51 protein-coding genes and 1 pseudogene (1 of these 52 running past the window's edge) are annotated in these 57671 nt (G+C 65.4%); 28 read left to right on the forward strand and 24 right to left on the reverse strand.

Translation table 11 applies throughout. The features are described from left to right. The first annotated feature begins 346 nt into the window (after positions 1-346). Positions 347-1336: a site-specific DNA-methyltransferase gene (locus tag HZB53_03815; GenBank protein MBI5876755.1), complete on the forward strand. Its 990-nt coding sequence runs from the start codon at positions 347-349 to the stop codon at positions 1334-1336. After that, positions 1333-1901 (forward strand): annotated as a pseudogene (locus HZB53_03820) (restriction endonuclease). The gene HZB53_03815 and the pseudogene HZB53_03820 overlap by 4 nt, the downstream one beginning before the upstream one ends. 29 nt (positions 1902-1930) lie before the next feature. On the opposite strand, the gene murJ reads toward HZB53_03820, so the two are convergent. The 4 genes from murJ to HZB53_03840 form a co-directional block, all read right to left on the reverse strand. Then, positions 1931-3457, reverse strand: coding sequence for a murein biosynthesis integral membrane protein MurJ (gene murJ / locus HZB53_03825; GenBank protein MBI5876756.1), 1527 nt, complete (start codon positions 3455-3457; stop codon positions 1931-1933). Positions 3458-3491: 34 nt separating this feature from the next. Beyond that, the gene (locus tag HZB53_03830; protein MBI5876757.1) at positions 3492-4547 is read right to left on the reverse strand and encodes a GTP-binding protein; all 1056 of its coding nucleotides are present in this window, start codon (positions 4545-4547) and stop codon (positions 3492-3494) included. 165 nt (positions 4548-4712) lie between these two features. After that, positions 4713-5954, reverse strand: coding sequence for an LCP family protein (locus HZB53_03835; protein ID MBI5876758.1), 1242 nt, complete (start codon positions 5952-5954; stop codon positions 4713-4715). A gap of 305 nt (positions 5955-6259) precedes the next feature. Further along, the gene (locus HZB53_03840) at positions 6260-7348 is read right to left on the reverse strand and encodes a hypothetical protein (GenBank protein ID MBI5876759.1); all 1089 of its coding nucleotides are present in this window, start codon (positions 7346-7348) and stop codon (positions 6260-6262) included. A gap of 9 nt (positions 7349-7357) precedes the next feature. Between HZB53_03840 and rsmI the strand changes: the two genes are divergently transcribed. Genes rsmI through HZB53_03855 form a run of 3 tightly spaced genes read left to right on the forward strand, consistent with a single transcriptional unit; the run spans position 7358 to position 11640 of the window. Then, positions 7358-8188 (forward strand): 16S rRNA (cytidine(1402)-2'-O)-methyltransferase, encoded by an 831-nt coding sequence (gene rsmI, locus HZB53_03845; protein ID MBI5876760.1) that lies wholly within the window; start codon positions 7358-7360, stop codon positions 8186-8188. 22 nt (positions 8189-8210) lie between these two features. Continuing rightward, entirely contained in the window at positions 8211-9296 is a 1086-nt protein-coding gene (locus HZB53_03850; protein MBI5876761.1) for a class I mannose-6-phosphate isomerase, read from the forward strand. 49 nt (positions 9297-9345) lie between these two features. Continuing rightward, a complete protein-coding gene (locus tag HZB53_03855; GenBank protein MBI5876762.1) occupies positions 9346-11640 on the forward strand; it encodes a peptidase M4 family protein in 2295 nt (764 codons plus the stop codon). Positions 11641-11727: 87 nt separating this feature from the next. Here the strand turns inward: HZB53_03855 and HZB53_03860 are convergent, their stop codons facing one another. Then, on the reverse strand, positions 11728-12270 hold the full coding sequence (locus HZB53_03860) for a hypothetical protein (GenBank protein MBI5876763.1): 543 nt from the start codon (positions 12268-12270) through the stop codon (positions 11728-11730). Positions 12271-12454: 184 nt separating this feature from the next. On the opposite strand from HZB53_03860, the gene HZB53_03865 reads away from it, so the two are divergent. Both HZB53_03865 and HZB53_03870 read left to right on the forward strand, forming a co-directional pair. Beyond that, the gene (locus HZB53_03865) at positions 12455-13078 is read left to right on the forward strand and encodes a LysM peptidoglycan-binding domain-containing protein (protein ID MBI5876764.1); all 624 of its coding nucleotides are present in this window, start codon (positions 12455-12457) and stop codon (positions 13076-13078) included. A gap of 345 nt (positions 13079-13423) precedes the next feature. Beyond that, on the forward strand, positions 13424-14119 hold the full coding sequence (locus HZB53_03870; protein MBI5876765.1) for a polysaccharide deacetylase family protein: 696 nt from the start codon (positions 13424-13426) through the stop codon (positions 14117-14119). A 54-nt stretch (positions 14120-14173) separates the two neighbouring features. Here the strand turns inward: HZB53_03870 and HZB53_03875 are convergent, their stop codons facing one another. Genes HZB53_03875 through HZB53_03885 form a run of 3 tightly spaced genes read right to left on the reverse strand, consistent with a single transcriptional unit; the run spans position 14174 to position 16231 of the window. Beyond that, entirely contained in the window at positions 14174-14428 is a 255-nt protein-coding gene (locus tag HZB53_03875) for a hypothetical protein (GenBank protein ID MBI5876766.1), read from the reverse strand. 39 nt (positions 14429-14467) lie between these two features. Further along, complete coding sequence (locus HZB53_03880; GenBank protein MBI5876767.1) at positions 14468-15235, reverse strand: class I SAM-dependent methyltransferase; 768 nt, start codon at positions 15233-15235, stop codon at positions 14468-14470. A gap of 60 nt (positions 15236-15295) precedes the next feature. Next, entirely contained in the window at positions 15296-16231 is a 936-nt protein-coding gene (locus tag HZB53_03885; protein ID MBI5876768.1) for an alpha/beta hydrolase, read from the reverse strand. A 342-nt stretch (positions 16232-16573) separates the two neighbouring features. Between HZB53_03885 and HZB53_03890 the strand changes: the two genes are divergently transcribed. Continuing rightward, positions 16574-16777, forward strand: coding sequence for a hypothetical protein (locus HZB53_03890; protein ID MBI5876769.1), 204 nt, complete (start codon positions 16574-16576; stop codon positions 16775-16777). Between the two features lie 102 nt (positions 16778-16879). After that, positions 16880-17686, forward strand: coding sequence for a molybdate ABC transporter substrate-binding protein (gene modA / locus HZB53_03895; GenBank protein ID MBI5876770.1), 807 nt, complete (start codon positions 16880-16882; stop codon positions 17684-17686). 284 nt (positions 17687-17970) lie between these two features. Here modA and purB read toward each other — a convergent pair whose 3' ends face one another. The 11 genes from purB to HZB53_03950 form a co-directional block, all read right to left on the reverse strand. Continuing rightward, the gene (gene purB, locus HZB53_03900) at positions 17971-19368 is read right to left on the reverse strand and encodes an adenylosuccinate lyase (protein MBI5876771.1); all 1398 of its coding nucleotides are present in this window, start codon (positions 19366-19368) and stop codon (positions 17971-17973) included. A 48-nt stretch (positions 19369-19416) separates the two neighbouring features. Beyond that, complete coding sequence (locus HZB53_03905; GenBank protein MBI5876772.1) at positions 19417-19800, reverse strand: cupin domain-containing protein; 384 nt, start codon at positions 19798-19800, stop codon at positions 19417-19419. A gap of 243 nt (positions 19801-20043) precedes the next feature. Then, positions 20044-21333, reverse strand: coding sequence for an adenylosuccinate synthase (locus tag HZB53_03910; protein MBI5876773.1), 1290 nt, complete (start codon positions 21331-21333; stop codon positions 20044-20046). Positions 21334-21726: 393 nt separating this feature from the next. Next, the gene (gene phoU / locus HZB53_03915) at positions 21727-22383 is read right to left on the reverse strand and encodes a phosphate signaling complex protein PhoU (protein ID MBI5876774.1); all 657 of its coding nucleotides are present in this window, start codon (positions 22381-22383) and stop codon (positions 21727-21729) included. Positions 22384-22430: 47 nt separating this feature from the next. Beyond that, entirely contained in the window at positions 22431-23192 is a 762-nt protein-coding gene (gene pstB / locus HZB53_03920; GenBank protein ID MBI5876775.1) for a phosphate ABC transporter ATP-binding protein, read from the reverse strand. 71 nt (positions 23193-23263) lie between these two features. After that, entirely contained in the window at positions 23264-24130 is an 867-nt protein-coding gene (pstA, locus tag HZB53_03925; GenBank protein ID MBI5876776.1) for a phosphate ABC transporter permease PstA, read from the reverse strand. Next, a complete protein-coding gene (gene pstC / locus HZB53_03930) occupies positions 24127-25113 on the reverse strand; it encodes a phosphate ABC transporter permease subunit PstC (protein ID MBI5876777.1) in 987 nt (328 codons plus the stop codon). The genes pstA and pstC overlap by 4 nt, the downstream gene beginning before the upstream one ends. Positions 25114-25459: 346 nt before the next feature. Further along, on the reverse strand, positions 25460-26623 hold the full coding sequence (pstS, locus tag HZB53_03935; protein ID MBI5876778.1) for a phosphate ABC transporter substrate-binding protein PstS: 1164 nt from the start codon (positions 26621-26623) through the stop codon (positions 25460-25462). Positions 26624-26673: 50 nt separating this feature from the next. Further along, a complete protein-coding gene (locus HZB53_03940) occupies positions 26674-26898 on the reverse strand; it encodes a hypothetical protein (GenBank protein ID MBI5876779.1) in 225 nt (74 codons plus the stop codon). 207 nt (positions 26899-27105) lie between these two features. Then, a complete protein-coding gene (locus HZB53_03945; GenBank protein ID MBI5876780.1) occupies positions 27106-28008 on the reverse strand; it encodes a diguanylate cyclase in 903 nt (300 codons plus the stop codon). Between the two features lie 180 nt (positions 28009-28188). Then, a complete protein-coding gene (locus HZB53_03950) occupies positions 28189-28752 on the reverse strand; it encodes a GNAT family N-acetyltransferase (GenBank protein MBI5876781.1) in 564 nt (187 codons plus the stop codon). Between the two features lie 337 nt (positions 28753-29089). On the opposite strand from HZB53_03950, the gene HZB53_03955 reads away from it, so the two are divergent. From HZB53_03955 to HZB53_03990, 8 genes are all read left to right on the forward strand, one after another. Continuing rightward, complete coding sequence (locus HZB53_03955; GenBank protein ID MBI5876782.1) at positions 29090-30589, forward strand: leucyl aminopeptidase; 1500 nt, start codon at positions 29090-29092, stop codon at positions 30587-30589. Between the two features lie 137 nt (positions 30590-30726). Continuing rightward, positions 30727-30993 (forward strand): hypothetical protein, encoded by a 267-nt coding sequence (locus HZB53_03960; GenBank protein MBI5876783.1) that lies wholly within the window; start codon positions 30727-30729, stop codon positions 30991-30993. Between the two features lie 46 nt (positions 30994-31039). After that, positions 31040-32452: an aspartate kinase gene (locus HZB53_03965; GenBank protein ID MBI5876784.1), complete on the forward strand. Its 1413-nt coding sequence runs from the start codon at positions 31040-31042 to the stop codon at positions 32450-32452. Next, complete coding sequence (locus HZB53_03970; GenBank protein MBI5876785.1) at positions 32449-32745, forward strand: nucleotidyltransferase family protein; 297 nt, start codon at positions 32449-32451, stop codon at positions 32743-32745. Before HZB53_03965 ends, HZB53_03970 begins: the two co-directional genes overlap by 4 nt. Then, positions 32732-33085 (forward strand): DUF86 domain-containing protein, encoded by a 354-nt coding sequence (locus HZB53_03975; protein MBI5876786.1) that lies wholly within the window; start codon positions 32732-32734, stop codon positions 33083-33085. Before HZB53_03970 ends, HZB53_03975 begins: the two co-directional genes overlap by 14 nt. Beyond that, positions 33082-34137, forward strand: coding sequence for an aspartate-semialdehyde dehydrogenase (gene asd, locus HZB53_03980; protein MBI5876787.1), 1056 nt, complete (start codon positions 33082-33084; stop codon positions 34135-34137). The genes HZB53_03975 and asd overlap by 4 nt, the downstream gene beginning before the upstream one ends. Then, positions 34137-35186: a threonine synthase gene (locus HZB53_03985; protein MBI5876788.1), complete on the forward strand. Its 1050-nt coding sequence runs from the start codon at positions 34137-34139 to the stop codon at positions 35184-35186. Before asd ends, HZB53_03985 begins: the two co-directional genes overlap by 1 nt. Positions 35187-35377: 191 nt before the next feature. Further along, positions 35378-35863, forward strand: coding sequence for a hypothetical protein (locus tag HZB53_03990; protein ID MBI5876789.1), 486 nt, complete (start codon positions 35378-35380; stop codon positions 35861-35863). A 299-nt stretch (positions 35864-36162) separates the two neighbouring features. Here HZB53_03990 and HZB53_03995 read toward each other — a convergent pair whose 3' ends face one another. Beyond that, positions 36163-37419, reverse strand: a complete 1257-nt coding sequence (locus tag HZB53_03995; GenBank protein ID MBI5876790.1) for an Nramp family divalent metal transporter — start codon at positions 37417-37419, stop codon at positions 36163-36165. Between the two features lie 7 nt (positions 37420-37426). Continuing rightward, positions 37427-38491: a TrkA family potassium uptake protein gene (locus HZB53_04000; protein ID MBI5876791.1), complete on the reverse strand. Its 1065-nt coding sequence runs from the start codon at positions 38489-38491 to the stop codon at positions 37427-37429. A 581-nt stretch (positions 38492-39072) separates the two neighbouring features. Between HZB53_04000 and HZB53_04005 the strand changes: the two genes are divergently transcribed. Then, positions 39073-40461, forward strand: coding sequence for a tryptophanase (locus HZB53_04005; protein ID MBI5876792.1), 1389 nt, complete (start codon positions 39073-39075; stop codon positions 40459-40461). Positions 40462-40537: 76 nt separating this feature from the next. Here the strand turns inward: HZB53_04005 and HZB53_04010 are convergent, their stop codons facing one another. Next, entirely contained in the window at positions 40538-44827 is a 4290-nt protein-coding gene (locus HZB53_04010) for a DUF4157 domain-containing protein (protein ID MBI5876793.1), read from the reverse strand. Between the two features lie 160 nt (positions 44828-44987). Between HZB53_04010 and HZB53_04015 the strand changes: the two genes are divergently transcribed. The 5 genes from HZB53_04015 (at position 44988) to HZB53_04035 (ending at position 50434) form a co-directional block, all read left to right on the forward strand. Then, entirely contained in the window at positions 44988-45593 is a 606-nt protein-coding gene (locus tag HZB53_04015; GenBank protein MBI5876794.1) for a copper resistance protein CopC, read from the forward strand. Positions 45594-45603: 10 nt separating this feature from the next. Further along, positions 45604-47919, forward strand: a complete 2316-nt coding sequence (locus HZB53_04020; protein MBI5876795.1) for a copper resistance protein CopC — start codon at positions 45604-45606, stop codon at positions 47917-47919. Positions 47920-48022: 103 nt separating this feature from the next. Next, complete coding sequence (locus tag HZB53_04025) at positions 48023-49123, forward strand: PD40 domain-containing protein (GenBank protein MBI5876796.1); 1101 nt, start codon at positions 48023-48025, stop codon at positions 49121-49123. A gap of 91 nt (positions 49124-49214) precedes the next feature. Beyond that, positions 49215-49448, forward strand: coding sequence for a DUF433 domain-containing protein (locus tag HZB53_04030; GenBank protein ID MBI5876797.1), 234 nt, complete (start codon positions 49215-49217; stop codon positions 49446-49448). 320 nt (positions 49449-49768) lie between these two features. Beyond that, a complete protein-coding gene (locus HZB53_04035; GenBank protein ID MBI5876798.1) occupies positions 49769-50434 on the forward strand; it encodes a CPBP family intramembrane metalloprotease in 666 nt (221 codons plus the stop codon). Positions 50435-50552: 118 nt separating this feature from the next. Here HZB53_04035 and HZB53_04040 read toward each other — a convergent pair whose 3' ends face one another. Further along, entirely contained in the window at positions 50553-51410 is an 858-nt protein-coding gene (locus tag HZB53_04040; protein ID MBI5876799.1) for a PHP domain-containing protein, read from the reverse strand. A 202-nt stretch (positions 51411-51612) separates the two neighbouring features. Between HZB53_04040 and HZB53_04045 the strand changes: the two genes are divergently transcribed. From HZB53_04045 to HZB53_04055, 3 genes are all read left to right on the forward strand, one after another. After that, the gene (locus HZB53_04045; GenBank protein ID MBI5876800.1) at positions 51613-52695 is read left to right on the forward strand and encodes a dienelactone hydrolase family protein; all 1083 of its coding nucleotides are present in this window, start codon (positions 51613-51615) and stop codon (positions 52693-52695) included. A 179-nt stretch (positions 52696-52874) separates the two neighbouring features. Then, entirely contained in the window at positions 52875-53822 is a 948-nt protein-coding gene (gene trxB, locus HZB53_04050) for a thioredoxin-disulfide reductase (protein MBI5876801.1), read from the forward strand. An 88-nt stretch (positions 53823-53910) separates the two neighbouring features. Next, on the forward strand, positions 53911-54639 hold the full coding sequence (locus tag HZB53_04055; protein MBI5876802.1) for an alpha/beta hydrolase: 729 nt from the start codon (positions 53911-53913) through the stop codon (positions 54637-54639). A gap of 532 nt (positions 54640-55171) precedes the next feature. Here the strand turns inward: HZB53_04055 and HZB53_04060 are convergent. Beyond that, positions 55172-56524, reverse strand: a complete 1353-nt coding sequence (locus tag HZB53_04060; GenBank protein MBI5876803.1) for a PQQ-dependent sugar dehydrogenase — start codon at positions 56522-56524, stop codon at positions 55172-55174. 305 nt (positions 56525-56829) lie between these two features. Here HZB53_04060 and HZB53_04065 point away from each other — a divergent pair, with 305 nt between their 5' ends. Further along, positions 56830-57258 carry an NUDIX hydrolase gene (locus HZB53_04065; protein ID MBI5876804.1) on the forward strand — a complete coding sequence of 143 codons (429 nt, stop codon included), beginning with the start codon at positions 56830-56832 and terminating at the stop codon, positions 57256-57258. Further along, positions 57255-57671, forward strand: partial view of a substrate-binding domain-containing protein gene (locus HZB53_04070; protein ID MBI5876805.1) — the start only. The gene runs 696 nt beyond the window's last position; 417 of the gene's 1113 nt are visible here — the first part of the coding sequence; the start codon lies at positions 57255-57257; its stop codon lies beyond the right edge, outside the window. The genes HZB53_04065 and HZB53_04070 overlap by 4 nt, the downstream gene beginning before the upstream one ends.

Consider the following 57671-nt stretch of genomic DNA (forward strand, 5'->3'; position numbering starts at 1 on the left):
GCGCAGGGCCGCGCACACCGTACGCTGGCCGCGCGCCAGAATGGTGCCGGTCAGCAGCACCTGCGCGTGTTTCCATACGCGGGCATCGAAATGTACGGCGAACAACGCCAGCAGCGTGTTATAATCGTTTGGCAAGGTAAGCCTCGGTCCAAGAATTCTCTCCAGAACTCTTGATCAGCTTACCTTGTGTCATTTCAACGCGCAACAATGGACAAAGTCCAGCTTAGTAGAAGATAAGGCAGCCCCAAGCCTCATCATTAATTGGACGGGAGTCCCATTTCGCCTAAAATCAGGATCACCTGTCAATTCAGTGAATAGCAGTCAAACCGCATCAATGGACGACTTTATGACTCATCTGCCGCTCTTCGAATCGCCAAAGGCCATTGACGATCATTTCAAGCCCGACGCGCAAGTCATCCTCTATGCGGGCGATGTCGGCGACTTCATGGCGAGCGTGCCCGATCAAACCGTCAACCTGATCATCACATCGCCCCCGTACAATTTGGGCAAGGCCTACGAAGACCGCGTGTCGATCGAAGCCTACCTTGAAACTCAGGCCCAGACCATAGCGCAATTCCGGCGCATTTTGAGCGACACCGGAAGCGTTTGCTGGCAAGTAGGCAACTTTGTCGACAAAGGCGAAGTGTTTCCGCTGGACATCCTGTACTATGGCATCTTCAAGCGGCACGGTTTCCGTTTGCGCAACCGCATTGTCTGGCACTTCGGGCATGGCCTGCATGCATCCAAACGCTTTTCGGGCCGCTACGAGACGCTCCTGTGGTTTAGCAAAAGCGATGACTACGTATTCAATCTCGATGCCGTGCGCGTGCCCTCGAAGTATCCGGGTAAACTCCACTACAAAGGACCCAAGGCCGGCCAGCCATCGGGAAACCCTCTGGGAAAGAATCCGTCGGACGTATGGGAACTGTTGCTCAAGGAATGGGAGGAAGGTCTATGGGACATCCCCAACGTCAAGTCCAATCACCCGGAAAAAACGGACCATCCGTGTCAATACCCCGTCGAACTGGTTGAGCGCTGTGTACTCGCCCTGACCAACGAGGGCGATTGGGTGTTTGACCCGTATGCCGGGGTCGGCAGTTCGCTGATCGGCGCGCTGATGCACGAGCGTCGCGCGATGGGCAGTGAAAAGGAAACAGCCTACGCCGCCGCCGCTCGTGACCGGCTGCGCGCATTCTTTGGCGGCACGCTCAAGGTGCGCGCGATGGGTAAACCTGTACACCAACCAACCGGCAAGGAAAAAGTGTCCCAGGTGCCGGCAGTATGGAAACAGCCCGTGCAAAAGACTTTGCTGGAAAAGAAACGGAGATACCGATGATTGTTGCCGGCATCTATTCTTTCAATGGTGGTGAGCAAGCCGTGAAGTCCCGATTCGCCAAAGAGCTACGGGAAATACGGCAGGCTATCGCGACAGTCGATAGTGCAAGCCACAAGAGCAAGGTCAGCCGGGAAAAACCATGCCGGGCAAGGTGCTTTACAAACCGCGATCACTGAATGACGCATTCCGCGCTGAGTTTGAGGCAAACGACTGGCGAAAACACAAGGTGCCCTGTGAGTACCCAACCGCGTATTACACGCCAGGTTTCAAATCAGATGCTGCATCCAAAGGCGCATTCCGCGAGATGGACTTCATCAAGAATCGCCTCGGCGTCGAAGTTCAATTTGGCAAGTATGCCTTCATGGTGTACAACGTCTGCGCCAAGATGACGATCTTCCACAAAATGGACTTGATCGATGTGGGCGTCGAGATCGTGCCGGTCAAGGCGTTCGCCGACGATATGTCCTCCGGGGTTTCGTACTTCGAGCAGTTCGTCTGGGATCTCGAGCATCGTGGCGTTGCGGATATCGACATCCCGGTGCTGATTCTGGGCATCGCTGCGTAGTCATCCACTTTTCAGGCGCGGGCAGCCGCTCAGCGCCGCCGCAGCAGTTGCGGGACGCGCCGCAGTTCGTCAATGCGCAGCGCGTACGCCGCGCCGAGATAGGCCGCGCCGCCGATGGACAGGCAGCCGAGCGCGGAGAGCCACAGATTCAGGCCGGGCGCCAGCGCGAGGAAGCCGGCCAGGCACGCGCCCATGACGACGGCGGCCAGCGCCATGCGCCACGCCGCGCCGGACAGCGCGCGCCCGTCGAGGCCGCCGAGCCGGGCGCGCAGCAGCCAGGTGATCGCCGCCGCTTCCAGCAGGGTCGCGATGGAGTTCGCCAGCGCCAGCCCCCCGAACGAGAGCGGCCCGATCAGCAGCAGGCTCAGGAGCAGGTTCAGCGCCATCGCTGCCACGCCGATCATCACCGGCGTGCGCGTGTCGTGCAGCGCGTAGAAGCCGCGCGTCACGATCTCCAGCACCGCATGGCCGACCAGCCCCAGCGCATAGAATTGCAGCGCATAGACCGTCAGCGCGGTCGAGTCGGCGCCGAAGCGCCCGCGCTGCAGGAGCACCGCGACGAGCGGTCCGCCCGCAACCATCAGCCCAACGGCGGCGGGCAGCATGAAGAATAGCAGGCCGCGCAGCGACGACGACAGCGTGGCGCGCAGGGCAGTGGTCTCGCCGCGCGCCGACTGCGCCGCCAGCGTCGGGAAGAGCGCGGTGGCCATCGCCTGCGCGATGATGCCCTGCGGCAGCAGCATCAATAGCCACGCGTAGTTGAGTGCGGCCAGCGAGCCGGCCGCGAGTCCCGAAGCCAGGATCGTGTTGACGAGGAAGTTCAACTGCGTGATCGCCAGCCCGACGACGCGCGGCCCCATCAGCCGCGCCACCGCGTGCACGCCCGGATGGCGCAGGTCAACCGCGGACGACCAGTGGAAGTGGGCGCGCATCAATGCCGGCACCTGAATCAGCAAGTGCCCCGCTGCGCCGGCGACGACGCCCAGCGCCAGCCCGGCCACGCCGAGCGACGGACCGAGCAGCAGCGCGCCGCCGGTGATCGCGAGATTGTAGACGACCGGCGCGAGCGCTGGCAGCAGGAAGTGCTGCCGGGCATTGAGCACGCCCATCACGATGCCGCTGACGCCGAAGATCACCGTGGAGACCAGCATCAGCCGCATGAGGCTCACGGTCAGCGCCTGCTGCGCCGGGGTGAAGCCGGGCGCCACGATGACCGAGACGAGCCACGGCGCCGCGAGCGCGATGATCAGCGCGACCGCCGACAACAGGCCCAGCACCAGGTTGATGACCGTCGTCGCCAGGGCTTGCGCGCCCGGCTCATCGTCGCGCGCCAGATAGGCGGCGAACGTCGGGATGAATGCCGAGCCAAGCGCTCCACCGGCGATCAACTGAAACAGGATATCGGGGATGCGAAACGCCGCGAGGTAGGCATCGAGCTCGGCGCTGGTGCCGAATTGCGCGCTGATGACAACTTCGCGCAGGAGGCCGAGCGCGCGGCTGGCGACAAACGCGGCGGAGACGATCGTCGCCGCGCGAAGAAGTGAAGGGCGCTGCATGGGCGCGGGAGCGGCAGGTCAGCGCGCCGCGCGGTTAGCTGGCGCCGGCGTCCGGGTCGTCGCCGCGCCGGGAACGGCGCTCGGCGAGAATGCGCTGATAGTGGTCGCGCAAATCGGTCATCGGGATGCGCTTACCGCTCTCGAAGTATTCGCGCGCAACCTGGCCGATGGCATAGGTGCCGGCGGCGGCAAAACCCGCGGAGATCGCCCAGCCGGGGCCGGGCAGGAACTTGGCGACTTGCCCGCCCAGGTAGCGCACGGCCACGCCGCCCGCCACCGTGGCGATCAACTCGCGCGCCGTCACCGTCGTGAACTCCTCGCCGTACAACGCGGCGATGCGCAGGATCAGCCGGATCTGGTTGCCGAGCAGGATCGGGATATCGATGCCCGGAATCGGTTCGAAGCCGGCGATGACGCTCATCGTTGCGGCGCGGCGGACCATCTTTTCGGCGACCATGCGCCGGTGCTCCGGCAGCGCGCGGCCCAGCGCCACCGCCAGCGACGGCTGCTCATCCACCAGGCGCGGGATCAGCCGCTCGGCGATGCCCAGGCCGGTGCGCGCCGAGATCGGAATCACGTTGCGGCCCAGCCGCCCCTCGGCGATCATGATGACCGTCGTCGCCTCGCGCTGGTCGATCAGGTCCATCTTGTTCAGCGCCAGCACCAGCGGCTGCGCGCGGTTCTTCAACTCGGCAAACAGGTCGAGGTCGGTCTGCCGCACGCCGTTGGTGGCGTCCAGAATCAGCAGGTTGACATCGGCGGCGCGCGTGGCCTCGCGCGCCACGTCGGAACGCGTCGGCTGGGTCGGGTCGCCGAAGCCCGGCGTATCGACCAGCACAAACGGCCCGAACGCCTTCTCGATATTCTGGCGCGTGGTGCCGGGCACCGCCGACACGGTCGACACCGTGCGGCCGATCAGGTAGTTGAGCAGGGTGGATTTGCCGCTGTTGACCGCGCCGACGATCGCCACGCGCGATTGCAGCTCGGAGCGCACCTCATCATTCATAGACTTCAGATTGATGGCGCCGAGCAGCGAACGCAACTCGTTGACGGTACGCGGCAACTTGCCGGGGGAACTCGGTGAAGACATGCTGTGATTATACAGACGGGTGGCGCTTTGGGAAAAACGCGGGGGACGCGTGCAACCGGCGCGTATCACCGGGCACGTGCAAGCTTGTCGTTACCCCGATTTTCCAAGCTTGTCTTGGCTAGATAGGCGCCGGTGACCAAGTTCTGGAGATGCAGCCAGCCGCGCCTACTTCGGACACCCCATTGTTGCCGGGCGTTTGATCGCGCTGGTCAGTTCCGGCCCGCCCCACAGCTTCTGCACACCCGCCTGCACTTTGGCCGGGTCGGGCAACTGCACGGCGGCGCCGCCCGGCGTGGTCCACGGTCGGACGACCCGCTCGTCGATCAGGAAGCCGCGCGCGTTCTTCACGTCGACCTCCGCGCCCAGCCGCGCCAGCGCGACAATGGTCTGCGGCGGGATGTCGGTCTGCACCAGCGCGCTCAGCGTGCCGACCAGTTCCGGCAGGCGTGGCAGCAGATCGGCGCTGAGCAGCTTGCGGCGCACGGCGAGCAGGACCGCTTCCTGCCGGCGCATGCGGTCGAAGTCGCTGGTGGTGTGCCGCAGGCGCGCGAACGTCAGCGCCGCGGCGCCGTCCATTGCGATCGGGCCGGACGGCACCTCGTACGCGATCCGCCCGCTGGCATCTCTCTCGACGACGCGGCACTCGACATCCACCGTGACGCCGCCCATGGCGTTGATCGCTTTCTGGAAGCCGTCGAAGTCGATGCGCGCATAGTAGTGGATCGGGATGCCGAGCTGCGCCTGGAGCGCGCGCTTCAGCAGCACCGGGCCGCCGACCTGGTCGAGCGTGTTGACGCGGTTGGCGTAGTTGGGCAGCACGACCCACATGTCGCGCGGCACGCCAATCACGCCGATGCGCTTCGTCGCCGGGTCGATCGCGACGACGATGATCGTGTCGGTGCGCCAGCCGCCGCTGTTGGGGCGCTTGTCGCTGCCGAGCAGCACAATATTGAGCGTTTTCGGCCAGCCGGACGGCGGCGGCGCAGCGGCCGGCACCGCCAGTGCGGCGGCATCCGGTTTGGGAGGCGCGGCGGTCGGAGCGGGCGCGGCCGGCAAAGCGGCCGCTGACACCGTAGGCGACGCCGCAGTCTCCGGCTTGCTTTCGGTTGGAACGGTATCGGGCAACGGCGCCAGCCAGCGGCTTGCGTTCAGCAGCAGCGCCAGCACGGCCTGGTTGCCCGCATCGTATAGCGCGAGCGGCTCGTCGGGCGGGGCGGCGGCCTCGAAGGCGGCGCCAAGCGCGACGGTATCCACCGGATCGACATCGGGGATATCGATGGCCGGGCCGAGCGCGACACCCAGCAGCACGACGAGCGCAGCCGCCATCAGGCCGTCGAGCGCCAGAAACGCGGCCAGATGCCACCAGGTGATGCCGCGCCGGGCGCGCGGCGGCATTGCGATGCGCATAGGTTGCCGGATGAACATTCGCGCCGCGATCTGCGTCTATATGTTGATGGGCGCGCCGATATGGTATGCCATTTGCGGTACGGCGTCAACCGCGCCCGGCGTGGCGACAAATTATCAGCGGCCATCGATCTTGCTGCCCGCAAATGCGTTGACACTGTTTGGCGCATCTGTTAATATTCGCCTGCGTCTGTTGTGCTGTTGCGCGACCTATCGAGGCTCAATGTGGAGTTCTTACAGCAGTTGAACACCCGTCAGCGGGCAACGCTCCTGGTGCTCGCCGGATTGATCGTGTTGACCCTGCCCTGCTATGCGCTCGGCTTGCTGGCGTGGTACGTCGCGCCGCCGGATTTCACGCCGACCCCGACAGAGACGGCGGTACCCACTGTGACACCAACCTGGACTCCAACCCGCACGCCGACGACCACGCCGACGGCGACGGCCACCCGTACACCGACACCAACTGCAACCGCCACGCTGACGCCGACCGCGACGTTCACCTTAACGCCAACGCCAACCCACACGCCCACGCCGACCCGAACGCCGACGATCACGCGCACGCCGACCGCCACGCCGCCGCCGACCGCGACCGCGACAAGCACGCCTGCGCCGACCGACACGCCGGCGCCGACCGACACGCCGACGCCGGAGCCGCCCGCACCGCCGACCAACACGCCGACACTTGCGCCGCCGACCGCCACCCCCACGACGAAGCCGACGGCCACGCCGCGCCCGACCGTGGCGCCGACTGCTGCACCCACGAGCGGCAACATGCCGGCCACCACGCCGACGCCCGGCGCGACGGCACGGCCATAGGCGAGCGATGTGAGCGAGCCACACGAACCGGGCGCTTCGTCCGCGCTGCGCGATTTCGTCTTCAGTTGGAAGGGGATGACCTTCTTTGCCGTGCTCGCGATGTATGCGCTCGGCGCGTGCGCGCTGCTGATCCGCGCGGCGGCCGGGACGCCGGTACGACCGACCCCGACGCCGGTGGTGATCCAGACGGAGACGCCGGAACCGACGGCCACATCGACCGCGGCAGCGACGGCCGCGCCCGCGGCAACCGTTTCGCCGACCCGCACCGCGACGCCCGCCGTGGCGCCGCCGACGGCGACGCGCACGCGCACGCCAACGCCACGGCCGACGAACACCCCGCTGCCGACGGCGACCGCGACAATCACGGGCACGCCGCAGGCGACCGCCGCCGCGTCGCCGACCAGCGCCGCCAGCGCGTCGCCCACGGTCACCCTGACGCCGACCACGACGGCCAAGCCAACCGCGACCGCCGTGCCGAGCGTTACCGGCGCGCCTTCGGCCACGGCGACGGCCAGCCCGACCGCGACGCGCACCCGCACACCGACGCCGCTGCCGACCGCCACGCCGACGGTGACGTCCACACCCAGACCATGAACACGCTCTACGTCGTCGGCACGCCGATCGGCAATCTGGAGGACATCACGCTGCGCGCGCTGCGCATCCTCAAGTCGGTGCGCCTGATCGCCGCCGAGGACACGCGCAAGACGCGCATCCTGCTCGACCGCTACGAGATTCGCACGCCGCTGACGTCATACTTCGAGCACAACAAGCTGGCGAAGCTCGACCGCGTACTCGACGCGCTCGACGAAGGCGATGTCGCGCTGGTCTCCGATGCGGGCATGCCCGGACTGTCCGATCCCGGTTATGAGCTGGTGCGCGAGGCGCTGGCGCGCAAGGTTCCGGTGGTCGTGGTGCCGGGCGTGTCGGCGGCGGTCAGCGCGCTCGTCGTGTCGGGCCTGCCGACCGACCAGTTTGTGTTCGGTGGCTTCCTGCCGCGCAAGAGCGGGGAACGGCGCGCCGCGCTCGAAACGCTGGCGGGCGAGCGGCGCACGCTCGTCTTCTACGAAGCGCCGCACCGGGTGGTGGAGACGCTGGGCGACGTGCTGGCCGTGCTGGGCGACCGGCCGGTCTGCGCGGCGCGCGAGCTGACCAAGCTGTATGAGGAGATCGTGCGCGGCACGGCGCGCGAGGTGCTGGCGCACTTCACGGCAAACGAGCCGCGCGGCGAGTTCACGCTGGTGGTTGGCGGCGCGCCGGAGAGCAGTGATCGCTGGGACGCCGATGCCGTGCGCGCGCGGCTCGAAGCGCTGATGAACGACGGCCTGCCCGGCGCGGAGGCCGCGCGGCAGGTGGCCCGCGAGTCGGGCTGGCCGCGCCGCGAGGTGTACGCCGAGATGACGGGCCTGCGGCGCGTGGAGTGATGCGACGACGATGACGGATGCGATGAATATTACCTACCCGCTGTTGCTCGAACCGGTGGTCAAGGAGAAGATCTGGGGCGGGCGCATGCTCGAAACGGTTGCCCGCAAGACGCTGCCGCCTGATCTGCCGATCGGCGAGACGTGGGAGGCGTGGCAGGGCTGCCGAATCGCCAACGGGCCGCAGACCGGGCGCACGCTGGGGTCGCTGATCGCCGCCGACGCGCGCGGCATGCTCGGCGCGGGCGGCAGCACGCAGTTGCCATTGCTGTTCAAGTACATCGACGCGTGCGACCACCTCTCGGTGCAGGTACACCCCGACGACGCGCAGGCACGGGCGATGGAGCAGTACCCGTTCGGCAAGACCGAGGCGTGGTACGTGCTGGCCGCCGATCCCGGCGCGACGCTGGTGCACGGCTTCCGCCGCGACGTGGACGAAGCGATGGTGCGCAACGCGCTGGCGCGCGGCACGCTGACCGATTTGCTGGCGTTCGTGCCGGTGCAGGCGGGCGACGTGCTATTTGTGCCGGCGGGTCTGGTGCATGCGATCGGCAAGGGAATCGTGCTGGCCGAGATTCAGCAGAACTCCGACACGACCTACCGCTTCTATGATTGGGACCGGCGCGACAGCGCGGGCCGGCCGCGCGACTTGCACGTCGAGCAGTCGCTGCGCGTTTCCGACCTGAGCGCACTGCCCGCGCACATGGTGCCTGCGCTGACAGTCGAGCGCGACGGACTGTCGCAAGCGTATCTCGTGGCGTGCCGCTACTTCGCGTGGGAGCGCTGGCGCGTGACGCGCGATGCCGTTGCACCGGCCCCGGTCTGCAAGTTTCAGATTGTCACGCTCTTATCGGGCGAGGCGCTACTCCACTACGGCGGCGGTGAGCCGGTGCGCGTGCCGCACGGCCAAACGCTGTTCATCCCGGCGGTGCTGCCGGCGTACCGCATTGCCCCGCAGACTGATGCGTGCGAACTGTTGTGCGCGTACGTGCCCGACCTCGCGGCCGACGTGGTCGCGCCGCTGCGCGCGGCGGGCTATACCGATGCACAGATCGCGCGGCTCGGCGGCCCGATCGCGCGGCAGAACGACCTGCTGCCGGTCATCGACTAACGGGCGGAGTACACCCCCGCCCACGCGACCGCCGAAAGGATGGCCGTCGATGAAGCACAAACGATTACGGTGGAAACGCGGACTCGTGCCGGTCGTGTTCGCGTGCGTGTTGACCCCCGTGTTGATCGCGTTGGCGGCCGCGCCGCCCACCCTGGTCGATCCACTGTCCGACCTCCAACAGGCGTCCGACGCCCCAGTGCGCGTCGCATACCACCCGGCGACCGGCGTCGCGGAGTTCTTCAGCGGCGCGGTGCTTGTGCCGGGCGACAGCGCGGAGGTGCGTGGCCGAGCCTTCCTCACGCGCTACGGCCGCCTGTTCGGCGTCCGCGACCCCGCCGCCGAATTGCACGTGATGCGCGCGGCGAGCGACTCCGCCGGCATGAGCCACGTCACGTATGAGCAGTTCTACGACGGCGTGCCGGTTTTTGGCGCGCGGCTCGTGGTGCATATCGACACCGAGGGGCGTGTGGTTGCTGTCAATGGGCAGTTCCAGCCTGGCATCGACCTCGCCAGCGTGAGGCCCGCCACCGATGCCGCCGCGGTGCGCATGGCGGCCGAGGCTGATCTCGGCGCACGTTCCGTAGCATGGGAAGCCGCACCGCGCCTCGTGATCTGGACGCACAATGCGGGCGACGCGAATGCGCGGCTGACGTGGGAACTGCGCGGGCTGGCCGACGAACCGCTGGGCCGCTGGCACTACTTTGTGGACGCGCAGAGCGGCGCGATCGTGTACCGGCTGGACGAACTGACGACCGCGAAGGATCGCCGTGTCTTCACGACGTTCAACGGCTCAGCCTTGCCCGGCTCCGTGCTGCGCTGCTTCGAGGCGTCGCCGGTCTGCACCGGCAATGATACGGCCGCGCAGGACGCCTTCGACTTCTCCGGCACGATCTACGATTACTACTTCAACAACTTTGGCCGCGACTCGTACGACAACCACGGCGCGCCGTTGACCGCGACCGTACACTACGGCGTCAACGTCCCGCTGGCGTTCTGGAACGGCGATGAAGTCGTCTTTGGCGATGGCAACAACGTCACCTCGACGGTGACGGCGCACGATCTCGACTTGGCGGCGCACGAGTGGTCCCATGCCGTCACGGAGCACACGTCGGATTTGTTTTACGAGGGCGAGTCGGGCGCGCTGAACGAGAGTTACGCCGACGTCTTCGCCGTCTTCATCACCCCGACCAACTGGCTGATCGGCGAAACGTCGTACATCGCCGATCCGGTCTACGGCCTGCGCAGCTTGGCCGACCCGACCAAGGGCGGGCGCTGGGATCCCAACGCGCCCGCGACGAGCGCGGGGCAGCCCGACCGCATGGCCGTGCGCGCCGTGCTGCCCGACCAGTTCGACAACGGCGGCGTACACATCAACAGCGGCATTCCGAACAAGTCGGCGTACCTGCTGGTGAACGGCGGGACGTTCGGGGGCGTGACGGTCGCCGGGCTGGGGTTAACGAAGACGCAGCAGATATACTATCGCGCGCAGGCGTTCTACAACACGCCGTTCACGAGCTTTGCGAACGCGGCGCAGAACAGTTTCCAGGCGTGCCGCGATCTGGTCGGGCAGTTCGGCATCACGAGCAGCGACTGCGAGAGCGTGGTCGCCGCGTGGGCGGCGGTCGGGGTGACGACGATCCGCCGCCTCTATCTGCCGCTCGTCACTGGGGCGGGCGATGCAACGCAGACGCCGCCACCTCCGACGACGAGTATCACCGGCCGCGTGAGCGAGAGCGGGACGGCCACGGCCGGTATCACCGTTACGCTGGCGCAGTGCAACAGTGTGACATGCACGACGCTATTCATCACGACGACCGTTGCCGACGGCGGCTACCGCTTCGCGCCGCCGAGCCTGCCCGCCGGACTATTTTACCAGGTGCAGTACCGGCAGAGCGCGACGTGCAGCCGGTTCGGCGCGTGGGACGGCCCCTGGATCATTCCGTTCGCGGCGGGCGACAGCCGCGCCGGCGGCGACTTCGACATCAGCGCGACGTTGCCAATCACGCCGGCTGGCGGGGTGATCGGCATACCGCAACTGTTCCAGTGGACGGGGCGCACTCTGCCGCCGAGCATGACGGCCGACTTGCCGGAGTTCCAGTTGTACGGCAGTAGCGGCTCGGCGTTGCTGCACACGCAGGTATTGACGCGTGGTGTGACGTCATACGCCCCGCCGGCGGGCGTCGTGCAGGCGTTCCAAACGTATCGCTGGGCGGTGGCGGTGCTGGGGCCGCAGGGGCGCGGGGATGTGGGAAGCGTGGCGTGCCAGCAAGGGTTCACGATTACCAGTCTGAGCGCGGCGGTGGTCGATCGATCGTATTTGCCGCGGATGGTTGGAAACAGGTAGCGCTGTAGACGTGGTGGGTTCCGGGAACGAAAAAGCGGGAAGCCCCGATCTCAGGGCCTCCCGCTTTTTCGTTTTATCGTTTGTGCGTTATACCGCGCTGGCGACGTACTGCAGGATAAGCTGGAAGCAGTCGAGCATCGGCTGCGGGACGCCGGGCGTGCCTTGCACGGTGGCGAAGACGAGCGTCTGCCCGTTGCGGTGCAGGGTCAGTTCCATCGCGAAGCGGTCGCAGCACGGGTCGGCCGGCCAGTAGCGGCCGGGCGCGACGTTGTAAATGCCGGTCGCCTCGAGCTTGCCGAGCAAGGCCGTGTACGCCACCGCGCCGTCGACCGCGTGCAACGTCTTCGGCCCCGTGCGCTGCTCGACGATCACCGTGCCGTCAGCCTTGAGCGTCAGCGTGTCGCTGACGCCGGCGATGCCGCCGGAGCGCCGGAGCACGATATCGGTGGACGCCGACGGCGTGACGACGATTGGCACCACGGTGACGTTAGGCACGGATGGCGGCCGCGGCGTGCCGGTTGGCGCGCTCGCCGGCGCCGTAGCGCTGGCCGGTGTGGCGGACGGTGCGCCGCCGCCGCAGGCCGCCAACAGCCAGGCCGCCGCGATTGACAGAATGATGGTGCGAAACATGGCTCCCTCCGTAAATGCGTTGCGCGTCGAACGGCGCGCCACGTCAAATTGCTGTTCCACCGTATTGACGGCGGTGCCGCCGCGTTTGTTCCAGTTTGTCCGACGGCTATGTCGATTGTATACCGGTTTGGGCGCTTTTGGCGATTCCATGCCGCCATGTTAATATGCGGCCGATGGGATTGCTTTGAGCGTTCGAATCGTCCTGAGCACGGCTGCCGTATTGTGCGTCGCGCTGCTGCTGTCTGTGCTCGCCGCCTGCGACCGGCTCGCGCCGGATTTCGTGCCCGCGCCCGCGGGGACGCCGCCGACCGCCGGCACCCCGGCGGTCTTGCTGCCGCCAACCACCGGCGGCCCGACCCGCGCACCTGCCACCACGCCGATCACCACAACGCGCGCCGCCACCGGCGTGGCGCCGACGCCTCTGCCGGCCGGCACGCCGACGCCGCTGCTCACCCCCTCACAGACGTTTCGCTATATTGTGCAAGCCGACGACACGCTGTCGTCCATCGCCGCGCGGTTCAAGACCAGTGTGGAGATGCTCGTCCTGCTGAACAGCCTGCCCAGCGACCTGATCGCCGTCGGCCAGCAACTCGTCATACCGGGCGCGCCGCCGACCGCCACCAGCACGCCGCGCCCGCCGACCCCGACCAACACGCCCCGGCCAACGCCCCGCACCTACGTGGTGCGCCTCGGCGACACCCTGAGCGCGATCGCCAAGCGTTACGGCACCACCGTCACCGTCATCATGCAGTACAACGGGCTCAAGAGCGAAGTGCTCGTGCCCGGGCAGGTTCTGCGCATACCCTGAAAGATGGTGATGCACAAGTCAAACCGAATCGGACGCGCCGCATATAGTCTGCTGTTCGTGCTGGCGGCGCTCGCGGCCGCCTGCTTCGGGCCGACCGCGACCCCGCCCAACGCCACGCCGACCGCCACGGCCATGCCGACCGAAAGCCCGGCGCACCTGCCGACGGATGCCGCCGTGCTTCTGCGCGCGCAGGCTGCGCCCGCCGCCACCGCCACACCGACCGCCACCGCACGGCCCAGCCCGACGCCGACCGAGCCGTCCGACCGCGAGCCGCGTCACGCGGTGGCGAGCACCGCGACGCCAACGCGCCTGCCGCCGCGGCCGACCGCCACGCGACCGGCCAACGTGCGCGAGTTGCACGTCCCGATCCTGATGTATCACTACCTGTCGACGCCGCCGGAGAATGCCGACGCGATCCGGCTCGACCTCTCGGTGCCGCCCGAGCAGTTCGAGCAGGCGGTCGCCTATTTCGCCGCGCAGGGCTACCAGACGGTGAAACTGCAAGCGTTGTACGATGCCGTCGCCAAAGGCAGCCCGCTGCCGCCGCGCCCCATCGTCTTCACGTTCGATGACGGCTACGCGGACGCATACGTCAACGCGATGCCGATCCTGAAGAAGTACAACTTCACGGGAACGTTCTACGTCATCACCGGTTTCGTGGGACGACCCGGCTACCTGACCTGGGCGCAGATCGGCGAGATGGCCAAAGAGGGCATGGACATCCAGTCGCACAGCGTGACGCACATCCCGCTGAAGGGCAAGAGCGCCGACGTGCTGCGCCGCGAGTTGGGGGATTCGAAGCGCACGCTGGAGCGGATGATCGGCCAGCCGGTCAACTTCATCTGCTACCCGTCGGGGCAGTACGACGAGTTGACCATGGTGATCGCCCAGGAGGTCGGCTATCTCTCGGCGACGACCACGCACGCGGGGGTATGGGAGAACGACGCCCAGCCGTTCGAGTGGCCGCGCATCCGCATCCACGGCCACGACCAGTTGGGCACGATCCTGAAGCGCCTCAAGTTTCCCGAACTGATACCGTAGCGCGGCGCAGCCAGGTAAACGCGTACGGGTGTTCAATTGAACGCCCGTAGATTATTACTCGATCTTGATCTTCGTCACGCGCTGCGGGCCGCCCTTCTCGTTCTCGTCGATCTTCTCGATCGCGCCATCGAGCAGGCTGCGCCAGGCCAGCAGCGCCTCTTTCAACGCTGCTTTCCCGTGCTTGCGCACCGTGTTGAGCGTCTCGCGCGATTCCATTGTCTCGCGCATCTCCGCCTTCAGGCCATCCATGCCGGCCTTGAAGTGATCCTCCCACGACAGCGGGTCGCTCTGCTTGTTCTCTTCGCTCATCGTTGCCTCCTCTATGAGGGCGAACACGCCGGTTCGCCCCTACGATTTCTGCGCCAGCGCAATCAGCGACGTGCCCCACGGCAGGTTGAGCACGCGCAGCAGCGCCGCCTCCACCTGGCCGACGATCGTCAGCACCGCATTGACCGGCGGCGACGCCGGCTCCATCTCCACCTGGTACTCGTCCGCACTCGTGTGATGCGAGCGCAGGTCGGGCGCCTGCTGCGTGCCGCGCCGCATCAGGATCAGCAGCGCCGCCAGCGGGAAGACGAAGAAGTTGTTGTAGGTCACCCGCTGCACCGTGAAGCCCGCCGCCTCCAGCGTGCGCCGCAACGCGCCCGCCGTGTAGCGCCGCTCGTGCGCGTTCAGCTCGTCGTTGCGACTCCACAGGAACATGAACGCCGGCACCGTCACCAGCACGTGCCCCCCCGGCGACAGCACCCGCGCGCACTCCTTCAGCACGGCCACATCGTCTTTGGTGTGCTCGATCACGTCGAGCGCACTCACCAGATCGAACTGCGCGTCGGCGTGCGGGATGCCTGCGCCGGCGTCGGCCAGCTTCACGTCGTAGCCGCGCTGCTGCGCCAGCTTCAACGGCCGCGGGTCGATCTCGACGCCCTTCACCGGTCCGAAGCGCACCAGGTGGTGCATCATGTTACCCGCGCCGCAGCCGACGTCGAGCACGCGTAGGTTGCGGCCGAGCAGCGACGCCGTGACGGCGAAGATCGCGCGCACGCGGCTGGCAAACCACCAGTGGCGGTCTTCCGGCAGTTCCGTAATGGCAGGTGTTGTGGTGGATGCAGTCGTCAATTCACACTCCAACTGTGATTATACCATCGCGGACGCGCAAGGCTTGAACGCAAAATACGCCTACTTCGGCATTCTCTCGAAGTTAGCGACAGCCCGACGGGTGTATTCGGCCGGGAAGGTGTTGTAGATCTGCGCGTGATCCGGGCCGCTCACCTCCCACGTGTCGGCGCCGGGCGCGGCCGCCTTGAGCGCGGCGAAGTGCTGCGGCGTGATGCTTTTGTCACCGTTGCTGTAAATGATCAACAGCGGCCGCGGGGCGATCCGCCCGATCTCGGCGTCGGGCTTCGCGTCGTTCAGGTTGGCGCCGACGACGAAGTTCGACATGAACAGCGCGGACGGAATGAAGGCGTTCGGCAGGCCCGACTCGGCCGTCCAGCGCTGCTCCAGCACCCACGGGAACTCCGCGAACATGCTGTCCACGACGACCGCGCCGAAGCCGGTCTCCCCGGCGGCCGCGCCGATGCTCGACGCGCCGCCCAACGAGAGGCCGAGCACGCCGATATGGCCGGGCGCGAAGCCCTGACTCTGCAGCCAGTCGTACGCGCCGAGCACGTCGCGCCGCTCGACCAGGCCAAAGGTGAAGCGGCCGTCGCCGCTCTGGCCATGCCCGCGCAGATCGATCAGCAGCACGGCGAAACCGGCGCGCTGGAAGTCGGCCGCCAGCTCGACCCAGCGGCCGTCCCACTCCTGCTTGCGATTGTTGTCCTTGCCGTGCACCATGATGATGGCGCGGGTGGCGCCCTGGCGCGGGATGAACGAGCCGGCGACGGCGACGCCATCGCTGCGCGCCGGGAGGCGCACATCGGTGAACGGCACGGCCGGTGTGCGCGGCGGCACGTCGGGCGAGAAGTCGCGGCGCGGCCGCGTCAGCCGGTCGGAAGCGACATAGCCGACCGCGAAGTAGCCGCCCAGCGCCAGTAGCGCGATGGCGGCAGCGACCGCCAACATGACACGGCGGGCGCGGGTGGACGATACGGACGGGTTTGCCTGGCGCACAGTAACCTCCGATTTTGGAGCGCGGCCGCAATCGGCCGGCAGTCATTCGCTATGGTGCTATTCAAGCGCAAAGCGAGCGCCAGCGCAAGCCACAAGAACGCCAAATGCCGCCAATGTTCTGGTAGCAGCGGATATTGGGCTAAACGCGGGGTCGAGTAGACCCGGTATAGCATGCGTTCGGTTCCGGTTACCGGTCGTGACCTGGAGACTGTATGACTATCGATGCCGTAGCGCGCATGGCGGAGATCAATACACAGATGCCCGATCGGATGCACCGACACCGCATGGTGCAGGACGCGATCATGGCAACCTACGGGGGCAATTCTGCTCTTCATGTTGAGCATGTTCGCGATCGCTTTCGCGGTCATCTCGGCGACCGAGTGGGCGTCGGTGGCAGCGCTGGCGCTCCTCCTGTCGGGGGTGGCACGGCTGCTGGCCGGGGTGCTGGTGACGGCGTTCGCACTGCGCGTCACACCGGGCGGTGATGTACGAAGCGCGCTGGGTGCCGGCGCTGAAGCGGTCGCGCGCCCGCTGCGCCGCAGTTGACAGGCATGGCCACACTACATATACTTTGCATATTCAAAATTTGACTAATAGGCGGATGATCCGCATGACGGTCGTACTGGAAGCGGCGAGCGAGTGAAAGCGATGTATCGACTGTGGTCTGTCATATGGCTGGCGCTGGCCGTGTTCCTGCTGCCGGGCTGCGGCGATAGCACGACGCCCGTTACGCCGCACGGTGAACTGACCGTCTTCGCGGCCGCGTCGCTGACCGATGCCTTCAACGAGATCGGCCAGAACTTCAGCGCCGCCAACCCCGGCGCGAATGTGCTGTTCAGCTACGCCGGCTCGAACGCGCTGGCCGCGCAGATCGCGCAGGGCGCGCCCGCCGACCTGTTTGCCAGCGCGAACAAGGCGCAGATGGACGCCGTCGTGAAAACGGGCCGCATCGACGGCGACGGTACCCGCACCTTCGCGCGCAATCGTCTGGTGGCGATTGTCGCCAAAGGCGTGAACAAAGCGGCGCGGCTGCCGGACCTGACGAGCCCGGGGCTCAAGATCGTGCTGGCGGACAAAGCCGTGCCGGTCGGGCAGTACGCGCTCGACTATCTGGACAAGGCGGTCAAAGACCCAGCTTTCGGGGCGGGATACAAGGCTGCCGTGCTGAAGAACGTCGTCTCGTACGAGCAGGATGTCAAAGCGGTGCTGGCGAAGGTCGCGCTCGGCGAGGCCGACGCGGGCATCGTGTACACAACCGACGTGCAGGGCGCCAACGCCGACAAGGTACAGAAAATCGAAATCCCCGATGTGCTTAACACGGTCGCGGAATATCCGATCGGCGTCCTGAAGGATTCCAGGAACGCCGCGCAGGCGAAGAAGTTCTTTGATTACGTGCTGTCGCCCGAGGCACAGCAGGTGCTGTCCAAATACGGCTTCGTGCCGGCGAACAAGTAGCGACCCCGGCAATTTCACAGCCGCCTCGTCACGGCCAACCGCGACTTGTCCGCACCGCCCTTTGTCACCCTGAGCGCGAAGGGTCCTGCATCCTGGGCAGACCGCGCCATTGCGAATCACCCTGAGATGCTTCACGCGCGCGGCGCGGCGAGTACCGCCGTTCTTGCCTTCGCGTTCAGCATGACAAGGGCATTGGGAATGTGAATTCGCGACACACCCAATAAGGCGCACAGAGCCATGCACGCTCTGTGCGCCTCATCGTGTTGTACCCCTCACGAGCGAGTCTACGCCGCGATCGCAACCTTGATGGCCCGCGCCAGCGCGCGGGCGCGCTGCGGCGCATCGCCGACGTAGCCGGAGGCGTCGAGCAGGGCGCGCGCTTCGTCCGCGCCCACGTGCGCCAGGACGCGCGGGTCGGCGCACAGCCGGTCGGCCAACGGGTTCGCGCGCCCCTGCGCCACTTCGGCCCAGGCCGCCATCGCATGATTGCGGATCAACTCGTGCATCGCCTGCCGGTCGGCGCCGTGCCGCGCCAGCGCCATCAGCAGGCGCTCGGTCGCTGCGAACACGCCGTAGGTGTCCAGGTTGCGCGCCACCGCCGCCTCGTGGACCCGCAGGCCGTCGAGGATACGCTGCGCCGTCATCAGCAGTTCGTCGGCGGCCAGGAACGCGTCAGGCAGGATCAGCCGGCGGTTGGCCGAGTCGTCCAGCGTGCGCTCCAGCAGGGTGTGCGCGGCGTCGTCCCAGGCTACGCGCGGCAGCGCCGCCAGGTAGCGCGCCAGCGAGTCGATCTTCTCCGCGTTGATCGGGTTGCGTTTGAACGGCATTGCCGACGAGCCGACCTGCCGCTCGCGAAACGGCTCCGACCACTCGCCGAGCGGCGGCGATTGCAGCAGGCGCAGGTCAAACGCGAACTTATAGAGCGTCTGCGCCAGCCCGGCCAGTGCGTTCAGCACCAGCCAGTCCTGCTTACGCGCATACACTTGTGTCGCGACCGGGAAGGCGTCCAGGCCCAGGCGCGCCATTAATTGCGGCTCAAACTCGGCGACGCGCGCGCCCAGCAACTCGCCATACGAGGCGCTGGTGCCGACTGCACCCTTAAAGCCCTTGCCCTTCAGGCCCGCGCGCACGCGCGTCAACTCGCTATAGTCGATCAGCGCATCCTGCGCATACTGCGCCAGGCGATAGCCGACCGTCGTTGGCTCGGCGGGCTGGAGGTGCGTGAACGCCATCGCGGGCAGATCGGCGTAGCGCTCGACCTGACGCGCGAACACGACCAGCAGCGCGCGGCACTTGTCGATGATGATGTCGAGCGAGTCGCGCACGCGCAGCGCGTCGGCGTTGTCTTCGACGTCCATCGACGTTGCGCCGAGGTGGATGATGCCGCCTCCGACCGGGCACTGCTCGGCATAGGCGCGCACCTCGGCCATCAGATCGTGGTGGATTTCGCTCTCGATCGCCAGCGCGCGCTGGATGTCGATCGCGTCCTGGTGCGCGCGCAGGTCGGCAACCTGTTCGGCCGCCACGAGTCCGAGCTCATGCTGCGTCTCGGCCAGCGCGACCCAGATGCGCCGCCAGAGCTTGCGCTTGTGCACCTCGCTCCAGACGGCGCGCAGCGGCGCGGAGCCGTAGCGCCAGGAAAAGGCGGACTGGTAGGTGGCGTAGTCGGTGCTCATGGTCATCCATCACGACAAGACCTCACAGGTCTTGAACTGTGAGGTCTGCCAAAGCTAGCGCTCGTTGAAGTTCTTCAGCGGCTGGTTCCAGTCGGTCGGGCCGGGCTTCTTGATCGACAGGTGGCAGGCATCGGCGTGCGCCACCGCGCCATGCCAGTGCCACTCGCCCTTGGGCACGATCGCCGTCTGGCCGGTCGCGATTTCGATGCGCGCGTGCTCGGTCGCCACTACGCAGCGCCCGTCGACCACCACCAGCAACTGGTCGACCGAGTGCAGGTGCGGCATCGTGCGCGCGCCGTCGTGGAAGAAGACGGCCAGCACCTCCAGGTCGTCGGTCGCGGTCTGCGGGATGAGCGTCTGCACCAGCACGTGCCCCTCGAACCATTCGGGATGGGGCGGCTTCTGCGCCTCGGCGCGGTTGGGAATCATACCCTTCATCGTAACCTCCGTGGGGTGTCGGCGATTGTCATAGAGGCGGCCTCTGACACCCGCCGTGTGCATGGCAAGAGCGCCGGGCGGGCGACCTGTCGCACTCGTTGGGGGCGTCAGTGACCTGCCTCTGCGCGCTGCTTCCGACAGTTTGCTGGTGTACCGGTCATCAGCGTGCATTGCAGCCGCGACCGGCATTAACGATGCCGGCCATAGCCGGCGCGCTGCTGAGGATAAGTTGCAAGCCCGCGCTTACCCGATGATGATCTGGTCGCGCTCCGGACCGACGGAGATGAGGCTGGCCGGCACGCCGGTGAACTCTTCGATCCGCGCGATGTACGCGCGCGCCGCGGCCGGCAGGTCGCTGCGCTTGCGCGCGCCGCTCACATCGGCGGCCCAGCCGGGCGCCGACTCGTAGACCGGCTCAACCTGCTGCAGCACCGCTGCGTCGGCGGGGAAATCGGCCAGCAACTCGCCCTTGTAGCGGTAGCCGGTGCAGAGCTTGAGCGCGCCAAAGCCGCTCAGCACGTCCATCTTCGTGATGACCAGCTCGGTCACACCGTTGTTGCGCGTGGCGTACTTGAGCGCCACCAGGTCGAGCCAGCCGGTGCGGCGCGGGCGGCCGGTCGTGCTGCCGTACTCGTCCCACGGGTTGGCGCCGGTGCCGCGCAGGTGTGCGCCGGTCGCGTCGAACAGCTCGGTTGGGAACGGGCCGGCGCCGACGCGCGTGTTGAACGCCTTGAGCACGCCGACAATGCGCGTGATCGGCTGCGGGCCGATGCCGAGCCCGGACAGCGCGCCGGCCACGCCGGTGTTCGAACTGGTCACGTACGGGTAGGTGCCCATGTCGATATCGAGCAGGACGCCCTGCGCGCCCTCGGCGACGATATGGCCGCCGCGCGCCAGCACCGCATGCACGATCGGCGAGGTATCGCCGATGTACGACGCCAGGCGCTTGGCATAGGCGTAGTACTCGGCACTCAACGCATCGGCGTTGAGCGCCGGTGCGCGGTACTCGTGCGCCAGTTGCTGGTTGGCGTGCGTGACCTGCTTGTGCAGCGCGTCGGCGAAGTGCTCCGGCTCGCGCAGGTCGGCCGCGCGCAGGTTGGTGCGCAGCATCTTCGCCGAGTAGGCCACACCGATCCCGCGCTGGGTCGTGCCGATGGCATCGCCGCCGCGGAACTTTTCCAGCGCGGCGTCGAGCGCGACGTGCGTCGGCAGGACGAGGTGCGCGTTGTGGCTGATCGTCAGCCGGGCCGGCGAGACGTCGTAGCCCGCCGTCTGAATCTCGTCCATCTCGCGCAGCAGGTTCTTCGGATTGATGACCATGCCGGCGGCCAGCAGGCACGCGACGTCTTTGTAGAAGATGCCCGAGGGCACCAGATGCAGCCGGATGACGCGGCTGCCGATGGTAATGCTGTGTCCGGCGTTGTCACCGCCGTTATAGCGGGCCACCACCTGCGCGTCGCGCGCCAGCCAATCGACGACGCGGCCTTTGCCTTCATCGCCCCACTGGGCGCCAATCAGAACCGTAACGGGCATGCTCTCACCTCACGCCGCAAGTGTAATCGAAAGCGGCGCGGGAAGCAAGCGGGGTGAGCATCACAGCATCACATGCGTATGACCTAATGACAGGGTGACGAGAGTACAAGATGATAGGATGACAGGATGACAAGATGACAAGATGACGGATAACCCGACGGCAGTCGGTCAGCGTGCCAGCCTTTCATCTTATCACCCTGTCATTGTGTCATCTCGTCATCGCTTCATCACATCGCGTGCTAGAGCGATTTCCTAATCAGTTGATAGTACCAGCACGCTGCAACGTCACTCCGGCGGAAGCCGGAGTCCAGAATCATGGACTGGATGCCGGCTTTCGCCGGCATGACGGGTTGCACGTGGCGGTGCGCTCCGGCTATCCAATCGGAACCTGCTCTAGGAAATGTTGTACTCGACCAGCTCGCCGGAGACCATATACACCACGCGCTCGCAGATGTTGGTCGCCCGGTCGCCGACGCGCTCCAAATTGTGCGCCACCCAGAGCAGCCACGTCGCGCGCGTGATCGTGTGCGGGTCGTTGAACATGAAGACCAGCAGTTCCCGGTAGACCTGCTCGTAGAGCGCATCCACGGCGTCGTCGTCGCGCGCCACGCGCTTGGCCTGCTCCACATCGCCGCGCACGAACGCGTCGAGCGCGGCGTGCGTCATCTCAATCGTCTTCTCGGCCATGCGCGGGATGTCGACCAGCGGTTTGAGCAGGGGCTCGGCGCCCATCATCACATTGATCTTGGCGATGCCCTGCGCGTGATCGGCCATGCGCTCCAGTTCGTTGGCGATGATCAGCGCGGCCGTGATGCGCCGCAGATCGCGCGCCATCGGCTGCTGCTGGGCGATGACGGCGACGCACTGGTCCTCGATCGCGAAGCGCGTGCGGTTGATCTCCGCGTCGTCCGCGATGACCTGCTTGGCCATCGCCACGTCGCGCGTACGCAGCGCCTCCACCGAGCGCTCGACCGCTTTCTCGGTCATGCTGCCCATCAGCAGGATGTCGTCCTGCAGGTGCTTCAACTCCTGGTCGAATGTCCGCCGCATGCTCATTGAAATCTCCCCGTGGAATGATGGCGCGCCGCGAGCCGGCCCTACCCGAACCGGCCCGTGATGTAATCTTCCGTGCGCTTGTCGTGCGGGTTGGTGAATATCTGCCGGGTCGGCCCGATCTCGATCAATTCGCCGATGCGCTCGGCGCCAGCCAGCATGAATGCCGTCTGCTCCGAGACGCGCGCGGCCTGCTGCATGTTGTGCGTGACAATCACGATCGTGAAGCGCTTGCGCAGCTCCTGCATCAGGTCTTCGATCTTGAGCGTGGCGATCGGGTCGAGCGCGGAGCACGGCTCATCCATCAGGATCACCTCCGGCTCGACGGCGATGGTGCGCGCAATGCACAGGCGCTGCTGCTGGCCGCCGGAGAGCGACGCGCCCGACTGCTGCAGCTTGTCCCTGACTTCGTCCCAGAGCGCCGCCTGCCGCAGGCTGCGCTCGACGATCTCGTCCAGCCGGGCGCGCTCCGCTTCCTTGCCCAGGCGGTAGCCCGCAACCACATTATCATACACCGACATCATCGGGAACGGGTTCGGCTTCTGAAAGACCATGCCGATCAGCCGGCGCACCAGCACCGGATCCACCGACGGCGCATAAATGTCGTTATCGTCGAGCACGACCTGGCCTTTGACGCGCGTGCCGCGCAGCACCTCGTGCATGCGGTTCAGACAGCGGATCAGCGTGGACTTGCCGCAGCCCGAGGGGCCGATGATCGCCGTGATCGAGTTGGCCGGGATATGCAGCGAGACATCGCGAATGGCCTGTGTGTGCCCATACCAGGCCGACAGATTCCGCACTTCCATGGAATGCGCGGCAGCATTTGACGGTTCAGTCACAGGTAGGAGCCTTTGCGGGATAGCACGGCGGCCTGCGCTCAGCGCACCTGCGTACGCGATGCTACAACGCGCGTCAGCAGGCTGAACAGGCCAATCACGCTGATCAGGACGAGTGCGCTGCCCCACGCCTTGGTGTGCCAGTCGTCGTACGGCGAGACGGCGTAGTTGTAAATCTGAATCGGGAGGGCGGCCATCGGCTGCGTCAGGTCGAAATTGAAGAACTGGTTGCCGAGCGTGGTCAGCAGCAGCGGGGCCGTTTCGCCGCCGGCGCGCGCCAGCGACAGCACGCCGCCGGTCACCAGGCCGGCGCGGGCGGTCGGCAGCACGACGAACAGGATGGTGCGCCAGCGGCGCGTGCCCAGCGCGTACGACGCTTCGCGTAGACTGTCAGGCACCAGTCGTAGCATCTCCTCCGCCGTGCGCGTCATAATCGGAATCACGACCATCGCCAGCGCGATCGCCCCGGCGAGGCCGGAGAAGTGGCCAATGACGTGCCGCACGACGAGCGTCCAGACGAACACGCCGACCACGATGGACGGCAGGCCGGCCAGCAAATCGATCACGAAGCGAGTCGCTTCGGCCAGGCGCCCGCCCCCGAACTCGGCCAGGTAGATCGCGGTGCCGATGCCGACCGGGATGCCGATCAGCCCCGCCACGACCAGCATGCTGATCGTGCCGAGAATGGCCGGGCCGACGCCGCCACCCACCTCGCCGAACGGCAGCGGGCGTTCCGTGAAGAACGCCAGGTTCAGCGCCGGGAGGCCCTGCCACGCGACGTAGCCGAGAATCACGAGCAAGACCGACGCCGAGATGACGGCGCAGGCGCCGAGCAGGCCATCCATCACGCGGTCGACGATATGCCGGCGGCTGACGTGCCGGTTCAGATTCACGCTGCCTGTGCTCATCGCGCACCGCCTGGACCGCGATTGGCGCGCTGAATGAAATAGCGCGCCAGCAGATTCATGACCGTGGAGACCAGCAGCAGCACCAGCGCCAGCTCGACGATCGCGCTGAAGTAGATATCCTTGTCAGCCTCGATGAACTGGTTGGCGATGGCGCTCGATATGGTGTAACCCGGCGTGAACAGCGACGCGCTGAGCCGCTTGGCCGAGTTGCCGATGACCATGGTGACTGCCATCGTCTCGCCGAGCGCACGCGCCAGACCCAGCAGCGCGGCGGCCAGGATGCCGGGGCGCGCCGCGGGCAGCACGGCGTGGCGGATCACCTCCCAGCGCGTGGCACCGAGGCCGACCATCGCCTCGCGCTGCGCCTGCGGCACGGCGCGGATCACCTCGCGCGAGATCGACTGGATGGTTGGCACGATCATGATCGCCAGGATCACACCCGCCGTCAGGACGTCTTTGCCGATGATTGGCCCTTCGACCAGCGCGCTCAGGATGGGGATCGGCGACAGCGTCTGCTTGAGAAACGGCTCGACCATCGATCGCATGATCGGCGCCAGCACGAAGAAACCCCACAGGCCGTAGATGATGGAGGGGATTGCCGCGAGCAACTCGATCAGAAAGCTCAACAGATCCTGCACACGCGGCGGCGCATAGTCGCTCAAATACACGGCCGCGCCGATGGCGATCGGCGTCGCGATCAACAGGCCGATCGCCGACGTCAGGATGGTGCCGACGATGAAGATGGCGGCGCCGAACTCTTCCTTGACCGGATCCCAGGTGGTGGAGAACAGAAAGCCCGCGCCATAACGCACAATGGCCGGATATGAATCCGACCCGAGCATAACGACGAGCGCGACCAGCACGAGAATCGGCGCCAGCGCCATACCGGTAATGCCGGACTGGAACAGATTGTCGAGGCTGAGACGCTGGGTGCGTATGCGGGACGACCGGGTAACCGGCGAGGGAGCGGGTTGTGTTGTCATAGGCCGGGCGCCTGCCCGTTTTAACCAGCGCATTTCGGGGCGATTGGGTTTCGCATACAACACATGCATATCACGTTACAGCCGCTGTGTCAACTACGCAGGGCGATTAAAAAGTCGCCGGGCCATCCGTGCGACCGTGCCCTGAGCGGCACACAACGCCGTCGAAGGGCAGGGACATGCACGCGCTTCGAAAAGCTCAGCGCCCACTTCGTCGGAATTTCATCATGCCCTATGACTATTGAATGGCCCTGGTCAACTGCGACACAAAAAGCATGTTCCATGCCCTGCGTGAAACTGTGCAGGGCATGGAAGCATGCTTGCCAACCAGAGGAGGAGCGATGGCTAGCTATTTGCCCGGGAATGCCGGCGTGCCATCGGGCAATTTGATCGACTTGATCTTATCGGCGCCCTTCGCCACGATGCCATCCGGCAGCGGCGCGTAGCCGAGATCCCTGTTGTACTTCTGGCCGTCGTAGATCGACCACCAGGCCAGGCGCGCCACCGCGATGCCCTTGGCTTTGTCCGTCTGGTTCTGGTAGATCAGCAGCCACGTGAAACCGGAGATCGGGTATGAGCGATCGCCCTCGGCGTTCACAATCGACGCCTTCAGGTCCGCCGGGATCGACTGCTCGACGCCCGAGGCCGCCGCTGTCACCGAGTCGATGCTCGGCGTGATGAACTTGCCGGTTTTGTTCTTCACATCGCCATAGCCAAGCTTATTCTGCAGGGCGTAGATCAGCTCGACGTAGCCGATTGAGTACGGACTGTTCTTCACTTCGCCGGCGACGCCCGCATTGCCCTGGCCGCCCAGTCCGTTCGGCCAGTTGACCGAGTTGGCGCTGCCGACCTTGCTCTTCCAGTCTGCGCTCACCGCACTGAGGTAGTCGGTCCAGATGAACGTAGTGCCACTGCCATCCGCGCGGTGCACCGTGACAATGTCTTTGTTGACGCTCGCGAGGTCGGGATTGTCAGCCACCAGCTTCGGATCGTTCCACTTCGTGATCGTGCCGAGGAAGATACCCGACAGCGTCTCGGCGCTGAACCTCAATGACGACTTGGCTTCCGGCACATTATACGTCGGGACGACCGCGCCAAGCGCCATCGGGACATGCAGAACCGCGCCGCCCTTGGCTGCCTTCTCCTGATCGGCCGACATCGGGCCATCGGTGGCGCCGAAGTCAACCGTCGTGTCCTGGATACTCTTGATGCCGCCGCCCGAGCCGACGGCCTGGTAGTTGACCTTGACCCCGGTCACCTTCTCGTACTCGTTGAACCACTTGGTGTATAACACCGCCGGGAACGTCGCACCCGCGCCGTTCAGCGCCCTGGCTTCGCCGTCAAAAGCGCCTTTGACCATGCCGGCGCCGGGGCCGAGCGGGGCGGGCGTCGACGGCGAGGCCGCCGTCGTGGATCCAACCGGGGCTGGCGCTTTGGTCGGCTCAGGTGCCGCACCACAGGCGGCAACCAGCGCCGCGAGCACAACTGCAAACAATAAAACCAGCTTCTTCATTGTCTTCTCTCCTTACGAGAATAATGTGGATTGGAGTGCAAATGAGGCCGCTAGCTGGCCACAACTTTCAGGCGCTGTAACTCAATCAACTGCCGAACCTGCTCATCATCGGGCACGATGATCAAGTCGGTGTCTTTGTCCTTCTTGAGGATGAAGTAATACCCGAGCTTGTGGCTGGAACTGGTGTGCCATCGCTGGCGAAAGTAGACCGGCGACTGTATTCGCCAGCCCTGCTCTAAGGAATCGACCAGCGTCTGATAAGACTGGTTGCTCATAACCCACCTCTCCTGTCTATCCATCTCCATCGTAGCACCAGCGTGTTAACGTCTTTTGATTACCATGTAAAGACTGTGTAAAATCGCGCCCCCTATCCATAATCGGTTTGCTTGTGGATTTTTCAAGCCCGCTGAGACGCCGACGCAAAGCGCCCCTCCGGCAGCAACCTGGAGGGGCGTATGTTTTGGGGGAACGGGGAGTGGCTGCTAGTCGGCGATCGTCACGCGGTTGCGGCCCTGCGTTTTGCTCTGGTACATCGCCTGGTCGGCGCGATGGAAGAGCGTATCCGGCGTATCGTCCTCCCGGATCTGCACGGCGCCAACCGAGATGGTGACACGCACCATGCGGTCGCCGAGCGGCAGCAACGACTTCTCCACCAGCGCGCGCAGCTTCTCGGCCACGGCGGCCATCTCGTCGCACCCGGCACGCTCCAGCAGCACGGCAAACTCCTCGCCGCCCCAGCGCCCGACGCTGTCGGTCGCCCGCACGCTATGCCGCAGCGTGTCGGCCACCATCTTCAGCACCTTGTCGCCGACGTCGTGGCCGTAGGTGTCGTTAAATGACTTGAAGCGGTCGATGTCGATGAACAGGAGGCTGATCGGAATGCGCCCCTGCCTGCGCTCCATCAGCGCGCTTTCGGTCTTCATCTGCAGATACGCCCGGTTGCCCACGCCGGTCAGCGTATCGCGCATGAGCGCCTCGCCGAGTTCGGCAACGCGCTGGCGCGCCTCGATCAGATTGGTGCTGTTGCTGAACGTTTCAACCGCGCCGATGATCTGACCATCCCCGTCCTTGATTGGGGCGGCGCGAACCAGGACCGGCACGCGATGGCCGTCTTTGTGATGCAGGAATACATGCGCTTCGCGGATGGATCCGTCGTTAATCGTGGCGAGCAGCGGGCACAACTCGCTGCACAGCTGCAGCCTGGACTCATCGACATGCATCAGCAGATTGTCTTTGCCGCAGCGACCGAGCATATCGCTGCGGCTGTAGCCGGTGATGCGTTCCGCGCTGCCGTTCCAGTACGTGATGTTGCGCTTGCGATCGACGAAGTAGACGCCGTCGTACAGATTCTCCAGGATGGCATGATAAAACTCGCCGTTGTCCATAATCCTCACCCGGCACGCGAAACGGGCGTGCGCCTTGTGAAAACATTACACCTTACATATGGTAAGCTTGAGCCGTTGCAAAACCTACTACGATTTCTGCTGGTGGCGGGGGCCCGACGCCGCCCTTGGTACACTACCATGCCAGACACGGCGCTCGAACGGCGGCGGATGAAATGCGGGCTACGGCAGCAGGCCGAAATCCTCGCAGACCAGCGAGTAGATATATGCGTCGTGCGTCGTGGTATGCAGATAGATACGATTGCGCAGAATGCCTTCGCGCAGCGCGCCGGCCTTGTCCGCCGCGCGGACGCTGGCCGCATTGCCAACGGCGATGACCAGTTCCACCCGCTGGAAGCCGAGCGTCTCGAAGCCGTGGCGGGCCAGCAGGCGAATCGCGCGCGGGGCGATGCCTTCGCCCAGGCGCGAGGCGCGCACCCAGTAGTACATGTTCGCGAAGCGGTGGTGCATCACGATCTCCGTCAGGCCACACCCGCCCAGGATCGCCCCGTCGGCGCAGGCGACGATGACGTAGTTATGCGCGCGGGCGGGACAGCCAGACTCCAACTGCGCGGCGATGTACGACTCCACGTCTGGCAGCGAGCGCGCGCCGCCCAGATCCGGCAGCCAGCGCCCGACAGACTCGGCGGACTCTTGCACGGCCGTATATACGCCCGGCGCATCGTCCGCGACGTAGGGGCGAATGGCGATGCGTTCATCGTGACAGAGCGGGGTTAGCGTATTCAAAGGCATCGGGACCATAGCGGGCGTATGCACCCGGCATCTCTGATTGTCAGCAATTCCAAATTTGGCTTTGGCCGGGTACGTTCCAATGTCGGCTTGTCATGCGCTGGAGTTCAGGTGCTTATCACGCAAGCCAATTCGACGAATAATGAGTGCTTCCCTCCCCCCGGCCCCCTCCCAACTTCGTTGGGAGGGGGAGAAGGGGCCAGGGGATGAGAGGGGGCAACCGGGTGGCCAGACTTCAAAATGAGAATTGCTGTCTGATTGTAGCCGAAAGCACGCCGGCGCGCCATTTATGGTAAAATACCCCGGCGGCAAAATACCATCTTGGATCATGACTATGGACTTCAACGTCAAACACGGGCGCATACAGGACGAGACGACGGATTTGATCGTCGTCAACGTCTTTGAGGGCGTGCTGGCGCCCGCCGGCGCGACCGGCGCGGTCAGCGCCGCGCTCAACGGCATCATCGCCGACGTGCTGGCCAGCGGCGACTTCAAGGGCAAGCTGAACTCCTCGCTCATCTTCTATCCGCGCGGCACGATGGCCGCCAAGCGCGTGCTGCTGGTCGGGTTGGGCAAGGAAGGCAAGTTCGGGCTCGACGCGGCACGGCAGGCCGCGGCGCATGCGGCAAAGAAGGCGCGCGACCTCGGCGTCAAAGATTACTCGACCATCGTGCACGGCGCCGGCGCGGGTCTGCTGCCGGCGGGCGACGCCGCGCAGGCGCTGGCCGAGGGCGCGCTGCTCGGTCTGTACCGCTACGACGAATTCAAGTCGTCTGCCGATTCGAGCACCGCCGTCGAGCAGATCAATATTGTCGAAGAAGACCCGTCGCTCGTGGACGCCGTGCGCGAGGGCGTACGCATCGGGCGGTCAATCGCAGAGGGGCAGATCGTCGCGCGCGACCTCTCGAATAAGCCGGGTAACGCCGCCACGCCGTCGCTGCTGGCGGAGACGGCGAGCGCCATCGCCGCCAAATACGCCATGCAGGCCGCGATCCTCGACTTCGAGCAGTGCAAGGCGCTCGGCATGGGCATGTTCTGCGGTGTGGCGCAGGGCAGCAACGAGCCAAGCCGCTTCATCGTCCTTGAGCACAACGCCGGTCACGAAGGCATGGATACGATCGTGTTGATCGGCAAGGGCATCACGTTCGACTCCGGCGGCATCAGTATCAAGCCAACCGAGGGCATGTGGGACATGAAGCACGACATGTCGGGCGGCGCAGCGGTGATCGGCGCGATGCAGACCGTCGGCGCGCTGGCGCTGCCGCTGCACGTCGTCGGCATCGTACCCGCCACGGAGAACATGCTCTCGGGGACGGCGTTCAAGCCGGGCGACATCCTGCGCGCGATGAACGGCAAGACGATCGAGATCCACAGCACCGACGCCGAAGGGCGACTGGTGCTCGGCGATGCGCTCTGCTACGCGGCGCGCTACGAGCCGCAGGGCGTCATCGACATGGCGACGCTGACCGGCGCATGCACGGTCGCGCTCGGCAAGCACTGCGCCGGGCTGCTGACGAACGATGCGACACTGGCCGAGCGCGTGAAGGCCGCCGGGCAGCGCACGGGCGAGCGCGTCTGGGAACTGCCGTTGTGGGAAGAGTACGATGAGCAGATCAAGGGCACGTTCGCCGACATAAAGAACACGGGCGGACGCATGGCCGGCGCCATCACGGCGGCCGCCATCCTGAAGAACTACGTCTCCTACCCGTGGGTGCACCTGGACATCGCGGGCACGGCATACGGCGACACGGATACTGGTTACCTGACTAAGGGCGCAACCGGCTACGGGGCGCGCCTCTGCGTGGAGTTGCTCCGGTCCTGGAAGAAGCAGTAACCAGACCGAAAACGACGAATCACCACGGGGGGCGCGCCAGCCGGCGCGCCCCCCGTTTTTTACGGGCCTCCCGGATGGGGTACAATCGTGCCGCAACCCGGCGCGGTCGGCGAGTAGTCTGATGAGAGGAAAACTGCATGTCTGCGTATACGAGGAATCTGACGGAACTGTTCACGGCGGTGGGCGTGCCCAACACGGCAGCCATGCGGGTACGCATCAGCGGCATCCTGCAGGACGTGCTGGGACTGGACCCGGGCAGCGACGACGCCGTGTGCAACCGTGAGGTGCAAAAATACTGGACCGACCCGGCGAAGCGCCAGGCGCTGATTGAAGCCGTCGTGGCCAGATGGAACGGCGACGGTGACTGGCAGGCCCGCCTGTCCAAATGGCAAAATCCAGGCTGACGCCACGCGGCCGGCTCTTCCCATTCCCGCAGCGAGGTCAAGCACTATGCTGATCGTCATGAAATTCGGCGGCACGTCGGTAGGCGACGGGGCGCGCATCGTCAAAGCAGCCGAGCTCGCCCAGCGCGAGATCGCCCGGGGTAACCAGGTCGTGGTCGTCTCGTCGGCCATGAGCGGCGTCACCAACGCATTGATCGACGCCGCGCGAGCCGCCGAGCGCGGCGACGAGAGCCCGAGCGTAGAAGCGCGGCGGCGGCTGTTTGCGCAGCACATCGGCGCGGCCACCACGATAACTCCCCAGCGCACCATCCAGGACAAGCTAATCGCCGACATCGACCGCGAGCTGACCGTGTTCGAGAACCTCGCGCGCAGCGTGCACATCCTCGGCGAACTGACCACGCGCGGGCTCGACGCCATCGCGCCGCGCGGCGAGATCATGCTCGTGCCGCTGCTGGCGCAGGCGCTGCGCGAGCGCGGGCTGAAGGCAGAGCCGATCATCGCCACCGAACTGATCGTCACCGACAGCGTGTACGGCAACGCCAGCCCGCTGATGGCGGAGACGACGGCCAAGGCGCGCGAGCGGCTGCTGCCACTGCTGGCCGGCGGCGTGGTGCCGGTCGTGACCGGGTTCATCGGCGCGACCACCGGCGGCGTGATGACCACGCTGGGCGGCCGCGGCGGCAGCGACTACACCGCGACCGTGCTCGGTGCGGTGCTCGACGCCGACGAGGTCTGGATCTGGACCGACGTCAACGGCGTGATGAGCGCCGATCCGCGCGTGGTGCCGAATGCGCGCACGCTGCCGGAGCTCTCGTACGCCGAGGCGGCCGAGTTGTCGTACTTCGGCGCGAAGGTGCTGCACCCCAAGACGATCGTGCCGATCGCGAGCAAGAAGAAACCGGTGCGCATCCTTAACACGTTCGAGCCGGACCATCCGGGCACGGCGATCGTGCCGCAGGCGCGCACCGACGCGCGCACGGTCAAGGCGATCACGGCGATCAAGAACCTGTGCATCCTCTCGCTGGCCGGCAGCGGCATGGCCGGGGTGCCGGGCGTGGCGGCCAAGCTGTTCGGCGCGGTCGCGCGCGAGGGCATCAGCGTGATGATGATCGCACAGTCGTCGTCGGAACTGGACATCTGCATCGTCATCGAGGAGTCGGCATCGGCGCGCGCCACCGCCGCCATCGAGCGCGAGTTCGAGCTGGAGCGGATGCGCGGCAATATCGACGGCGTGCGTGCCGACCATGACGTGACGATTGTCGCGGTGGTCGGCGCGGGGTTGCGCGCCACGCCGGGCATCGCGGCGCGCGTGTTCGGCGTGCTGGCCGAGCGCGGCATCAACATTATCAGCATCGCGCAAGGCTCCTCGGAGTACAACCTGTCGCTGGTCGTCAAGAACGAGCGCGCCAACGACAGCCTGCGCGCCATCCACGAGGCATTCGAATTGGAGCGGGCATGAACAGTCTCAGCCTACCTAAAGACAAAATCAGCGAGTTTTGCCGACGGCACCATATTCGCCGGCTCTCTGTATTTGGATCGGCGTTGCGCCCCGACTTTACTCCGCAAAGCGACGTAGACATTCTCGTGGAATTCGAGGATGGGCACACGCCCGGCCTGTCGTTTTTCGCCATGGAGTCCGAATTATCCGGCATGCTCGGGCGCACAGTCGACTTGAATACGCCGCAATTCCTGAGCCAGTATTTCCGTGACGAAGTGCTGGCGGAGGCCGAAGCGCAATATGTCGAAACATGACGTGCCGTTACGCTTGCGACATATGCTGGACCATGCACGCGAAGCGTGCGCCATCGCCAAGGGGCGAACCGTGAGCGATATGGGGACCGATCGCATTCTGAATCTTGCGTTGACCAGGCTGCTCGAAATTATCGGTGAAGCGGCCAGCCAGGTGCCGCGCATCGATCAGTCTCACTACCCGCAGATACCATGGGCGCAGATCGTCAGTCTGCGCAACCGACTGATCCATGGTTACGATTCAGTCGATAGCGACATCATGTGGCAGATCGTCACCCATGACTTGCCGCCATTGATCGACGAGCTTGAGAACATCTTATTATCGGGAGAAGAGAAACCATGAACCTGAAAGCAAAGGTTCCGGTGGCCGTGCTCGGCGCGACGGGCACGGTCGGACAGCGGTTGATCGCGTTGCTGGAAAACCATCCGTACTTTGAACTGACCGCCATCGCCGCCAGCGACAACTCAGCGGGGCGGCGCTACGGCGAGGCGGTGCGCTGGCACTTGTCGACGCCGATCCCGACCGCCGTGCGTGAGATGGTCGTCCAGCCGTCGCGTCCGCCACTCGACGCGCGGCTGGTCTTCTCGGCGCTGCCGACCGACGTGGCGAAGCAGGCCGAGGACGATTTCGCCAACGCGGGCTACATCGTCTCGACGAACTCGTCGCCGCACCGCATGGACGCCGATGTACCGCTTCTGGTCGCTGAGGTCAACGCGGCGCACCTGGCGCTGGTCGAGACGCAGAAGCAGCGGCGCGGCAGCGGCGGCTACATCATCGCCAACCCGAACTGCTCCACGATCCAACTAGCGCTGGTGCTGAAGCCGCTGCACGACGCCTTCGGCATCACGCGCATGATCGTGACGACGATGCAGGCGGTCAGCGGCGCGGGCTACCCCGGCGTCGCGTCGATGGACGTTGTGGACAACGTCATCCCGTACATCGGCGGCGAAGAGGGCAAGATGGAGTCGGAGCCGCACAAGATCCTCGGCACGCTGGCGGGCCGCAGCATCCAGCCGGCGACATTCCGCCTGAGCGCGCACTGCAACCGCGTCGCGACGATGGACGGGCACCTGGAAACGGTGTCGATCGAGTTCGAGCGCAAGCCGTCGCTGGACGCGCTGCACTCCGCGTTCGCCACGTTCAGCGCGGAGCCGCAGGCATTGAACCTGCCGATGGCGCCGGAGCACCCGATCATCGTGCGCGACGAGATCGACCGGCCGCAACCGCGGCTGGACCGCGACGACCAGAAAGGCATGGCCTCGGTAGTCGGCCGCATCCGCCCCTGTCCGGTGCTGGACTACAAGTTCCTGGTGCTGGGACACAACACGCTGCGCGGCGCGGCGGGCGGCACGCTGCTGAACGCCGAGTTGCTGCTGGCGAAAGAGATGATCTAATGACCCATCAAGGCGTACTCGCCCACTACAAAGAGTTCCTGCCGCTGACCGCCGATACCCCGCTGATCTCGCTGGGCGAGGGCGACACGCCGCTCGTGCGCGCGCCCGCGCTGGAAGCCGAGACCGGCTGCGAGGTCTGGCTGAAGCTGGAGGGCTGCAACCCGAGCGGCTCGTTCAAGGACCGCGGCATGGTCGTCGCCATCGCCAAAGCGATGGAGGCGAAGTCGCGCGCGGTCATCTGCGCCTCGACCGGCAATACGTCGGCCAGCGCGGCAGCCTATGCGGCGCGCGCCGGCCTGGAGTGCGTGGTCGTCATCCCCGAGGGCAAGATCACGCAGAGCAAGCTCGGACAGGCGGTCGTGCACAACGCGAAGATCATCGCCGTCGAGGGCAACTTCGACACGGCGCTCGGCTTCGTGCGCGAGCTGTCGGCCAGCCACCCGATCACGCTGGTCAACTCGGTCAATCCGTTTCGCATCGAGGGCCAGAAGACGGCAGCGTTCGAAGTCGTCGACGTGCTCGGCGACGCGCCCGACATCCTGGCGCTGCCGGTTGGCAACGCCGGCAACATCACGGCGTACTGGAAAGGTTTCAAGGAGTATCACGCGGCAGGGCGCGCGACGAAGCGTCCGAAGATGGCCGGCTTCGAGGCGGAAGGTTCGGCGGCGATCGTGCGTGGCGCGCCGATCGAGAAGCCGGAGACGATCGCCTCGGCGATCCGCATCGGCAACCCGGCGTCGTGGAGGCTGGCGGTCGCCGCGCGCGACGAGTCCGGCGGGCGGATCGGGTCGGTGACCGACGATGAGATCCTGGCCGCGTACCGCTTCCTGGCCGCGCGTGAAGGGCTGTTCTGCGAGCCGTCGTCGGCGGCGGGCGTGGCCGGTATCCTGAAGATGGCGCGCGCGGGCGAACTGGCGAAGGGCCAGCGCATCGTCTGCGTGCTGACCGGCAGCGGGCTGAAAGACCCGGACATGACGATGCTCGAGCACCGGCCGATCATCCACACCAACGCGGACTACGACGCCTTCATGCGCGCCGTGTTGGCGTAGACGAGCAACCGCGAAGGAATGGACGGGGCACGATGCTGAGCATCGTGCCCCGTTTTTTGTTTGCAGGTTGCCATGTGCTGAGGGAAAGCGATATACTTTGTGGGTGATTGGCTGTTCACGACCGCCATGCCCGCGAAGGCGGGCTTCCATCCAGCGTAGATTGCGCGGGCAGGCCATAAGTGAGAGATTGAATGCTACGCCGACGAATCGTAACTATCTACAGTATCACGTCCACAGCACTCGTCTGGATCGCGTTTGCCGCGCAAAGCTACGCTGGATGGGCCGGGCTAGGCGCGCCGCACGAGCAATTTGCCTGCTGCATGCGGCTCTTCACCTGTGTGTCATGGACAATTCAGCAAGCGATGAACGTCGGCTATAACTCCGATGCCTTAATAGCAAGCGTAGTTGATCAGGTCACGCTATCTGAGTTCCCCCGGGTTCGGTATTTCTTTTGGGCGGCCAACATCTTGCTGTCAAGCATCTTCTTCGGATCTGCCGTCTCTTTTTTCTTCATGGCCATGGTTTTCCCATGGGCGTTGTTCGCTGATCTGAGCCCTTTGATCGTCGCTCGCTTCTTTGAGATCATTGTGGCCATGGGTTTCGCATCTGCGACGCCAATGTTTGCACATCTTGTTGTCGTATATCTGCGGCTTCGCGGGAAGTTACATCCTTTTTGAGAGAATCCAACTTTGGCTATCGCTGCCTACGGGGAAACAGAAACGGAGTACCCATGCCGATTTGCGTTGATGACCACGTCTGGGGCTTTCTGCATTCCGGCAACGGCAGCCACGGAAGCGGCTCAGCGAGGGGCAGTGCGCCCAACACCGCAGCATCCGGCTTAGCGCACCGGCACGACCGTTGTCAGCCGCCTTGACGCGCTCAAAGGGATCGACCCGCGGGGCCTTGTCTGCGCCCCATGCGGGCGCTTGCGTCCTGGGGCGGCGGCGGTTGCCTGTGCCGCGCGTTGCTGTACGCGCTACCCGCCGATGCCGATCACCGAGCCGACGATCAGCAACGCCGTCAGCACAATCAGCGCGGCCACCGACCCGTAACCAATCGTGTTGCCCAGCCGCCCGTTGACGTGCGCTCCCATCAGCCGGTGGTTGTTCGCCAGCCGCAGCATCAGGATCAGGATCACCGGCAGCAGGATACCGTTCACGTCCTGCGAAAGCACCAGCAGGGTAAATAGCGGCACACCAGGCATCAGCGCCAGCGCCGCGCCCAGCACGATCGTGGTCGTGAAGATGCCGTAGAAGATCGGCGCTTCATCCGCGCCTTTCCGCAGGCCGCGCTCCCAGCCGAACGCCTCGCAAATGGCGTAGGCGCTCGTCAGCGGCAACACCGAGGCCGCCAGCAGCGATGCGCCCAGCAATCCGAGCGCGAACAGCGACTTGGCCAGCGGACCGGCCGCCGGCTCCAGCGCCATCGCCGCCTGGTCGGCCGATTGAATGTCCGTCACGCCATTGGCGTGCAGGGTCGCCGCCGTCGCCACGATAATGAAGAACGCGATCAGGTCGGACAGCAGCACGCCGGCCAAGGTTTCGATCCGCTGGGGGGTATACGCATCCATGCGTACCCCCTTCTCGACGATGATCGACTGCAGCGAGAACTGCATGTACGGGCTGATCGTCGTGCCGATCAGCGCGACCAGCATGAGGATATACCGCGGGTCGGATTGGAAGGTCGGCGCCAGCGCGCCGCGCGCGACGGCGCCCCAGTCCGGGTGAACGACCAGCGCGGAGATGATGTACGCTCCAAACGCCAGCGTCAGAATCAGGAAAACCCGCTCGGCGCGGTTATAGCCGCCGCGCACGCTCAGCCACCAGACGCCGAGCGCGGCTGCCGGCACCGCCGCAAAGCGGCTGACCCCGAACAGTTCCGCCGCCGCCGCGATCCCCACGAACTCGCTCACCGTCACCGCCGCGTTTGCCGCCAGCAGCGCCAGCATCGCCACCGCCGTCGTCCGGACGCCGAACTCCTCGCGGATCAGGTCGCTCAGCCCTTTGCCCGTCACGACCCCCATACGCGAACTCATGTCCTGCACGTAGGCCAGCGCCACGGTCACGATGAGCAGGGCGAACAACAAGTTGTAGCCATAGGCCGCGCCGGCGGTGGCGTAGGTGCCGATGCCGCCGGCATCGTCGCCGGCCAGCGCCGAGATCAGCCCAGGGCCAAGGATGCCGAGCACGGCCAGCCAGCGCTTGCGGCGCAGGCTCTTCAAACGCCGGATCAGCGCCACGTTACTGGTGCTCGTGCCCGCCGTTGCGCCGGCGCGCGCGGTTCAATCCGTCGAGCGTGCCAAACACAATGATGTGGTCGCCGGTCTGCAGCGTAATACCGTGGTCGGGCCGGTAGTCCACCGCGCCGTTGCGCCGGTGCAGCACCAGGTTCACATCGAGCGCCTGCTCGACCTGCGCGACGGTCTGTCCGGCGAGCAGCGAGCCGGGCTGAATGTCGACGGGGGCCAGCGCCACCAATGTATCGTCTACATAGAGCGCCTGCCGGATGTCATGCTCGCGCACCGCGGCGGCAATGGCCGGGGCGGCCAGCGCCGCCGTGCTGAAGACCGCGCCGAGCCCGAAGCCGTTGTTCAGCTTTCGCGCGAGATCGGCGTCGAACATGCGCATGACGATGCGCACCTGCGGGTTCAGTTCGCGCGCATTCAGCGCGATTTCCAGATTGATCATGTCGTTGCTGGTGCAGGGAATCACGGCTCGCGCCCGCTCGACGCCCGCCTGCTGCAGTGTGTCCGTGCGCGTGGCGTCGGCCACAATCAGCGGGAAATGCAGTCGGTCGCGCACGCGCTCGGTGAAGCGGTTGGCGCGATTGCTCTCGACCACCACCACCTCCTCGCCCATCTGCGCCAGTTGCTCAATCACGCGGTAGCCGACGTGGCCCGCGCCGCACACGATGACATGGTTAGCATACGTTGAGGCCAGCGACACGTTCCACTCCTCCTTGCGCATTTCTTTGTTGAAGATCTGCACGCCGAAACGCGCCAGACCATCGCCGATGATGCCCAGCCCGATGATCGGCATCAGGTAGTACAGCGTGTCGATCCAGAGGTTGTCCGGGTACGGAACGTTGCCGGTCTGGAAGAAGATCAGCGAGAAGGCCGCATACAGCGCGCGGCTGGGCGTCAGGCGCGCGCCGTCGCCGGGCGCCTCGTACCACTGCCAGAAGCAGAAGGTACCGATGCCGACCAGCAGCGCGAACAGCAGTAGCGAGAAGCGAAACTCGCGCAGCAGGACGAACGCGTCGCGCAGCTGCGCGCGAACCAGCCGGCGCCGGGGCGATGTGAGCATGGGGCGACCTTAACACACTTCCCCGCGAGACCCAAATTTCCGCTTGAAGGGTCTGCGCGACAGCACGAAGATTGGCCGCCACTTGCAGTCGGCATCGTTGATGCCGGCCGGGTACGCCAACAAACAGTCGGAACAGTGCGCGGGTGGTGGGGGCCGACCCGACTTGTCGCCCCCTTTTGGGAGGTGCGTGGCCGCCCGTACCACCAACGCGCCGCGCCGGCACTTTGAGGGTATATTCCCAACCGCCAACCCAGCAATTCTCATTTTGGAGTCGGCCGCCAATATGCCCCCTCATCCCCTAGCCCCTGCTCCCCCGCGCGCGCGGGGGAAAAAGGGAAGAGCTAAGGGGAGGGCAACGCCGCTTACTTGTCGAGCCAGCGTGCGTGACAAGCACCAGGGGGCCAAGTTCATAGCAAGCCGGCATTGGACAGTACGCGTCCAAAGCCAAATTGAGAATTGCTGCCGCCAACCGGATTGCCAACCGCATCCCGGCGGACTATACTACGCTTGCGGTGCCAGCCGTTCAACCATCCAATTCCACTGCCTGCCGCCATGACGCGGCCGCTTACAGGAGACGCCTCATGCCCTTCGTTGCTTCAACGACCATCGAACCGTTCCGCATCAAAAGCGTCGAGCCGATCGGGATTACGACGCCGGAGCAACGCCGCGCCGCGCTGGAAGGCGCGGGGCTGAACGTCTTTTCCCTGCGGGCCGAGGATGTGCTGATCGACCTGCTGACCGACTCCGGCACCGGCGCGATGAGCGCGGCGCAGTGGGGCGCGATGATGGTCGGCGATGAGTCCTACGCCGGCAGCCGTTCGTTCTACAAATTCGAGGCGCAGGTTAAGCTGATCACCGGCTACCGTTACGTGCTGCCGACGCACCAGGGCCGCGCCGCCGAGCACATCCTCTTCAGCACGGTGCTGCGCGCGGGCCAGATCGTGCCGAGCAACACCCACTTCGACACCACGCGCGCCAACGTCGAATTGCAGCATGTGGAGGCGCGCGACCTGCTGCCCGTCGAAGGCCGCACGCCGATGCTCGACCGCCCGTTCAAAGGCGACCTCGACGTGGCGGCGCTGGAAGCGCTGCTGCAATCCGGGGAGCACGAGCGAGTGCCGCTGGTGATGATCACCGTGACCAACAACGCGGGCGGCGGCCAGCCGGTCTCGATGGCCAATATCCGCGCCGTGAGCGCGGTCTGCCGCAAGCACGGCGTCCCGTTCTTCATCGATGCCTGCCGCTTCGCCGAGAACGCCATGTTCATCAAGCTGCGCGAGCCAGGCTACGCCGACAAGACGCCGCTGGCGATCGCGCAGGAGATGTTTGGCTACGCCGACGGCGCGACGATGAGCGCGAAGAAGGACGGGCTGAGCAATATCGGCGGCTTCCTGGCGCTGAACGACGCCGGGTGGCACGAGCGCTGCCGCACCACGATGATCCCGATTGAAGGCTTCTCCACGTACGGCGGCCTGGCCGGGTACGACATGGAGGCGCTGGCGGTCGGACTGAGCGAGGTGCTGGACGAGAACTACCTGCGCTACCGGCTGGAGCACACCGCCTACCTCGGCCAGAAGTTGCTCGACGCTGGCGTGCCGATCGTGCGGCCGCCCGGCGGCCATGCGATCTTCGTGGATGCCGGCGCCCTGCTCGACCACATCCCGTGGCACCAGTTTCCGGGCACGGCACTGAGCGCGTATCTGTACGAGATTTCGGGCGTGCGCGCCTGCGAGATCGGCAGCGTCATGTTTGCGCACAAGGCGGCCGACGGCACGGCGATGCCCGCGCCGAACGAACTGATGCGCATGGCGATTCCGCGCCGCATGTACACGCGCTCGCACCTCGACTATGTGGCCGAGGCGATCATCTACGCGGCGGCGCACAAGCGCGAGATCCGCGGCGTGCGCTTTACGTACGAAGCGCCCGTGCTGCGGCACTTCACGGCGCGGTTTGAGTGGAGCGACCGCTAGCCGGCTAAAACCAAGCGGCAGGCAAACCAAAGGCACAGCCGCTTGGCTGTGCCTTTGTTGTTCCCGGAACCGGCGACTACCCTTCCAGTTCCCAGAACTTCTTATCGAGGTGGGTAGCGGTCATCTTGGTGAGCGCTTCCCAGATCGTTACATAGTGCATACCCATCACGTCCATGCCGGCCGTCATGATGCTCGTGCTCTTGGCATTGGGGCTCAACGTGAAGTCGGGCGAATCCATGCCTGTTTCTTCCAGCAACTTGCTGAACGCCTCCTGCTTTGTTTCCTGGCCTCCATGCCCGCTGCCCTCGCCAACCAGGTGATCGGTCGGCGTGTCCGGCGGCAGCAAGCCGTCGCTGATCATCTTCTTCACGGTGCGCACCGACGCGGCCGGAATGTACTCGTCGGCCAGGCCGATCATGTGCCCGATCTCGTGCGCTGCCGAGATGCGTGTCCAGCGCTGGTCGTAGTCATTCTTGACGGCCGGGTCGAGCGGAACCGAAACGGTCACGCCTGCGAAGTCGTCCGTACTCGTCGCCGTCACGCGTGGATTGCCCGACGCGCTGACGCGGGATGAGAACGCGCTCGCGCGCCGGTGCGCCAGCGCCTGCGACTCGCCCTTCGCCACCGAGCCCGTGATCACCAGCGGGTGCAGGCTGCTGAAAGAACTGAACTTGACCAGCCGGCCGATCTCCTGCGCCAACCGGTCGACCTGCGCCATCTCTTTCGGGAAGACGCTGTTGGCCCTGAACTCGACCCTGCCGAGCAGCTTGAGCACGCCCTCAATGCGCTTGCGATCCATCTCGTACGCCTTGTCGACGTGCTGCTTCTTTTCCTCGGCGTGCAGGTACTTGTGCACCTCCGGGTCCTTCATCTTGTCCTTGAGGTCCCACTCCTGCAAGTTGGCCGTAATCCCGTCAAAGTCGACATTGCTGCGCGAGTCGTTCGTGGTCAGTTTTTCGGTTTTAGCGCCTTCGCCCGACTCTTTGTCGACCACGACCGCCTTGTTGACCTTGACGACGAAGTGCGCCTGCCCGAACGGCACTTCCTGGATCTCGAATCGTGTGCGCACCGGCGGCACCGCCGTCCAGCCCGGGCGCACGCACTTGATCTGAAACTTGTTTGACCAGGCAGCATCGGTCTGCTGCGCCAACAACTGTTTGTAGGCTGTTTTCTTTTCCTCGGTCCACTGGGTGCGGGCGAGATCGCCGACGGCCTTGCTCGACACGTTGCCGCCCTTGGTCGTATCGAAATCCGGGAATTCGAAGCCCAGCTTGAGCACAATCCGCATCGTGCCGTGCATCGGTTCGTAATGCGCATCAAAGCGGCCGATGCCCGTCGAAGGCGTATGGTTGAGCAGCGAGAACCGGCCTTTCAGCAGGAACTCCAATTCCGCCATCTGATTGGTAAAGTCATCGGGATTGGGCACTTCGGCAGCGAGCTCGTCCGCGCGCAGATCGGCCTGCACCTGTTTCAGCAGTGCCTCGCCGTGTGCGCGGCGAAATGCCGGAATCACAAGGTGCTTGAAGTCGGCGTAGGTTTGAAGCGCCTGCGAGAAAAAGGCTTTGCCCGGCCCGTTTGCCTTGAACAAGGCGACCAGTGTGTCGAAGACAAGCGTCCCAAATTTCTTGCCCGGAAAGATCGCATGATAGTTTTCCTCGATCTGCTGTCCCTGCCCGGGATTCCCGCGAATGACGCCGAGCACGCCCGGCCCGTCGTTCCATGCGAGCGCGGCTAACTGCTGGCCGACACCACGGGCCGTGCGCGACGCCAACTCGGTCTGCTCGAGCTTGATTTTGCCGAACACGGCGAGATAGGCCGGTTTCACCTTCAAGCCTACCAGATTGCCGGCCACCGGCGCCGCCTGGTCGCGGATGCGCTCGAAGACGGGCACGCTATCGCCCTCGCGCCGGAAGCGCCCTTCGTAGTATTCGGTCAGCAGCGCATCGAAGGTGTCGCCAAAGCGTTTCTTATATTCCGTTGCCACCAGTTGATAATCGCGCGGGTGCGCAAATATGTAGTCGAGCACCCCGAAGTGCGACTTGAATGCCTCCCGCATCTCGTCGCTCAGGCCGCTGGCCTGCGGCACGACCGTTTCGATCGGGACTTCGGTGAACGAGCGCACCTGCCAGTCCTTGTACACCTTGGTCTCGACCGGCTTGACGGTGTTGTCGGTGTAGTACACCTTCATGAGCGTGGCGTCTTTGACCAACCCGACCAGCAGTCCGCCGCTGGGCAGGTAGAACTGCTTGTAGTCCATGCCGGCCGGCAGCGGCGGCAACAGGTAACGCCCGACGATGCGGTACTGCGTATCGCCGCCCGTCGTGGCGATCTCGGGTCCGCCAAACGACAGGTCGTCGCGGATGAGCTCCTGTGCCCCGGGGTTTGGCGCGCGCGTTTTGATCAGGTTCATCTCGGTGTAGATGAATGGCCGGCTCTTGCGCAGCTTGACCTGTTCGGCAAACCGGGGCAGCGCCTGATGCGCTTCTGCCGGCACGCTGGCCGTGATCGCGGTGGTCGTGGCGCCCTGCCCGCCGGTGGGGCCGAGCGGCGCCGGCGGCGGCGGCCGCCGCCCGCTGCCAAGGCGCAGGCCACCGGATGCAATGGCATTGCCCGCCGAGTCGGTATAAGAGCGCAAGGCGGCCGTGGGCTGGCCGTTGAGCTCCACCACCTGCCGGGCGAACAGTTCGCGCTGCGTGCCAAACGCATCGTTGTACACGATGCGGAAGCGCAAATCGCGCTTGGCGTAGCGTTCCGTCTCCGCCCAGACAGCCGGCTTATCGTATATGCCGACGACCTTCGTGCCTTTGAGTTTGCGCTGTTTCGCCTCCGAGACCGCCGTGTCCCACGATAACTCGATCGGCGCGCTGGTTTTGCTGAAGGTGCTCTTTTCCGCGCCGAAAGCATACACATCGTTCCACGGCTTGGATTTCTGGCCGGTCCGGTTCTGCTTGCCGAGGCGCGCAGCGCCCACCGAGTTCGTCTTGAAATCGTACTCCATGTCTACGGCTTCCCAGTACTGGAACGTCACACCGTAGACGCTGCGCGGGTTCTCGCCGTCTTCGATCGGGAAGTCGCCGGCGTCGATGCGCGCCCAGACCGCCATGCCATGGCCGTCACGCGGCGTCTCGTCGACGGTGATGCCGACCGCCGCCACTTTCGCCGGGCGCGTGGCGGCCGCGCGGGCGCCCATTTGCGCTTCGGCCAGCGGGCGCGTGCGATCAAACGTGGCAAACTGGGGGTCGGCGGCAAGCGTGTTCACAAATTGCCGCTCTTCCGGGATATCCTTGTCCACCAGTGCCTGAATGAACGTCGCGCGGCCTTCTTCCCCGCCGTGGTTGGACAGATAGTCGCGAGCGGCCTTCTGCACGTCGTCGAGCGTCGAGTTCAGTATGTCGCGGAAGAGGTTGGGGCCGACATGTCCAACCCATGCCTGCTGGCTGAATTGCTTGTACAGATCGAGTTGACTCAGGAGCTCTTTGTACGCCTGCCCCATTTTCCGCACGGTCTTGCCCAAAAACGTGACGTCTTCTTTCGGCTCGCCGGCCTTCGCAATCATGCCGTCGCGATCGATCAGGCGTTGCACGCGCGCGGGGGCCGCGCCCTGCTGCACGACATGCGTCAGTTCGTGCGCCAGCAAGCGCCGGCCGTCGCCCGATTCGACATTCTCTTTACCTGCGCCGAGATAGATGTCGCGGCCGTGGGTGAACGCCTGTGCGCTGATTTCGCGATTAAGCTGCGCCGCATCGCTGCCGCGGTGCAGGCGCACGCCGCTAAAGTCGGCCCCGAATCGCCCTTCCATAAATGAGCGCGTTTGGCCGGGCAGTGGCGCGCCGCCGCCGCCGCGCAGCCGGCTTTCAAACCCGGCGCCAACCTCGAAACTGCCCATCGGGTCGATTGATTCCTCGGATGCTTGTTGCACGGCGGCGTCCGGTTTGGACGAAATGTGCGGCACGCGGTGCGCCGGTGACGCCGGTGTGTTGCTCGCCGGCCTCGGTCCGGCAGTCGTCCGGCGCAGGGATGGCGAACCACTGGGCGCGGTGTGTTGGACGTCGTCGGCCATGCGCTCGGCTTCCTGCTCGGCCGCGTCGTGCGCGGCGCCGACGACTAATTTGCGCTGGATTGGCGCGGAGGGAGTGTTCTGCCGGGGCGAGACGAGCTGTGTGGTGGCGCGGTTACCGTAGGCACGCTGCAGATCGTGCAGGTCGGCCGGATTCAGCCGCGACAGATCTGTCGCGGCGGCGCGCACCACGTCAGCCAGATGGCCCGGGCTAGCGTTACTTTGCGGCGGAGCGACCGGCTGCGATTCACGCCGGGTGGACGCATTCTTTTCATGCGCTTTGCGGTGCGCCAGATCGTTGTCGGGCATGTCTCCCCCTCCCAGGGTGTAGAACGAGGCCGGACATGGCAATGGGCGACGGATAACCCGTCGGCCACGCTGGGGTGATTATAACACGGCTCCGGCCTGCCTGTCATCTGCCGCCGGTATTCAATTGCCTGCCTCCCGATGCGGGCGTACAATGGGCGTCATGCACAAAACGTATCGAACAAAACGGTATGCTGTCTCCCTGTGGGCCGCGTTCGGCCTGCTGCTGGCCTGTGCCGGCGTTGCGCTGGCGCACGCCAAGCTCGTCAAGTCCGACCCCGCCGCCGATTCAACTGTGACGACCGCGCCGCAAACGGTGACGATCTGGTTCAACGAAGAGTTGGACACGAAGCTGTCGAACATCAAAGTGCAGGACCCCGGCGGCGCGCCGGTCGATCTCGGCAACAGCAAGGTCAATCTCGACGACCGCAAGCAGCTCACGGTCGGGCTCAAACAGCCGCTGGCGAATGGCGTGTACACGGTGATCTGGCACGCCGTCACGCCTGATGACGGCGGCATCTCGGATGGCCGCTTCAAGTTCACGCTGGCCGTCTCCGGTCAACCGGCTGCAGCAACGTCCGCGCCTGTGCAAACTGCGCCGACGATCGCGCCGGCGCAGGCGACGACAAGCTCCTCGCCTTCGACTTCGCCGGTGACTTCTGCTCCGTCACCTGCCGCCAGTACCGGCTTCGATCCGGCCGGCCTGCTGATCGTCGCGTCACTCGTCATCGTGGCCGCGGGGGCCGTACTGCTCCTGCGCCGCAAATAGCGTGTTCCTCATGCGCAAACTGCTCATCCTGCTCGCCGCGCTGGCGCTGCTGGCGGCCACGGTTGCCGTCGCGTCGGCGCACGCTTCCCTGGTTCGCGCCGACCCGGCGCCCAATTCGATCGTCACGACCGCGCCGCGCCTGTTTACGCTCTGGTTTGACGAAGATCTCGATACGCAGTTCAGTACGGTGTCGTTGCTGGACAGCGGCCAGAATCGCATGGACCTCGGCGCCGTCAGCTTCTCCGCCGACCGCCGCCAGATGTTGATCGAGGCGCGGCCGAACCTGCCGCCCGGCGCATACACCGTGTCCTGGCGCGCGCTCTCGGCGGCCGATGGCCACTCGACGCGCGGCGTCTACGCGGTCTTCGTCGGCGCGGCCAGTGCCGGCCTGCCGGCGCCGGTCAACCAGTCCGCGACCGAGGTCAGCGCCCTGCCGCTGCCGCTCGACGCGGCGGTGCGTTTCATCAACCTGCTGGCGGCGATGGCGCTGTGCGGCGCGCTGACGCTGGGCCTGCTGGCGGGCGACGACCGCCCCGCGTTCAATGCCCTGCGTACTGACGCCGCGCGGCGCACACGCAACGCACTGGTGGCCGCGCTGCTGGTGCTGTTCGCCGGCACGATCGTCGCGCAATTGGTGCAGGCGGCCGGCGCCTCGGAGCGCTCGCTCGGCGAGGTGCTGGCACAGAGCATCTGGCTGCAGACGCTGACGACCACGCGCTTCGGGCAGGCTGCACTGGCGCGCATCCTCGTGGTCGATCTGCTGCTTGTGCTGATGTTCGCGGGCGGCGCGACCCAGCCGCGCCTGCGCTGGCTCGGCAATCTGCGCGCGCTCGACCTGCTCTACTGGCTGCTGTCAGTCGTGGTGCTGTTCAGCATCTCGTTCGCCTCGCACGGCGCAGCCAGCGCCGACCCGCTGCGGCTGTCGCTGGTTATGGACTTCCTGCACCTCGTCGCGGTCAGCGTCTGGATGGGTGGGCTGTTCGCGCTGGCACTGCTGCTGGCGCCGGAACTGAAGCGTCTGCCTGAGGCGGAAACCCTCCCGGTCGTGCGCGTGGTGCTGGCGCGCTTCTCGAACATTGCGATCGCCAGTGTCGTGCTGTTCGCACTCACCGGCCTGTACGCGACATGGCGGCAGGTCGGTTACGTCGCCGCGTTCGGCACGCTGTACGGTATCACGCTCATCGTAAAGAATGTGCTGGTCGCGCCGCTGCTCGTGATCGGTCTGCTGAACACGCTGATCCTGCGGCCGGACCTGCTGGCGCTGGCGCGCAAACTGCCAGGCCTGTCGGGCGTCGCCTGGTTCGATCGCGCGGCGCACGCGGCGACTCACTCGCTGACCGTCCTGCGCTTTGTGCGGGTCGAAGCGATGCTCGGCGCGCTTGTCGTGCTGGCGGCCGCCACGCTGACCGTCCTGCCGCCCGCGCGCAGCAGCATGCCTCCGCCGCTCCCCACGCCGTTTCAGGCGATGCGACAATCGGGCAATGTGCGGGTGTCGTTGGGCGTTGACCCGTACGTCGTCGGCCAGCAAACGTACACTGCCCGTGTGACCGATTTGCAGGACAATCTGCTGGCGGGTGTCCAGCGCGTCAGCCTGCGTTTCACCTTCCTCGGCACTGATCTCGGCACGACCACCGAGGAGATGCCGCCGGCCGGCGATGGCAGCTACCAGTTGAAGGGCGGCTACCTGAGTGTGGTCGGCGCATGGAAGGTGGAGACGATCATCCGCCGCAAGGATGTCGAAGACGATCTGCGCATCCCGTACCGCCTGAATGTGATCGACCCGGCCACCAACCGCGCCGAGGAAGTGCCGTACATCAACTCGTCGATTGCGTTTGCGGTCTTCGATTTGCTGGCCGGCGCGGCGCTGTTCGTCTTCTCGCGGCAGCGCAAGGTGATGGAGGGACAGTGGGTCGGCGCCGGGGCGATGCTGCTCGGCGTGGCGCTGTTTAGCATGGGCGTGGTCTCAGCGCCGCCATCAGCGGCCGGCATCCTGGTCAACCCGATGGTGCCCGACGAGGCGTCGCTTGCCATCGGCAAGACGGTCTTCGAGGATCACTGTGTGGCGTGCCACGGCCCGCAGGGGCGCGGCAACGGCCCACTGGCCGCCACGCTGAACCCGCGCCCGGCCGACTTCACCCTGCACATCAACCAGCACTCCGACGAGGTGACGTTCAACTGGATCAGCAAGGGTATTGCCGGGTCGGCCATGCCGGCGTGGGAAGGTGCGTTGAGCGCCGATGAGCGCTGGCACGTGATTAACTATCTCCAGGCGCTGGTCGAGCGCCAACAGGCGGCGCCCACGCCCGCGCCGACGAAAGTGCCGTAGGCCGGAGACCGCTATGCCGCGCAGTTCGCAACGTCAAATAACCACCACAGAGACACAGAGACACAAAGAAAGACTACGCCTTTTGAGACTCCTTTGTGCCTTCGTGTTTTTGTGGTGGATTTCTTTCGCACTGGCCGCCTGCGGCGGTGGCGGGGCGGGCGCGCCCGCGCCGATCACAGCGCGACCGGGCGGCGTGCCGACGCAGGCCTTGACGCCCGCAGGTCTGCCGAGTGGCGGCTTCCCGTTTCTCGATACGCCGATGGAAGGGCAGATCGTCTACGCGAACGGCACCGGCGACCTGTTCGTGACCGAGGTCAAGCCGGGCGCCAAAGCCGCCAAGCTCACGAGCCTGCCGAACAATCAGGGCTATTATCAGGAACCGACCTGGTCGCCGGACGGCAAGCGCGTGATGCTGTCGTACCTGCTGCCGTTCGACAGCAGCGGCCTGCCGGCGCAGGACATCCTGATCATGGATGTCGGCGGCAGCGCGCCGCAGCCGCTGATCGCGCACACGGTCAGCGGCGAGGTGATCGGCGGTCCGGTGTTCTCGCCCGACGGCAAAACATTATACTACTCGCGCAGCACGCCTATCTTCAAAGGCAAAGCGGTGACTGGCGTCACGCTCCAGATCGAGCGCTACGACATGCAGTCCAAGCAGACGCAGACGGTCACGGCCGATGGCGTCCAACCGGACGTCAGCCCGGACGGCAAGCGGCTGGCGTTTCTCCGTATCAACCCGGAAACGTTCCAGCAAGATCTGATGGTTGTGGACGTGGACGGCCAGAACCTCGAAGCGGTCATGGCGGGCAACGCCGTCAGCGGCATGATGGCGCCGCGCTGGTCGCGCGACGGTAAGCGTATCCTGTTCGCCATTCCGAACAGCCTGTCACGCTACGTGCCGCCCATTGCGCCCATTTCGCCGCCGGCCGCGCGCCTGCCGGCCTGGCTGGAGCGCGCGCTCGGCGTGCGCACGGCTGAGGCGCACGGCCCGCCGTGGGACTTCTGGATCGTGGACGCCAACGGGGAGAACCTCAAGCGACTGACCTCGATCGGTGAAGACGAGCCGTCGGCGACGTGGTCGCCGGACGGTAAGTATTTCGCGTTCGTCGGTGTGGCCGGCTTCTACGTGGTGGATGAGAGCGGCAAGCAGGTGCGCTGGCTCTCGCGCGACGGCGGCAAAGGGCGCTCGGACTGGCGGAAGTAAAGCGGTTTCACCGCAGAGGACGCAGAGAACGCAAAGGAAAACCAGAGGCTAGCGTCCGGTGCTATAATCTCAAGCGAGGAGAGGTGCCTTTATGGTAACAGATCGCATCGAGATCAATCCTGAAGTCATGCTGGGCAAGCCGGTCATTCGGGGCACGCGCATCACGGTCGAGTTAGTCCTGCGCAAATTAAGCGAGGGCATGGCCGAGGCTGACCTATTGGACGCCTATCCGCGCCTGTCACAGGCAGACGTGCAAGCCGCGCTCGCGTATGCTGCCGATACCGTGTCGCACGAAACGATCATTCAACGGCCTGCGTCCAGCTAAGCCGACTTCACGCCAATTCGAATCATTCCCCTCGCTGGTTATCCTGCCTGCTTCCCAAGCTCGCGCATTTCAACGTCGTCAGCGTGGCCGGCATCTACGTGGTGGACGCGAGCGGCAAGCAGGTGCGCTGGCTCTCGCGCGACGGCGGCAAGGGGTGCTCGGATTGGCGATAATAGGACCAATCCGCGAATAACTCGAATCATCGCCAATCTTTTCTCCACGAAGCAACACGAAGATTCACGAATTGAGTCAGGCTTCGTATTGGCGTCGATTCGCGGATTAGTTATTGCGCAAAGAAGGAAGATGTGCGAGCACGGCTAATGCCCAATCAATTTGCCACGAGGATTCTATCGGGCGTGCTCTGCGTGGTCGGCCTAGTGTCGCTGGCGCAATTTCGCATCATATCCGAGCTGACCAATGTACTTCGAAATCAATTAGAACCGGGCTGGGCTTTTGGCTTCGTCGCATTTGCCTCGGACATCCGTCTGCCCGCATTGCTGTTCGCGCTCTTGCTTTACGGAGCAACCAGATTCATGGTGGCGCGACCGGCCACGTTACGCACCGCGCCATGGTCGCCCATCGTCGTTGCGTCGCTTTCGACTATTGGAGCGTCACTGTTGCTGGGTCTTTTGGCCAACCCCTGGATACCACACCCGCAATCGATCAATGAATGGATTGTGTTCTGTCTGACCGGGCCTGTGGCCGAGGAACTGTGGTTTCGCGGAACTATCTTTTGCCTGGCCATGCGTCTCATTCCTTCAGACAAGACGGGGTTGCCGTGGTTTGCGATCGCGCTATCCGCACTGCTCTTTAGCCTTTCGCATCTCCAGTATTACGGATTTCGCATAACCTATGCGTCTGCCGCCCAATTGGGATATACTCTATTGCTCGGGCTGTCGCTTGGCTATACGCGTGCAGCCACGGGGCGGCTTGGTTATGCCATCGGCCTGCATATCATCACCAATGTTAGCAGCCAGATATTCTAGCGAAGGTATGACGGGCGTCGCATCACCATGACGTACTGGCTGCTTCTGCGAACAGTCAAAGAACAAGGCGATGCATTGCGCATCGCCTCGTCGCTTGATGTTCGCTCGTGTTGCGCTGTCAGTTCCACGCTTTCTCAATCTCCGCGATCAGACCTTCCACCACTTCCCACGGCACATGCACGCAGCCGAGGCCCTGGTCGGGTTTGGTCGAGCCGTGGAAGTCGCTGCCGCCGGTCACGATCAACCCGTGCGCCTGCGCCAGCTTCATGATGCCGACCGTCGCGCTGGTCGGATAACGATAATAGTGCGCCTCGACGCCACGCAAGCCCGCCGGCACCAGTTGCGGCACGAGCGTCTCCGGGTTCACCGTCTTGAGCACGTTGCCGTAGGCGTCGAACGAGTACGGGTGCGCCAGCACCGGCACACCGCCACTGGCGTGGATCGCCTGCACCGCCTCGGCGGGCGATAACTGCAAGCGCTCAAAGTAGGCCGGTCCGTTGCGCCCGATAAACCGCTCGAACGCCTCGCCGATCGTCGCCACGTAGCCCGCTTCGAGAATGGCGCGCGCCACGTGCGGCCGCCCCAGCGAGCCGGTGCCAGCCAGTTCCTGCACGCGCTTGAACGAGACCGGCATCCCCAGCGCGGACATCTTGTCAGCCATGCCCTTGGCCCGCTCGAAGCGTCCGTCGCGCAGGCGCTTGAGCATCGCCTGCAACTCGCCGCCCGGCACCTCTTTGAAATAGCCCAGGATATGCACCTCGCCGCCCGGAATATCGCAGTTCACCTCGATCGCCGGAATGATTTTCAGCGCGTGCCCCGCGTTGGCGGCGTACGCCGGCGCGATGCCCTCCGTCGAGTCGTGGTCGGCGATGGCGAGCACGTCGAGCCTGACGCGCCAGGCTTCGGCGACGAGCGCCTGCGGGGTAAAGGTGCCATCGGATGCGGTGGTATGGGCGTGGAGATCGGCCTTCTTCATAATAATGCGTCCTGTTCCGTCGGTAATCCGGCCAGCCTGCAATTACCGTATCGTATAGTAAGGTGTTACCCAGCGATTCTAGCACGCGCGGTGCGAATCGGCAATCTCCGTTGCAGCGATTTACGGTTGCTGTGGTACCATCGGGGCTGCGGCCGTCATCCCGGCACGCAATGTCTCGATACTCTGCATAGAGGGGGAAGCGATGAGACATCATCGTCCGGAGTTCAAGCACAACGACCCGCAGGTCGAGCATCTGGTCGGTGAGTGGGAGCACGGCTCCATGGGCCGCCGCGAGTTCTTTGAACGCGCGCTGTTCCTGCTCGGAACGGCCGCCGCCGCCGAGGCGCTGCTGGCCGCCTGCTCGCCGCAAGTGACTGCCGCCCCAACGGCTGTGCCGGCCGCAGCCGCTACGGCCACCAGCATGCCGCCGACCGCCGTCCCGCCAACTAGCGCGCCGACCCTGGCGCCCACAGCGGCCCCGCCGACCGCTGCGCCCACCGCCGCGCCGACGCGCAGCGGCACGGCCGCCTCACAGCCGACGCCCGTACCAGTCACCACGTCCATGATTCCGGGCTACGTCGACCCATCAGCCGTCGACGGCTCGAATGTGACATGGCAGAACGGCGACGTCAAGATGCTTGGATACCTCGCCAAGCCGAAAAGCGGCAGCGGCCCGTGGCCCGGCGTCATCGTCATCCACGAGAACCGCGGCCTGACCGATCATCACATGGACGTTGCGCGGCGCATCGCCAACCTCGGCTACGTCGCGCTAGCCGTGGACTTCCTGTCGCGCGTGGGTGGCACGCCGAAGTTCGCCGCGCCCGCCGATCCGACGCAGGCGATCAACGGGCTCAAGCAGGGCGATGTCGATTCCGATACGGTTTCGGCGGTGGGCTATCTGAAGACGCTGCCGACGGTAAAGCCGAAGTTCGGCATCGTCGGTTTCTGCTGGGGCGGCGGCAACTCGCTGACGGGCGCGATCACCACGAAGGACATTGTCGCCTGCATGGTCTTCTACGGGCGCAACCCGGCGAACATCGATGACGTGCAGAAGCTGAACGGCCCGGTGGTGGCCGGCTACGGCGAGCAGGACACGTTCATCAATCCGGGCATCCCGGCGCTCGACGCCGCGATGAAGAAGTACAACAAGACGTACGACTACAAGATCTACCCGGGCGCGAACCACGCGTTCTTCAACGACACGGGCCCGCGCTTCAACGAAGCGGCGTCAAAGGATGCGTGGGCGCGAATGGTCAAGCTGTACGAATCCAATCTGAAAGCGTAGCACCGGTTCATTCCGGGCGTTGCTTTCGCCGGGCGCGGGTCAACCTGTCCGCGCCCTTCTTTTCGTCTGCGCGCCGCGGTTTTTGTCCCGCTGCCGCAAAGTGAAGTAGAATAGCACATAACCACTGCAGGCGGCGCATGCCATCCACCCCTGCTTCGAAAGGACATCAACGATCACTCATGGAAGAACTGATCATCATTGGCTCCGGCCCGGCCGGCCTGACCGCCGCCATCTACGCCGGGCGCGCGTTCCTCAATCCGCTGGTTATCACCGGCAACGAGTTGGGCGGGCAGATCGCCACGACGACCGACGTGGACAACTTCCCGGCCTTCCCTGACGGCGTGACCGGCCCCGAACTGTATGAGCGCATGCAGAAGCAGGCCGAGCGCTTCGGCGCCCGCACCGTCTTCGATGAAGTGACGGCGGTGGACTTCAAGACGCACCCGTTCAAGATCAAGACGGTCAACGACGAGTACGAGGCCAAAGCGGTCATCGTGGCCACGGGCGCGTCGCCGCGCAAACTGGGCGTGCCCGGCGAGCAGGAGTTTCTGGGTCGCGGCGTATCGTACTGCGCAACCTGCGACGGCTTCTTCTTCCGCAATAAGGACGTGATGGTCGTCGGCGGCGGCGACAGCGCGCTGCAGGAAGGGCTGTTCCTCACCAAGTTCGCCAACCATGTGGGCGTCGTCCATCGCCGCAGCGAGTTCCGCGCCGGGCCGACGCTGCAGGATCGCGTGCGCCAGAACGAGAAGATGGGGCCGGTCTGGAACTCCGTCATCAAGGAGATTCGCGGCAGGGATGCGGTCGAGAGCGTGCTGCTGGAAGACACGCTCGACTACACCGAGCGCGAAGCGCCGGTCAGCGGCATCTTCATCTACGTCGGCCATGAGCCCAACACCGGGCTGTTCAAGGGTCAGCTCGACATGGACCACGAAGGGTACCTGCTCGTCAACCACAAGCAACACGCGAGCGTGCCGGGCGTCTTCGCCGCCGGCGAGGTGCACGACAAGGTCTTTCGGCAGGCGATCTCCTCGGCCGGCTACGGCTGCATGGCGTCCATGGAAGCCGAGAAGTTCCTGTCCGAGCTGCCGCATCACGGTTACCCGCCGCCGTCGTTCCGCAAGTAGATCGACCGGCGCATTACGGCGATGATCCATGACTCACGCAATGTCCGCCCTGCGCGGCATTGCGTGATTTCTTTTCGGGAGACTTGCTATGCCATCGGTGAATGTCAACGGCGAATCGATCTACTACGAGGGTAACGGCGGCAGTTCCGCGCTGCCGGTCGTCTTTGTGCACGGCGCGGGCGGCACGGGCGCGCGCTGGCTGCCGGTGGCGCAGGCGCTGACGAACTGCGTGACGTATGCGATTGACCTGCCCGCGCACGGGCAATCGACCGGGGAGGGCCGCGATACGGTCGGCGCGTACGCGGAGGTGGTCGTTGGCTTCCTCAACTCGCTGAATCTGCCTTCGGCGATCATCGCCGGGCACTCGCTCGGCGGCGGCATCGCACTTTGGATGGCGTTGCAGCAGCCGGCGCGCGTGCGCGGTCTGGCGTTGGTCGGCACGGGCGCGCGCCTGCGCGTGCACCCGCAGATTCTCAACGCAGTGAAGGCCGGCCGCCCGATCCCGGCCAATCCGGCTGCCGACACCACGCCGGAACCGCCGGCCGACATGGCGCCCGTCAACCCGGTGCCGTATTGGGACTGGGTCGCCTGCAATCGCTTCGATGTGATGGGGCGGCTCGGCGAGATTCATTTGCCGACGCTCGTCATTGTCGGCACGAAAGATATGAACACGCCGGTCAAGTTCGCGACCTACCTGCGCGACAACATCGCCGGCGCGCAGATGGCGATTATCGAGGATGCGGGCCACTCGGCGATGGCGGACAAGCCCGCTGAGGTCCTCGCCGCTATGCAGCCGTTCGTGGATAGCTTCAAGTAGCCTTCCACGAAGTGACACGAAGAAAAGCACTGTCCGCGAATAACGCGAATCTTCGCGAATTGATCTGGCTAGCAGTCTGTCGGAGAGGCAGTCTTTTTGACCGCATCTTGTGGTTTGGAGATCGTTTTTGGCGCTGCGACCACAAAATGCAGTCCTCTCCGACAGACTGCTAGAGCAGATTCCGGTTGCATGGATGCCATGCAGGGGCAAGAACAACCAGGCCGTCATGCCGGCGAAAGTTGGTGATGCGCCGGGGCGCACACTCGCGCATGGAAATCGGCGTGTCGGTGTAGGGACGGGTCTTTGACCCGTCCGGTTGGCCAGGTCAAAGACCTGGCCCTACGCCTAGAGTTGCCTATTTCCATGGGAGCCGGCATCCAGTCCACAATCCGGGACTCCGGCTTCCGCCGGAGTGACGGTATGGTGTGTTGTCACCATCAATTGTTCAGGAAATCGCTCTAATTCGCGTCAATTTGTGTTATTCGCGGATCATGTTTTCCTTTGCGTTTCTTTGTGTCCCTTCGTGGATCGTCTACTTGTTCGCCGCGACGATACGAAGCAGCGCGCCGCCGTTGATGTCGGCAATGTACGCCTCGCCCGCCTCGTCTTCCCCGAATGAACTGATGCCGATGCTCGCCGTGATCAGCGGCGTCGTGACCCAGCCGCCGCGCGTATCGCGGCTTAGTGCCCAGAGCTTGCCGGTGCAGTAGTCGCCGAAGAAGTATGCGCCGGCCAGCGCCGGCTGCGTCGCGCCGCGATAGACCATCCCACCGGTGATCGAACAGCCGTTGCCCGCGTGGCTGTACTCCGCGACTGGCGTCGCGAAGCCGGCCGGGTCGCACGTCGCGCCTGGTGGGTAGCAGTGCGTGCCCTCCATCTTGTTCCAGCCGTAGTTCGTCCCGCCCGGCGCGCCGGCTGGCTGAACGTTCACCTCCTCCCACTGATCCTGGCCCACGTCGGCGATAAACAGATCGCCCGTCTGCCGGTCGAACGCAAAGCGCCACGGGTTGCGCAGTCCCCACGCCCAGATCTCCGGCCGGAATCCGGCGCGGCCGGCGAACGGGTTGTCTTTCGGGATGCCGTACGGGCTGCCGCTGTCCACGTCAATGCGCAGGATCTTCGCCAGCAGGCTGCTGCCGTTCTGTGAATTGCCGAAGCGGTCGCCTGCGCCGCCGCCGTCGCCGGTGCCGATGTAGAGATAGCTGTCCGGCCCGAACGCCAGTCCGCCGCCGTTGTGGTTCGACGCGTCGCGGTGCCGGATGCGCAGGATCTCCGCGCCGCTGGCCGCGTCGGCGCGGTCGCCGGTCGCCGTATAGCGCGCAATCACGATATCGCCGCTCGAATCGGTGTAGTACACGAAGAACTGCCCGTTGCGCGCGTACTGCGGGTGGAACGCCAGCCCCAGCAGGCCGCGCTCGGACTCGGAAGAGCGGACGATGTTGCTGATGTCGAGGAACGGCTCGGGCAGCAGCGTCCCGCCGCGCACGATACGGATGCTGCCGCGCTTCTCGACGACAAACAGTCGCCCGCTGCCGTCGCGCGCGCTGGTCAGGTCGGTCGGCTGCCGCAGCCCGCTCACGGACTTCTCCAACCGGATCGTCGTGGCGGCCGGATTGAAGCCGCTGGCGGCGGCCACGCGCGTGGGCGCGCTCGTCGGTAGCGGCGATGGCGCCGGCGTGCGCGCAGGTGTGTTGGTCGAGTTTGGCGCGGTCGTCGCGCTCGGTGCGGGTGTGGCCGTTGGGTTGCTGGTGGGCTGCAGCGCGGATGGTGTGTTGCTCGGTGTGGCCGTGGGTGAAAGTGTTGCGGTCGGCACGGCGGCAGTCGTGCCGCAGGCGGTCAGCACGCCCGCGAGCGCAAGCATGCAGAGGTTGCGGACGAAGTTCATGGCAGGTCCCTTCCGGAAAACAGGCATCGTACTCAGGCGTGCAGCACCCTACTGGAACTCAACATGCGTGTTGAACCATGTCAGGGTCAACCAATCCGTCATTCCGGCGCGTTTTTGGCCGGAATCCACCCGAATGCTTCGACACGACGACATGAGGTCGCTGCCAGAGTGGATGCCGGCTAACACCATGCCGGCATGACGATTTCGCGGCGTCTCCGACAGTTTTGCAGTATGCCCTCGTACTCAAGCCATTATACTGGCATGTGCGCATTCGCCGCCGCCGCAATGTTTGCTATAATCGCCGTATGCCCCGCGAATACCCGGAATACCCCATTGCGTCGGTCGGTGTGGTTGTCGTCAAGGACAACAAAGTGCTGCTCGCCCAGCGCGGCAAAGATCCCGCGCGCGGCCGCTGGACGATACCCGGCGGCGTGATCGAGGTCGGCGAGACGGTGCATGAAGCCGGCCGGCGCGAGATCATGGAAGAGTGCAACATCGATGTCGAAATCGGCGCGCTCTACAAAACGTACGACTCAATCGTGCGCGATGCCGAGGGGCGCGTGCGCTTCCACTATGTCATCCTCGACGTGTTCGGCACGCACACAGGCGGCACGGTGCGCGCCGGCGGCGATGTGTCCGCTGTGCGCTGGATCGGTGTGGACGATCTGTTGACGCTCGACGTGCTGCCGGCGGTGGCCGCGTTAGTCCGCGACGTCGTGGGCGGCGCGTGGTGATTCGTTTCCCGCGGCAGTGGCTTGTGCTGGTGGCGCTATTGCTCTGCGCCTGCGCCCCGGAGGCATTCTCCGCGCCATCGCCGACCGCCACGTTGCCGTCTCGCGCGCCGACTCCGTCACCTGCGCCGTCGCTGCCGACGGCCACACCGACGCCGGTCGCGCCGCTCTACGCGCTGATCGCCAAGGCGCGCGGCGAGTATTGGGACGCCGCGGCGCAAGGCGCGCAGGCGGCCGCGCGGCAATTGGGACTGCCGGCCGGCAGCGTCGTGTACTACGCGCCCGAGAAGGAAGACGCGGCGGCGCAGATCGTCGCGCTCGAAGCGTTTGTGGCGCGCGGCGTGCGCGGCATCGCCATCGCGCCGAGCGACCCGCGCGGGCTGGAGCTGAGCATCAACAAGGCGCGCGCGGCGGGT

This window comes from Chloroflexota bacterium (genome assembly GCA_016235055.1).
In the GTDB taxonomy this organism is placed as follows: domain Bacteria; phylum Chloroflexota; class Anaerolineae; order JACRMK01; family JACRMK01; genus JACRMK01.

Bases quoted from the DNA above. Each gene is read 5' to 3' on its own strand.
- HZB53_03815 (MBI5876755.1), top strand. From the start codon at position 347: ATGACTCATCTGCCGCTCTTCGAATCGCCAAAGGCCATTGACGATCAT.
- murJ (MBI5876756.1), bottom strand. From the start codon at position 3,457: ATGCAGCGCCCTTCACTTCTTCGCGCGGCGACGATCGTCTCCGCCGCG.
- HZB53_03830 (MBI5876757.1), bottom strand. From the start codon at position 4,547: ATGTCTTCACCGAGTTCCCCCGGCAAGTTGCCGCGTACCGTCAACGAG.
- HZB53_03835 (MBI5876758.1), bottom strand. From the start codon at position 5,954: ATGCGCATCGCAATGCCGCCGCGCGCCCGGCGCGGCATCACCTGGTGG.
- rsmI (MBI5876760.1), top strand. From the start codon at position 7,358: ATGAACACGCTCTACGTCGTCGGCACGCCGATCGGCAATCTGGAGGAC.
- HZB53_03850 (MBI5876761.1), top strand. From the start codon at position 8,211: ATGAATATTACCTACCCGCTGTTGCTCGAACCGGTGGTCAAGGAGAAG.
- HZB53_03855 (MBI5876762.1), top strand. From the start codon at position 9,346: ATGAAGCACAAACGATTACGGTGGAAACGCGGACTCGTGCCGGTCGTG.
- HZB53_03860 (MBI5876763.1), bottom strand. From the start codon at position 12,270: ATGTTTCGCACCATCATTCTGTCAATCGCGGCGGCCTGGCTGTTGGCG.
- HZB53_03875 (MBI5876766.1), bottom strand. From the start codon at position 14,428: ATGAGCGAAGAGAACAAGCAGAGCGACCCGCTGTCGTGGGAGGATCAC.
- HZB53_03890 (MBI5876769.1), top strand. From the start codon at position 16,574: ATGTTCGCGATCGCTTTCGCGGTCATCTCGGCGACCGAGTGGGCGTCG.
- modA (MBI5876770.1), top strand. From the start codon at position 16,880: ATGTATCGACTGTGGTCTGTCATATGGCTGGCGCTGGCCGTGTTCCTG.
- purB (MBI5876771.1), bottom strand. From the start codon at position 19,368: ATGACCATGAGCACCGACTACGCCACCTACCAGTCCGCCTTTTCCTGG.
- HZB53_03905 (MBI5876772.1), bottom strand. From the start codon at position 19,800: ATGAAGGGTATGATTCCCAACCGCGCCGAGGCGCAGAAGCCGCCCCAT.
- HZB53_03910 (MBI5876773.1), bottom strand. From the start codon at position 21,333: ATGCCCGTTACGGTTCTGATTGGCGCCCAGTGGGGCGATGAAGGCAAA.
- phoU (MBI5876774.1), bottom strand. From the start codon at position 22,383: ATGCGGCGGACATTCGACCAGGAGTTGAAGCACCTGCAGGACGACATC.
- pstB (MBI5876775.1), bottom strand. From the start codon at position 23,192: ATGGAAGTGCGGAATCTGTCGGCCTGGTATGGGCACACACAGGCCATT.
- pstA (MBI5876776.1), bottom strand. From the start codon at position 24,130: ATGAGCACAGGCAGCGTGAATCTGAACCGGCACGTCAGCCGCCGGCAT.
- pstC (MBI5876777.1), bottom strand. From the start codon at position 25,113: ATGACAACACAACCCGCTCCCTCGCCGGTTACCCGGTCGTCCCGCATA.
- pstS (MBI5876778.1), bottom strand. From the start codon at position 26,623: ATGAAGAAGCTGGTTTTATTGTTTGCAGTTGTGCTCGCGGCGCTGGTT.
- HZB53_03940 (MBI5876779.1), bottom strand. From the start codon at position 26,898: ATGAGCAACCAGTCTTATCAGACGCTGGTCGATTCCTTAGAGCAGGGC.
- HZB53_03945 (MBI5876780.1), bottom strand. From the start codon at position 28,008: ATGGACAACGGCGAGTTTTATCATGCCATCCTGGAGAATCTGTACGAC.
- HZB53_03955 (MBI5876782.1), top strand. From the start codon at position 29,090: ATGGACTTCAACGTCAAACACGGGCGCATACAGGACGAGACGACGGAT.
- HZB53_03960 (MBI5876783.1), top strand. From the start codon at position 30,727: ATGTCTGCGTATACGAGGAATCTGACGGAACTGTTCACGGCGGTGGGC.
- HZB53_03965 (MBI5876784.1), top strand. From the start codon at position 31,040: ATGCTGATCGTCATGAAATTCGGCGGCACGTCGGTAGGCGACGGGGCG.
- HZB53_03970 (MBI5876785.1), top strand. From the start codon at position 32,449: ATGAACAGTCTCAGCCTACCTAAAGACAAAATCAGCGAGTTTTGCCGA.
- HZB53_03975 (MBI5876786.1), top strand. From the start codon at position 32,732: ATGTCGAAACATGACGTGCCGTTACGCTTGCGACATATGCTGGACCAT.
- asd (MBI5876787.1), top strand. From the start codon at position 33,082: ATGAACCTGAAAGCAAAGGTTCCGGTGGCCGTGCTCGGCGCGACGGGC.
- HZB53_03985 (MBI5876788.1), top strand. From the start codon at position 34,137: ATGACCCATCAAGGCGTACTCGCCCACTACAAAGAGTTCCTGCCGCTG.
- HZB53_03990 (MBI5876789.1), top strand. From the start codon at position 35,378: ATGCTACGCCGACGAATCGTAACTATCTACAGTATCACGTCCACAGCA.
- HZB53_04000 (MBI5876791.1), bottom strand. From the start codon at position 38,491: ATGCTCACATCGCCCCGGCGCCGGCTGGTTCGCGCGCAGCTGCGCGAC.
- HZB53_04005 (MBI5876792.1), top strand. From the start codon at position 39,073: ATGCCCTTCGTTGCTTCAACGACCATCGAACCGTTCCGCATCAAAAGC.
- HZB53_04010 (MBI5876793.1), bottom strand. From the start codon at position 44,827: ATGCCCGACAACGATCTGGCGCACCGCAAAGCGCATGAAAAGAATGCG.
- HZB53_04015 (MBI5876794.1), top strand. From the start codon at position 44,988: ATGCACAAAACGTATCGAACAAAACGGTATGCTGTCTCCCTGTGGGCC.
- HZB53_04020 (MBI5876795.1), top strand. From the start codon at position 45,604: ATGCGCAAACTGCTCATCCTGCTCGCCGCGCTGGCGCTGCTGGCGGCC.
- HZB53_04030 (MBI5876797.1), top strand. From the start codon at position 49,215: ATGGTAACAGATCGCATCGAGATCAATCCTGAAGTCATGCTGGGCAAG.
- HZB53_04035 (MBI5876798.1), top strand. From the start codon at position 49,769: ATGCCCAATCAATTTGCCACGAGGATTCTATCGGGCGTGCTCTGCGTG.
- HZB53_04040 (MBI5876799.1), bottom strand. From the start codon at position 51,410: ATGAAGAAGGCCGATCTCCACGCCCATACCACCGCATCCGATGGCACC.
- HZB53_04045 (MBI5876800.1), top strand. From the start codon at position 51,613: ATGAGACATCATCGTCCGGAGTTCAAGCACAACGACCCGCAGGTCGAG.
- trxB (MBI5876801.1), top strand. From the start codon at position 52,875: ATGGAAGAACTGATCATCATTGGCTCCGGCCCGGCCGGCCTGACCGCC.
- HZB53_04055 (MBI5876802.1), top strand. From the start codon at position 53,911: ATGCCATCGGTGAATGTCAACGGCGAATCGATCTACTACGAGGGTAAC.
- HZB53_04060 (MBI5876803.1), bottom strand. From the start codon at position 56,524: ATGAACTTCGTCCGCAACCTCTGCATGCTTGCGCTCGCGGGCGTGCTG.
- HZB53_04065 (MBI5876804.1), top strand. From the start codon at position 56,830: ATGCCCCGCGAATACCCGGAATACCCCATTGCGTCGGTCGGTGTGGTT.